Annotated in this window: 34 protein-coding genes and 3 pseudogenes (1 of these 37 running past the window's edge); 21 read left to right on the top strand and 16 right to left on the bottom strand. The window is 68.5% G+C overall.

Features of this window, described 5'->3' with window-relative positions; all coding sequences use genetic code 11:
* The 4 genes and pseudogenes from katG to ABT130_RS12070 form a co-directional block, all read left to right on the top strand.
* Window positions 1-1,847 (top strand): annotated as a pseudogene (gene katG, locus ABT130_RS12085) (catalase/peroxidase HPI); the annotation flags it as partial.
* Between the two features lie 216 nt (window positions 1,848-2,063).
* Entirely contained in the window at window positions 2,064-2,591 is a 528-nt protein-coding gene (locus ABT130_RS12080; RefSeq protein WP_350955082.1) for a GNAT family N-acetyltransferase, read from the top strand.
* A 290-nt stretch (window positions 2,592-2,881) separates the two neighbouring features.
* On the top strand, window positions 2,882-4,318 hold the full coding sequence (locus tag ABT130_RS12075; RefSeq protein WP_350955080.1) for an ATP-binding protein: 1,437 nt from the start codon (window positions 2,882-2,884) through the stop codon (window positions 4,316-4,318).
* Window positions 4,319-4,555: 237 nt separating this feature from the next.
* Complete coding sequence (locus ABT130_RS12070) at window positions 4,556-4,939, top strand: DUF427 domain-containing protein (protein ID WP_350955078.1); 384 nt, start codon at window positions 4,556-4,558, stop codon at window positions 4,937-4,939.
* A 57-nt stretch (window positions 4,940-4,996) separates the two neighbouring features.
* On the opposite strand, the gene ABT130_RS12065 is transcribed toward ABT130_RS12070, so the two are convergent.
* A complete protein-coding gene (locus tag ABT130_RS12065; RefSeq protein ID WP_350955075.1) occupies window positions 4,997-5,347 on the bottom strand; it encodes a hypothetical protein in 351 nt (116 codons plus the stop codon).
* A gap of 250 nt (window positions 5,348-5,597) precedes the next feature.
* Between ABT130_RS12065 and ABT130_RS12060 the strand changes: the two genes are divergently transcribed.
* From ABT130_RS12060 to ABT130_RS12025, 8 genes are all read left to right on the top strand, one after another.
* Window positions 5,598-6,557 (top strand): sugar-binding transcriptional regulator, encoded by a 960-nt coding sequence (locus ABT130_RS12060; protein WP_350955073.1) that lies wholly within the window; start codon window positions 5,598-5,600, stop codon window positions 6,555-6,557.
* Window positions 6,558-7,010: 453 nt separating this feature from the next.
* Window positions 7,011-8,069: an ABC transporter substrate-binding protein gene (locus tag ABT130_RS12055; RefSeq protein ID WP_350955071.1), complete on the top strand. Its 1,059-nt coding sequence runs from the start codon at window positions 7,011-7,013 to the stop codon at window positions 8,067-8,069.
* A 16-nt stretch (window positions 8,070-8,085) separates the two neighbouring features.
* Window positions 8,086-8,886 carry an ATP-binding cassette domain-containing protein gene (locus ABT130_RS12050; protein ID WP_350955069.1) on the top strand — a complete coding sequence of 267 codons (801 nt, stop codon included), beginning with the start codon at window positions 8,086-8,088 and terminating at the stop codon, window positions 8,884-8,886.
* A gap of 5 nt (window positions 8,887-8,891) precedes the next feature.
* Window positions 8,892-10,118 carry a sugar ABC transporter permease gene (locus ABT130_RS12045; protein WP_350955089.1) on the top strand — a complete coding sequence of 409 codons (1,227 nt, stop codon included), beginning with the start codon at window positions 8,892-8,894 and terminating at the stop codon, window positions 10,116-10,118.
* Window positions 10,118-11,605, top strand: coding sequence for an FGGY family carbohydrate kinase (locus ABT130_RS12040; protein WP_350955067.1), 1,488 nt, complete (start codon window positions 10,118-10,120; stop codon window positions 11,603-11,605). The genes ABT130_RS12045 and ABT130_RS12040 overlap by 1 nt, the downstream gene beginning before the upstream one ends.
* Window positions 11,602-13,050: an FGGY-family carbohydrate kinase gene (locus tag ABT130_RS12035; protein ID WP_350955065.1), complete on the top strand. Its 1,449-nt coding sequence runs from the start codon at window positions 11,602-11,604 to the stop codon at window positions 13,048-13,050. The genes ABT130_RS12040 and ABT130_RS12035 overlap by 4 nt, the downstream gene beginning before the upstream one ends.
* Window positions 13,047-13,661 carry a histidine phosphatase family protein gene (locus ABT130_RS12030; protein ID WP_350955063.1) on the top strand — a complete coding sequence of 205 codons (615 nt, stop codon included), beginning with the start codon at window positions 13,047-13,049 and terminating at the stop codon, window positions 13,659-13,661. The genes ABT130_RS12035 and ABT130_RS12030 overlap by 4 nt, the downstream gene beginning before the upstream one ends.
* Window positions 13,658-14,677, top strand: a complete 1,020-nt coding sequence (locus tag ABT130_RS12025) for a 2-hydroxyacid dehydrogenase (RefSeq protein ID WP_451935306.1) — start codon at window positions 13,658-13,660, stop codon at window positions 14,675-14,677. Before ABT130_RS12030 ends, ABT130_RS12025 begins: the two co-directional genes overlap by 4 nt.
* Window positions 14,678-15,098: 421 nt before the next feature.
* Here the strand turns inward: ABT130_RS12025 and ABT130_RS12020 are convergent, their stop codons facing one another.
* Genes ABT130_RS12020 through ABT130_RS12010 form a run of 3 tightly spaced genes read right to left on the bottom strand, consistent with a single transcriptional unit; the run spans window position 15,099 to window position 16,373 of the window.
* On the bottom strand, window positions 15,099-15,305 hold the full coding sequence (locus tag ABT130_RS12020) for a DUF397 domain-containing protein (protein WP_350955061.1): 207 nt from the start codon (window positions 15,303-15,305) through the stop codon (window positions 15,099-15,101).
* A 43-nt stretch (window positions 15,306-15,348) separates the two neighbouring features.
* Window positions 15,349-15,555, bottom strand: a complete 207-nt coding sequence (locus ABT130_RS12015; protein ID WP_350955059.1) for a DUF397 domain-containing protein — start codon at window positions 15,553-15,555, stop codon at window positions 15,349-15,351.
* Window positions 15,546-16,373, bottom strand: coding sequence for a helix-turn-helix domain-containing protein (locus ABT130_RS12010; RefSeq protein WP_350955057.1), 828 nt, complete (start codon window positions 16,371-16,373; stop codon window positions 15,546-15,548). The genes ABT130_RS12015 and ABT130_RS12010 overlap by 10 nt, the downstream gene beginning before the upstream one ends.
* Window positions 16,374-16,662: 289 nt before the next feature.
* On the opposite strand from ABT130_RS12010, the gene ABT130_RS12005 reads away from it, so the two are divergent.
* On the top strand, window positions 16,663-16,953 hold the full coding sequence (locus tag ABT130_RS12005) for a hypothetical protein (protein ID WP_350912663.1): 291 nt from the start codon (window positions 16,663-16,665) through the stop codon (window positions 16,951-16,953).
* 176 nt (window positions 16,954-17,129) lie between these two features.
* Window positions 17,130-17,555 carry an ATP-binding protein gene (locus tag ABT130_RS12000; protein ID WP_350955055.1) on the top strand — a complete coding sequence of 142 codons (426 nt, stop codon included), beginning with the start codon at window positions 17,130-17,132 and terminating at the stop codon, window positions 17,553-17,555.
* A 31-nt stretch (window positions 17,556-17,586) separates the two neighbouring features.
* Here ABT130_RS12000 and ABT130_RS11995 read toward each other — a convergent pair whose 3' ends face one another.
* The 3 genes from ABT130_RS11995 to ABT130_RS11985 form a co-directional block, all read right to left on the bottom strand.
* Window positions 17,587-18,009 (bottom strand): type II toxin-antitoxin system VapC family toxin, encoded by a 423-nt coding sequence (locus tag ABT130_RS11995; RefSeq protein WP_350955052.1) that lies wholly within the window; start codon window positions 18,007-18,009, stop codon window positions 17,587-17,589.
* Entirely contained in the window at window positions 18,009-18,260 is a 252-nt protein-coding gene (locus tag ABT130_RS11990; protein WP_350912657.1) for a type II toxin-antitoxin system Phd/YefM family antitoxin, read from the bottom strand. Before ABT130_RS11990 ends, ABT130_RS11995 begins: the two co-directional genes overlap by 1 nt.
* 225 nt (window positions 18,261-18,485) lie before the next feature.
* Window positions 18,486-25,820, bottom strand: coding sequence for a LamG-like jellyroll fold domain-containing protein (locus ABT130_RS11985; RefSeq protein ID WP_350955049.1), 7,335 nt, complete (start codon window positions 25,818-25,820; stop codon window positions 18,486-18,488).
* 368 nt (window positions 25,821-26,188) lie between these two features.
* On the opposite strand from ABT130_RS11985, the pseudogene ABT130_RS47770 reads away from it, so the two are divergent.
* A pseudogene (locus tag ABT130_RS47770) lies at window positions 26,189-26,277 on the top strand (IS5/IS1182 family transposase); the annotation flags it as partial.
* Between the two features lie 131 nt (window positions 26,278-26,408).
* On the opposite strand, the gene ABT130_RS11980 reads toward ABT130_RS47770, so the two are convergent.
* Window positions 26,409-27,320, bottom strand: a complete 912-nt coding sequence (locus ABT130_RS11980) for a helix-turn-helix domain-containing protein (protein WP_350955046.1) — start codon at window positions 27,318-27,320, stop codon at window positions 26,409-26,411.
* Window positions 27,321-27,525: 205 nt separating this feature from the next.
* Here ABT130_RS11980 and ABT130_RS11975 point away from each other — a divergent pair, with 205 nt between their 5' ends.
* Window positions 27,526-28,506 (top strand): aldo/keto reductase, encoded by a 981-nt coding sequence (locus ABT130_RS11975; RefSeq protein ID WP_350955043.1) that lies wholly within the window; start codon window positions 27,526-27,528, stop codon window positions 28,504-28,506.
* 95 nt (window positions 28,507-28,601) lie between these two features.
* A complete protein-coding gene (locus ABT130_RS11970; RefSeq protein ID WP_350955040.1) occupies window positions 28,602-29,006 on the top strand; it encodes a nuclear transport factor 2 family protein in 405 nt (134 codons plus the stop codon).
* A 550-nt stretch (window positions 29,007-29,556) separates the two neighbouring features.
* Here ABT130_RS11970 and ABT130_RS11965 read toward each other — a convergent pair.
* Window positions 29,557-29,757 (bottom strand): annotated as a pseudogene (locus ABT130_RS11965) (helix-turn-helix domain-containing protein); the annotation flags it as partial.
* A 37-nt stretch (window positions 29,758-29,794) separates the two neighbouring features.
* Window positions 29,795-30,370, bottom strand: coding sequence for a YceI family protein (locus ABT130_RS11960; RefSeq protein ID WP_350955037.1), 576 nt, complete (start codon window positions 30,368-30,370; stop codon window positions 29,795-29,797).
* A gap of 18 nt (window positions 30,371-30,388) precedes the next feature.
* Here ABT130_RS11960 and ABT130_RS11955 point away from each other — a divergent pair, with 18 nt between their 5' ends.
* Window positions 30,389-30,886 carry a winged helix-turn-helix transcriptional regulator gene (locus ABT130_RS11955; protein WP_350955035.1) on the top strand — a complete coding sequence of 166 codons (498 nt, stop codon included), beginning with the start codon at window positions 30,389-30,391 and terminating at the stop codon, window positions 30,884-30,886.
* Window positions 30,887-31,122: 236 nt separating this feature from the next.
* On the opposite strand, the gene ABT130_RS11950 is transcribed toward ABT130_RS11955, so the two are convergent.
* Window positions 31,123-31,704 carry a hypothetical protein gene (locus tag ABT130_RS11950; RefSeq protein WP_350912649.1) on the bottom strand — a complete coding sequence of 194 codons (582 nt, stop codon included), beginning with the start codon at window positions 31,702-31,704 and terminating at the stop codon, window positions 31,123-31,125.
* 253 nt (window positions 31,705-31,957) lie between these two features.
* On the opposite strand from ABT130_RS11950, the gene ABT130_RS11945 reads away from it, so the two are divergent.
* Entirely contained in the window at window positions 31,958-33,244 is a 1,287-nt protein-coding gene (locus ABT130_RS11945) for a hydroxyacid-oxoacid transhydrogenase (protein ID WP_350955032.1), read from the top strand.
* A gap of 33 nt (window positions 33,245-33,277) precedes the next feature.
* Here the strand turns inward: ABT130_RS11945 and ABT130_RS11940 are convergent, their stop codons facing one another.
* Together ABT130_RS11940 and ABT130_RS11935 are read right to left on the bottom strand one after the other, a co-directional pair.
* A complete protein-coding gene (locus ABT130_RS11940; RefSeq protein ID WP_350912645.1) occupies window positions 33,278-33,610 on the bottom strand; it encodes an STAS domain-containing protein in 333 nt (110 codons plus the stop codon).
* Entirely contained in the window at window positions 33,607-34,173 is a 567-nt protein-coding gene (locus tag ABT130_RS11935) for a DUF5994 family protein (protein WP_350912643.1), read from the bottom strand. The genes ABT130_RS11940 and ABT130_RS11935 overlap by 4 nt, the downstream gene beginning before the upstream one ends.
* A gap of 413 nt (window positions 34,174-34,586) precedes the next feature.
* Here ABT130_RS11935 and ABT130_RS11930 point away from each other — a divergent pair, with 413 nt between their 5' ends.
* Window positions 34,587-35,561: a M64 family metallopeptidase gene (locus ABT130_RS11930; protein ID WP_350955029.1), complete on the top strand. Its 975-nt coding sequence runs from the start codon at window positions 34,587-34,589 to the stop codon at window positions 35,559-35,561.
* Between the two features lie 127 nt (window positions 35,562-35,688).
* Here the strand turns inward: ABT130_RS11930 and ABT130_RS11925 are convergent, their stop codons facing one another.
* A complete protein-coding gene (locus ABT130_RS11925; protein WP_350955026.1) occupies window positions 35,689-36,999 on the bottom strand; it encodes a M64 family metallopeptidase in 1,311 nt (436 codons plus the stop codon).
* 279 nt (window positions 37,000-37,278) lie between these two features.
* Window positions 37,279-38,535 carry an alpha/beta fold hydrolase gene (locus tag ABT130_RS11920; RefSeq protein WP_350955024.1) on the bottom strand — a complete coding sequence of 419 codons (1,257 nt, stop codon included), beginning with the start codon at window positions 38,533-38,535 and terminating at the stop codon, window positions 37,279-37,281.
* 111 nt (window positions 38,536-38,646) lie between these two features.
* Here ABT130_RS11920 and ABT130_RS11915 point away from each other — a divergent pair, with 111 nt between their 5' ends.
* On the top strand, window positions 38,647-39,597 hold the full coding sequence (locus ABT130_RS11915) for a LysR family transcriptional regulator (protein ID WP_350955021.1): 951 nt from the start codon (window positions 38,647-38,649) through the stop codon (window positions 39,595-39,597).
* A 71-nt stretch (window positions 39,598-39,668) separates the two neighbouring features.
* Here ABT130_RS11915 and ABT130_RS11910 read toward each other — a convergent pair whose 3' ends face one another.
* Window positions 39,669-40,453, bottom strand: the 3' portion of a protein-coding gene (locus ABT130_RS11910) for a DUF1684 domain-containing protein (protein WP_350955018.1). 28 nt of this gene lie beyond the right edge of the window; only the last 785 of its 813 coding nucleotides appear in the window; its start codon lies off the right edge, out of view; it ends in the stop codon at window positions 39,669-39,671.

Below are 40,453 nucleotides of genomic sequence, written 5' to 3'. Positions count from 1 at the left end.
TGTGCTCTTCCATCTAACAGCTGGCCGGACAACGTGAACCTCGACAAGGCCAGCCGTCTGCTGTGGCCGGTCAAGAAGAAGTACGGCCAGAAGATCTCCGGGCCGACCTCATGATCCTGGCCGGCAACGTCGCCCTGGAGACGATGGGCTTCAAGACCTTCGGCTTCGCCGGCGGCCGTGCGGACGTCTGGGAGTCCGACGAGGACGTCTACTGGGGTCCCGAGTCCACCTGGCTCGACGACCAGCGCTACACCGGCGACCGGGAGCTGGAGAACCCCCTCGGCGCGGTCCAGATGGGCCTGATCTACGTCAACCCGGAGGGCCCGAACGGCAACCCGGACCCGCTGGCCTCGGCCCGCGACATCCGTGAGACGTTCCGCCGGATGGCGATGAACGACGAGGAGACGGTCGCCCTGATCGCGGGCGGTCACACCTTCGGCAAGACCCACGGCGCGGGCCCGGCGGACCACGTCGGCGCCGACCCCGAGGCCGCCCCCATCGAGCAGCAGGGTCTCGGCTGGAAGAGCACCTACGGCACCGGCAAGGGCGCGGACACGATCGGTAGCGGTCTGGAGGTCACCTGGACCTCGACACCGACGAAGTGGTCCAACAACTTCTTCTGGAACCTGTTCGGCTACGACTGGGAGCTGACCAAGAGCCCGGCCGGCGCGCACCAGTGGCGGCCGAAGCACGGCGCCGGTCGGGACTCGGTGCCCGACGCCCACGACCCGTCGAAGCGTCACGCGCCGTCCATGCTGACCAGCGACCTCGCGCTCCGGTTCGACCCGGTCTACGGCCCGATCTCGCGGCGTTTCTACGAGAACCCCGACGAGTTCGCGGACGTCTTCGCCCGCGCGTGGTTCAAGCTGACCCACCGCGACATGGGCCCGGTCGCGCGCTACCTCGGCCCGGAGGTCCCGACCGAGACGCTGCTGTGGCAGGACCCCCTCCCCGAGGTGACGTACGAGCTCGTCGACGCCGCGGACATCGCCTCCCTCAAGGAGCGGATCCTCGCCTCGGGCCTGTCGGTGTCCGAGCTGGTGTCCACCGCGTGGGCGTCGGCCTCGACCTTCCGCGGCGGTGACAAGCGCGGCGGCGCCAACGGCGCGCGTATCCGCTTTGAGCCGCAGAACGGGTGGGAGGTCAACGACCCCGACCGGCTCGCGACGGTGCTGAGCACCCTGGAGGGGATCGCCGAGGCGTTCAACGCCGCCCAGAGCGGCGGCAAGCAGGTCTCGCTCGCCGACCTGATCGTGCTCGCCGGTGGTGTGGGCGTCGAGCGGGCCGCCAAGGAGGCCGGTGTCGACGTCGAGGTCCCGTTCAGGCCGGGCCGGGTGGACGCGTCGCAGGAGCAGACCGACGTGGAGTCGTTCGCCGCGCTTGAGCCGACCGTTGACGGGTTCCGCAACTACCTCGGGAAGGGCAACCGGCTGCCGGCCGAGTTCCTGCTGGTCGACCGGGCGAACCTGCTGACCCTGAGCGCCCCCGAGATGACGGTCCTCGTCGGTGGCCTCCGCGTCCTGGACGCGAACCACCAGCAGTCGCCGCTCGGTGTCCTCACCGCGACCCCCGGGGTGCTGACCAACGACTTCTTCGTCAACCTGCTCGACATGGGCACGGCGTGGAAGGCGACGGCCGAGGACGCGAACACCTTCGAGGGTCGCGACGCCGCCACGGGCGAGGTCAAGTGGACCGGCAGCCGCGCCGACCTCGTCTTCGGGTCGAACTCCGAGCTGCGCGCGCTCGCGGAGGTCTACGCGAGTGACGACGCGAAGGAGAAGTTCGTGAACGACTTCGTCGCGGCGTGGGACAAGGTGATGAACCTGGACCGGTTCGACCTCGTCTGATCATGATGTGACGTCCAGGTCGGCCCGCGCCGGCCGGCCTGGACGTCCCCGGGCGGCTTCGGCGGCCTCTCCGGCCGGGGCGGCGGTGGCCGATGGCCATCGCGTTCCCGGCCAGGCCGGTCGCCGCGATGACGGTTTCCGGTGACCCGCCGGGCGGCGACGGTCCCCCGGCAGAATCGGTCGCCCCGCCGACCTTGATCACATTAGCTTGGCGGCATGTCCGAACTACGTACCGATCGCCTCCTGCTCCGCCACTGGCGGGACTCCGACCTGGACCCCTGGGCGGCGATGAACGCCGATCCCGAGGTCCGGGAACACTTCCCGGACCTGCTGACCCGTGAGCAGAGTGCCGCTTCGATCACGCGCTTCCAGGCCGGACTCGACCGCCGGGGTTATGGGTGGTGGGCGGTGGAGGTCCTGGCGACCGGTGAGTTCATCGGCTTCACCGGCCTGGATCCGGCGGACGAGGGCATGCCGTTCACCGGGGTGGAGATCGGCTGGCGGCTGACCCGCTCGGCGTGGGGCCACGGCTACGCCACCGAGGCCGCCCTGGCCTGCCTGGACTTCGGTTTCAAGACCCTGGAACTGCCGGAGGTCGTCGCCATCACGACCACCACCAACCTGCGTTCCCAGGCGGTGATGCGCCGGATCGGCATGACCCGTGACCCGGCCGCCGACTTCGACCACCCGAACGTGCCCGACGGGCCGCTACGTCGGCATGTGCTGTACCGGATCGGCCGGTGAACAGTTCGTACGGCACCTCGTAGACACCTTCAGAGTGCGAGACGCGGCGTCCACGCCAGGCCGGGCCGCCCTACCTCGCGGAGGCAAGGCGGCCTGAGCTGTCACGGTGCGAACGCCGAGTTCGCCGGCCGCTCATGCCGAGCGGCGGTCCGCACTGTCGGATCTTATGCGCCGCGGCCGATCCAGACCCTCACCTGGGAGCTTCCGTTCCGCTTCTCATTCCGCGCCCAGACGACGGCATCAATGTAGACTTCATCTAAGTAAGATTGATTATTACTAAGGTGGGATCGATGAAGTTCACCGGCAGGGCCTTCGATCTCGATCAACTCAACGCGCAGTTGCGGCTCGCGACAGAGGGCAAGGGAGGGACCCGAGGCCGGGCAGTGATCATCACTGGCCGCAGGCGAGTGGGTAAGTCCCGCCTGGTGCAGGAGTTCTGTGATCGTTCCGGTCTGCCGTACGTCGTCTTCCAGGCGACGAGAGGCCGTAGTCCGGTTGCGGAACGTCATGACTTCGCCGAGACCGTCGCCTGCTCCGGACTCGCAGGCGCCGAGTTCCTCCAGGGCGCCGCGCCGCAGGATTGGAACTACGCCCTCCGGTCGCTGGCGCTGGCCGCTGGTGATGAGACCCCGTGCATCGTGGTTCTTGACGAGGTTCCGTGGCTGATCGAGCAGGACGGGGAGTTCGAGGGCGCCCTGCAGACGGCCTGGGACAGGCATCTCTCCGCCCGTCCGATCCTGTTGATCCTGGTCGGAAGCGACCTGTCGGTGATGGAATCCCTGCAGGAGTACGGCCGCCCCTTCTTCGGCCGGGCCGCTCACATGACGCTAAGGCCCCTTGCTCTTCAGGACGTCGCCGACATGACAGGGTTGCCCGCCGCCGACGCCGTGGACGCGCTGCTCATCACCGGAGGCTTCCCCGAGGTGGTCCGTTCATGGGAGCACGGCACCTCCAGGATCGACTTCCTGCGCGACAGTCTCGCCAACCCGCTTTCACCTCTCCTCGCCGCCGGCGAGTTGTCCCTGCTCGGAGAATTTCCGTCGGCGACCTACGCCCGGACCGTGCTGGAGGCCATTGGAACCGGAGAACGCACCTTCAGCACGATCGCCGCCAATGTGGGAGGAGCGACACCGTTGCCGTCCGGCACCCTGGCACCGATCCTCGCGAATCTGATCGCCAAGCGCGTGGTGGCGACCGACCTCCCGCTCTCCGACCGGCCCGACACCAAGAACAAGCGGTACCGGGTGGCCGACCACTATCTCCGGTTCTGGCTGGCGTTCCTGCAGCGAGCCATCGCCGACAGCGAAAGAGGCCGACCGGATCTGGCGTTGCGACGGATCGAACGTTCCTGGACAACCTGGCGAGGTCGCGCGGTGGAGCCACTCGTACGTGACTGCCTGGCCAGAATGCTTCCGAACGACGCCTGGCCGGACACCGAGGCCGTGGGCGGGTGGTGGAATCGGCAGAACAATCCCGAGATCGATCTCGTGGGCGCGGACCGGGAGCCCGTCGCGAGCAGGGTCCACTTCGTCGGATCGATCAAATGGCTCGACGCCCGGCCGTTCGACCGCCACGACTATGACGCGCTGGTCCAGGGTTCCGCAGCTGTTCCCGGTGTGACCACGGAGACGCCGAAAGTGGCGGTGTCGAGGTCGGGATACGAACCGGGACTTCCACTGGCCGCGGTCTGGACACCGGAAGATCTGCTGGCGGCGTGGCAGCGCTAGGCCCGTTTTTCGCATGTGCCACATCGCTGTAGGTCAATCAGGGTCACATGCGGAACACAGGGCTAGGACAAATGGTCACCGGACTCCTGTCCACTGCTCGTACACAAGGGAAGCCGGATACCGGTCGGTCAACAACAGAGGGACCTGGCCTGGTTGTGCCGGGCCCGCTTGTCCACGGTGGCGATAGCGCGGGCCGAGGCTCCGGCGGACTACCTTGGGAAGAAAGGAGCTCTCATCATGACCGAAAAGCCCGTCCTGCAGCCCGGCCCCGATCATCCGATCACGATCGAGGCGAACCCGGCCCGGGTCATCGTCTCGGTGGGCGGCCGGGTGGTCGCCGACTCGCGGCGTGCGTTGACGCTGCGGGAGGCGTCGTACCCGCCGGTCCAGTACATCCCGATCGCCGATGTCGACCGCTCGCTGCTGGAGCGGACCGGCACCACCACCCACTGCCCCTACAAGGGCGACGCGAGCTACTACACCGTCACGGTGGACGGGAAGCGGTCGGTGGACGCGATCTGGTTCTACGAGTCGCCGAATCCGGCCGTCGCCGAGATCAAGGACCACGTCGCCTTCTACCCCGACCGGGTCGACTCCATCGTCGAGAAGACGGCCACCTGAGACCCGGGGACACCCGCCCCAACATGAGTTCACCGACGCCGCGTCGTGCCCAGGCCGCTACCCCGGTATCCGGGCACGCAAGGCCTCGTTGAACCAGTCGAGCACCTGCGCCAGGCTTTCCGGGGCCGGCCAGCCGTTGATCACTGCGAGCAGCCGGAGGTATCGCTCCCGGCGAGGGTCGTTCGCCGTCTCCAGCCGGGCCAACAACCGGCGCCGAAGATCGACGTCGTCCGCGCAGCCGAAGACGTGCGCGTACTGAGCCGTGACCGCCGCGACCACCGGATCGGCCAGCGGCGAGGCCGGGTCGATGCCGGCTGCCAGGGCTGGGCCGACCTGCTCACGGACCATCACGGCCCAGCCGAGACGATGCTGGAGGCTGAGGTCACCCGGCGAACGTCGCCGACGCATGCGGTGACGGCAGCACCGACGAGTACCAGGGCGGCGCAACCCCACAGCACCGGCCGTACCCCGAGATGTGGCACAGGCGTACGACGACCATGGTCAGCAGTGAGAACATGGCCGAGCACGCGGATTCTTGCCCTCGTTCGGGCAGAGCCCGGCGCGCGGCCGCCCAGTCAGGTGTCCCCCTGAGGATCCAAGCAGGTGTAGCTATACTCTGTTCAGCACATATGTTCACAGAGCAAGGGAGCTCGCCCCCATGAACGCCGCCGATCCCGCACCGGAGGCACCCGGCCGCTTCCCCGTGGAGCTGATGTATGCGGCGGCGTCGCAGTACTACCTCGAGGACGCGACCCAGGCCGACATCGCGACGCGGCTCGGGGTGAGCAGGGCTACCGTGAGCCGATTGCTGACCGAGGCGCGAAAGCTCGGCATCGTGGAGATCCGGGTGCACCGGCCGACGGCCTTCGAGGAGGGCGTGCTCGCCGCGGACGTCGCGGACGCCTTGGGGATCCAGCGTGTCCACCTGGTGCCCAAGGTCGGCGGTCCGGCACTGGGCCCGTGGCTGGCTCCCGGCTTGGCCAGGGCGCTCGCCACGGTCGGGCTGGAGCCCGGCGACATCGTGCTGGTGTCCTCCGGCAGCACGGTGTACGAGTGCGCGCGCGAGAACCTGGGGCACTTCCCCGGCGTCACGATCGCACCGGCCGTCGGAGGGAAGGAAGATCCGCAGCCCTGGTTCCAGACCAACGAGACCACCCGCCTGCTGGCTGAACGGGTCGGAGGCGTGCCCGCCTACCTCTACGCGCCCGCCTTGCCCGGCCCAGAGCTGTTCTACTCCTTGAAGCATGAGCCGTCGGTACGCAAGGTCATGGACCTGTGGGGGCAGGCCAAGTGTGCGATCGTGGGGGTCGGCTCGCCGCCGCTGATGCGGCAGGTCGTGCCCACCTTCGTGCCCCGCGACGCCGAAAGCCTGCGCGAGGCCGTCGGTGATGTGTGCTCGCGCTTCTACGACCGGGACGGGGAACCCGTCGGCTATCCGAGCAGCGAGAGGCTCGTGGCGACCGGTGTGGAGGAGTTGCGCCGCATTCCTTTCTCGATCGCGGTGGCGGTCGGCCCGGAGAAGGTCCTGTCCATCATCGCCGGGGCCAAGGGCGGCTACTTCAACCAGCTCGTCACCGACGCGCTGACGGCGGAGAGCCTGCTCACCGCGGTTCGCTGACCCTGCCCGCGTGCGGAGAAAGCCTGCTCACCGCGGTTCGCTGACCCTGCCCGCGTGCGGAGAAAGCCTGCTCCCCGCGGTTCGCTGACCCTGCCCGCGTGCGGAGAAAGCCTGCTCGCCGCGGTTCGCTGACCCTGCCCGCGTGCGCAGAAAGCCTGATCGCCGCGGTTCGCTGACCCTGCCCGCGTGCGCAGAAAGCCTGCTCGCCGCGGTTCGCTGACCCAGTCCTCATCATGAACTCGCGGTTCGCATCGCCTGCCCACCTACTGAACATTCGTTCTGGACATATATTCCGAGCCGCGCTAACGTGTGTCGCACTACAGCACACCACCGTCTGTGAACGGTCGTGTGCCGCATGCGGGGGAATGCGCTGCAACCAGCTCCGTGAGGACGTGGCAAGTGAGGAAAGAACTGGTGAACAGAGCGAAGAGGCGGACCTCCGCGATCGCAGCAATGGCAGTCATCTCAAGTGTGGCCCTGGCGGCCTGTGGCTCCGGCTCCACCGGCGCGGCGGGTGGAGCGAACACCGGGTCCGGCACCGGCGGCGTGGACAACGCCAAGGTGGCCTTCCTCATGCCGGACCTCGCGTCCACCAGGTACGAGCTCGCCGACAAACCGCTCTTCGAGGCCAAGATGAAGCAGCTCTGCCCGAGCTGCACGGTCATCTACCAGAACGCCGACTCCGACGCCGCCAAGCAGCAGCAGCAGGCCGACTCCGCGCTGGCCCAGGGCGTCAAGGCCATCGTGATCGACCCGGTCGACTCCGCCGCCGCGGCCACCATCGTGAAGACCGCCCAGTCGCAGCAGGTGCCGGTCATCGCCTACGACCGGCCCATCCCGGCGACGCCTGCGGACTACTACATCTCGTTCGACAACGAGAAGATCGGCTCCATGATCGCCCAGTCGCTGGTCGACCGCCTCAAGAAGGAGGACGTCAAGGGCGGACTGCTCCAGGTCAACGGTTCCCCCACCGACGCCGCGGCCGGCCTGATCAAGAAGGGCATCCACAGCGCGGTCGACCCGAGCGGCTTCAAGCTGCTCGCCGAGTACGACACCCCCGACTGGCAGCCGGAGAAGGCCCAGACCTGGGTCAGCGGCCAGATCACCCAGTTCCGCGGCCAGATCGCGGGCGTGGTGGCGGCCAACGACGGCACCAGTGGGGGCACCATTGCGGCGTTCAAGGCGGCGGGCGTGCAGGTGCCGCCGGTGACCGGCAACGACGCCGAAGTGGCCGCCGCTCAGCGCATCGTCGCGGGCGACCAGTACAACACAATCTCCAAGCCCATCAAGATCGTGGCCGAGGCCGCGGCCGCCACGGCGTACGACTTCATGCAGGGCAAGAAGCCCGCCGGCAAGGCCACGCTCTACAACACTCCCTCGGAGCTGTTCGTCCCCACGGTCGTCACCAAGGACAACATCAAAGAGGTGCTGTTCGACAGCGGGATCATGAAGGCTTCCGAGGTGTGCACGGGCGAGTACGCCAAGGGCTGCGCCGAACTCGGTATCAAGTAGACCTCGGGGAGATCTCTTGTCCTCCACCCGGCAACCAGACAGGGTCCTGTCCCTGCGCGGGATCACCAAGACCTTCGGCGCCGTCGCCGCGCTCACCGACGTCGACCTCGATGTGGCCGCAGCGCAGGTCGTCGCCGTCGTCGGAGACAACGGCGCCGGCAAGTCGACGCTGGTGAAGATCCTGTCAGGCGTACATCCTCCCGACTCCGGCACGATCACCTTCCAGGCTGAGGAGGTCCACATCCCGACTCCGGCGGCGGCGCACAAGCTCGGCATCGCCACGGTCTTCCAAGACCTCGCCCTCTGCGAGAACCTCAACGTGATCCAGAACCTCTTCCTGGGGCAGGAGGTCCGCCCTCTCCGGCTGAACGAGGTGGAGATGGAGACCCGCTCGTGGGAGCTGCTCCACCAGCTCTCTGCGAAGATCCCGACCGTACGGGTGCCGGTGGCGGCGCTCTCGGGCGGCCAGCGGCAGACGGTGGCGATCGCCAGGTCGCTGCTCGGCGACCCGAAGGTCATCATCCTCGACGAGCCGACGGCCGCCCTGGGTGTCGCCCAGACGGCGGAGGTGCTCAACCTGGTCGAACGGCTCCGCGACAACGGCCTCGGCGTCATCATGATCAGCCACAACATGGCGGACGTGAAGGCCGTGGCCGACACCGTGGCCGTGCTCCGGCTCGGCCGCAACAACGGGGTGTTCGACGTGGCCGACGTCTCCACCGAGGACATCGTCGCCGCCATCACCGGCGCCACCGACAACGTGGTGTCCCGAAGGCAGGCACGGCACAACGGGCGCACAGAAAGGCTTTCGACGTGAGCACCATGGTCACCACCGATCGCCAGGACGAGCGACTGCGGACACCCGACGGGCTGCGCGGCGCACTCGCCGACGTGGTCGAGCGGACCCGCGGCGGCGACCTTGGCGTGATCCCTGTCGTCGTCGGCCTCGTCGTGATCTGGACCGTGCTCCAGATCCTCAACCCGATCTTCCTGTCCAGCGCGAACCTGGTGAATCTGACACTGGAGTCCGCGGCGGTCGGCGTCATCGCACTCGGCATCGTGTGCGTGCTCCTGGTGGGGCAGATCGACCTGTCGGTCGGTTCCGTCAGCGGCCTCTCGGGGGCGCTGCTAGCGGTGCTGTTCGTCGGTCAAGGGCTCCCCATCTGGCCGGCCATCGCGGTCTCCGTGCTGATGGGCGCGGTCATCGGCTGGGTTTACGCGCAACTGTTCAACCGGTTCGGGGTGCCGAGCTTCGTCATCACGATGGGCGGGCTTCTGGCCTTTCTCGGCCTGCAACTGTACGTCCTCGGGTCCAAGGGGTCGATCAACCTGCCGTTCGACTCCGGTCTGGTGAACTTCGCGCAGCTCGACTTCCTGCCGGCCTGGCTGTCGTACACGCTCGCGGTGATCGCGGCGGGCGGGCTGTTCGCCGGCGGCTTTCTCCACACGCGGGAGCGGCGCAAGGCGGGGTTGTCGTCCAAGAGCGTGTCGATGCTCCTCGTCAGGAGCCTGGCGCTGCTGGTCGTGCTGCTGTTCTTCGTCTGGTATCTCGGCCAGACCCGCGGCGTCGGCGCGATGTTCGTCTTCTTCGTCGCGCTCGTGCTGGTCATGCATTACCTGCTGTCCCGCACCAAGTGGGGCAGGGCCGTCTACGCCGTCGGCGGCAACGTCGAGGCGGCGCGGCGCGCCGGCATCAACGTCAAGGCTGTCTACACCTCGGTGTTCGTACTCTGCTCCTCGTTGGCAGCGGTGGGCGGCATCATGGCCGCCGCGCGGCTGGCCGCGGCGAACCAGAGCAGCGGCGGGGGAGACGTCAACCTCAACGCCATCGCCGCGGCCGTGATCGGCGGGACGAGCCTGTTCGGCGGGCGGGGCACGGCCTTCGGCGCGCTGCTCGGCATCATCGTCATCCAGTCCATCTCCAGCGGCCTGACGCTCCTGAACCTCGACTCCTCGATCAGGTTCGTGGTGACCGGCATCGTCTTGCTGCTGGCCGTGGTCGTCGACTCGGTGGCACGCAAGTCACGTACCTCCCATGGACGTGCCTGATGGCCGTCATCTGCATCGATGCCGGCACCACGGTGATCAAGGCGGTCGGCTACGACGAGGCCGGCGCGGAGGTCGCGGTCGCCAGGCATGAGACCGGGGTGTCCCGGCCCGCCCCTGGCCATGCGGAGCAGGACATGGACGTCGTCTGGGACGCGGTGGCGCGCACGGTCCGCGACGTCGCGTCCCGGCTCCCCGGCCCGGTCGGCTTCGTCGCGGTCACCGCGCAGGGTGACGGCGTCTGGCTCGTGGACGGGTCGGGAGAGCCCACCGGACCGGCGATCCTCTGGAACGACGCCCGTGCCGCCGACCTCGTCGACGCCTGGACCCGCTCCGGCGTGGCCGAGCGCGCCTTCCGGCTCAACGGCTCGTCCAGCGCCTCCGGGCTGCCGCACGCGATCCTGGCCTGGCTGAAGGAGCACGCCCCTGAACGGCTGGACCGCTCGGCCGCCGTCCTGTCCTGCGGCGGGTGGATCTTCTCCCGGATGACCGGCGAGATCGCCGTCGACGAGTCCGACGCCTCGGCCCCGTTCATGGACCTGAGGGCACGCGCCTACTCCCGGGAACTTCTGGACCTGTTCGGCCTCGAATGGGCCGCACGGCTACTGCCTGAGGTGCGCGACGACGCGCATCGGGTGGCGGGGCTGTCGCGGGACGCCGGCGACGCGCTCGGCCTGCCCGCCGGGACACCGGTGGTCATGGCGCCGTACGACATCGTCTCGACGGCCATCGGCGCGGGGGCGGTGGACCACGGCCAGGCGTGCAGCATCCTGGGCACCACGCTGTGCACCGAGACGATCGTGGAAGAGCCCGACCTCGGCGGCGACGCCGTCGGCATCACGATCGCGGCGCCGGGCGGCTACCTGCGGGCCTTTCCGACCTTCGCCGGTGTGGAGATCGTCCAGTGGGCCTGCCGTCTGCTGGGCCTGCCCGGCCCGGCCGCGCTGGGCGAGCTGGCCGCGATGAGCCCGCCGGGTGCGGGGGGGCTGGCGTTCCTGCCCTACCTGTCGCCGGCGGGCGAGCGCGCGCCGTTCTCCGCCCCGCTGGCCAGGGGCTCGTTCCTGGGCCTGACCTTCGAGCACGGCCCCGAGCACGTCGCCCGCGCCGTGCTGGAGGGGCTCACGCTCGTGGTGCGGGACTGCCTGGCCGCCTCGGGCGCCGCCCCCATGGAACTGCGGGTGTGCGGCGGGGGCTCGGCCAGTGACCTGTGGCTACGGCTGATCGCCGACGTCACCGGCGTGCCCGTGTTCCGATCGGCCGATGCGGAGGTCGGCGCCCGGGGCGCCTTCCTCGTCGGCATGGTCGCGACGGGCGCCGCCCCGGACGTCGCGACCGCCACCAAGCGGTTCGTACGGCTCGGCGACGCCTTCCACCCGCAGCCCGGTCCGTACAGCAGGGCCTACGAGGACTTCCTCGCGCTGCGTGCGACCACCGCCGGAACCTGGCCGCTGCTCGCCGAGATGCGCGGCCGTACGGTGGGGTGCCCATGAGCGTCTGGATCGGCATCGACCTCGGCACGCAGAGCGTCCGCGTGATGGCCGTCACCGGGGACGGAAAGGTGCTCGGCACGGCCGCCAGGCCGCTGACCAGCCACCGTGATGGGCCGCGCCACGAGCAGGACCCCGAGCAGTGGTGGCGCCGGCTCGCCGCCGCTACCCGCGAGGCGCTGCGCGACGTTCCCCCCGACGAGGTCAGGGCCGTCGCTGTGGCGGCCACGTCGGGAACGGTCCTGCTCACCGGGCGCGACGGACGTCCCCTCACCCCCGGGCTGATGTACGACGACAGGCGGGCGGCCGGGGAGGTCGAGCGGGTCAACGCGGCCGGGGCGCACGTATGGGAGCGGCTCGGCTACCGCCGCATGCAGCCCACTTGGGCACTGCCCAAGCTCCTCTGGCTGCTACGCGAGGCCCCGGAGGGAGCGCGGCTCGCGCACCAGAACGACTTCGTGAACGGTCGCCTGGTCGGCCGGGAGGTCGCCACCGACCTGAGCAACGCCCTGAAGACCGGCGTGGACCTCATCGAGGAGCGATGGCCGGCCGACATCCTGGACGCGCTCGGGGTGCCTGCCTCAGTGCTGCCCGAAGTGGTACGCCCCGGCACATCCCTCGGGGAGGTCTGCGCCGAGGCGGCCGAGACCACCGGCATCCCGCGTGGAACACCGGTCATCGCCGGCACCACGGACGGCTGCGCGGCGCAGCTCGGCGCCGGCGTCCTCAGGCCCGGAAGCTGGAACTCCGTGATGGGCACCACGCTGGTGCTCAAGGGCTTCGCTCCGGAGCTCATCCACGATCCGCTGGGCGTCGTCTACTCCCACCGGGCACCGGACGGCTCCTGGCTGCCGGGTGGCGCGTCGAGCACGGGCGCGGGGGCGCTGGCGCGCGAGCTGGCCGGTCGCGACCTCGACGCACTGAGCAGGCAGGCCGCCGGCCGTTTCGGCCGTGGAGGCGGCAGGCCGGGCGCCACGACGTACCCGCTGGTCTCGCGCGGCGAGCGATTCCCGTTCAACGCTCCAGGGGCCGAGAGCTTCACGTTGGGCCGCGTCGACGATGACGTCGACCGCTACGCCGCCATCCTGCGCGGCGCAGCGTACATCGAACGGCTGTGCTTTAACTACCTCGACCTGCTCGGCGCCTCCATGGACGGCGAGGTGGTCCTTACCGGCGGGGCCACCCGGAGCACCTACTGGAACCGGCTCAGAGCCGACGTCCTCGGGCGGCCCGTGATCCTGCGGGAGAACGCCGAACCGGCGCTCGGCATGGCGGCGCTCGCCGCGGGCCCGTCCGTGGCGGAGGGGATGATACGCACGCGTGAGATCGTGGAACCGTCCGGGGGAACGGACCTGCACGAGCACTATCTGCGCTTCGTCGATGAACTGGAGGACCGCGGCTGGCTCCCCTCGCACGCGGCCGACCACGCCCGCGAGAGGAAGTCATGACCCAGCTCGTACTAGTACGCCACGGCGAGACCGTGTGGCACGCCGACAACCGTTACGCGGGGAGTAGCGACATCGAGCTCACTCCTCGGGGGCACGCCCAGGCCGCGCAGCTCGCGGAATGGTGCTCCACCGCCGGGCTGGCAGCGGTCTGGACATCCACGCTCAGCCGGGCGAGGATCACCGCCTCGGCCGGCGCCGTCAAGGCCGGCGTCGAGATGCGGGTGGACGAGCGCCTTCGCGAGCTGTACTACGGCCAGTGCGAAGGACTGACCTCCGCGGAGATACATGAACGCTTCCCCGAGGCCCGCACCGCGTTCGAGGTGGATCCCGCGGGGAACCCGTTGCCGGGAGGCGAGGACCCTCACCAAGTGGCCACACGTTTCGTCGCCGCTCTGGACGACATCTGTGCCGCCCATCCTGAGGGGAGGGTGCTGGTGGTAGCACACTCGACGGCCATCAGGCTGGCACTGTGCCGGCTCATCGGGGTGCCGCTCGGTTCCTACAGGCGGCTCTTCACTCGTCTGGGCAACTGCACCGTCACCGAGCTTCGCGTTCGGGACGGGCAGGTCACGATGATGCAGTTCAACTCCCCGATTGGAGCCGTTCGTTGACGATCCGCATCCTCGCTGCGGGCGACCACTTCGTCCAGAATCGTCTGTTCGTCGACGCGCTCAGAGACGAGGTTCCCGGCGACCTGGACATCCGCGAACTCACCCTGCCGTGGCCGATGGAGCCGTTCGGCCGGGTGGCCGAGGTGGACGAGGCGTCCGACGTGGAAGAGCAGCTGATCGACGCACTGAGGGGCGTCGAGATCTGCGTCACCCAGATGGCTCCCCTGACGCGTCGTGTCCTCGACGCCTGCCCCGACCTGAAGCTCTTCAGCGTCAGCCGTGGCGGCCCGGTGAACGCCAACCTGCAGGCCGCCACCGAAGCCGGGGTCGCCGTCACCTTCGCACCCGGCCGCAACGCGGTCGCCACCGCCGAACACACCCTCGCCATGCTCCTCGCGGCCACCCGCCGCATCCCCCAGACCCACGCCGACCTGGCCCGGGGTGAGTGGCGAGGCGACTACTACATGTACGACAACGTCGGTCCCGAGCTGAAAGGCGGCACCGTAGGCCTTGTGGGCTACGGTGCGATCGGCAGGCGGGTGGGACGCATTCTGGAGGGCTTCGGCGCGGAGGTCCTGGTATTCGATCCCTACGTCGCCCTTCCCGGAAAGGTCCCCCTCGACGAGCTGCTGACCCGCTCGCAGTTCGTCTCCCTGCACGCCCGGGCGGCCCCCGAGACAGTCCACATGATCGGCGCCGCTCAGATCGCCCTCATGCCCCGCGGATCCGTGCTGGTGAACTGCGCGAGGGGCTCGCTGCTGGACTACGACTCCCTGTGCGACGCCCTGGAATCCGGCCATCTGTTCGGCGCGGCCCTGGACGTCTTCCCCGAGGAGCCCATCCCCGCCGGATCCCGTCTGCTCACGGCACCCAACCTGGTGATGACCCCGCACCTGGCCGGGGCCAGTAAGGAGACGGCGGTGAAGGCGGCGAGGATCGTCGCGGCGGACGTGGCCCGCTATGTCCGCCACGAGCCGCTCGCCCACCTGGCCAACCCCGTCCCCGTCACACCTTGAGCCTTCAGGGAGCGACCCCCGCCCGGCACCTTCCAGCGAAGGCCACCTGCTCCAGGCGCCAACGGTGCTTCACAAGCAGGACATGGCTGAAGGCCGGGTCAGTGACCCACACCTCGGCCGCGAGCGGCTCCATCGGCCCATGAGACGAGCGGGCCACTCCAGCCGATCTCCTCGGCGTCGTTCGTAGGCCGACCCCTCCAGGTCGTCGCTGATGCGGTGACCGCCCACATCCACCGGCTTCCAGGAAGGGCTGTCGGGGCCGCGAACCACGAATTCTCAGACTTCTATCCCGACTCACTCCGACACCGTTACTGGACGTACAAAACCCCCGACCGGTTGACCGATCGGGGGTCCGAAATGACGAAAGGGACGAAATGCTATTCCCATTGGGGGATAGCCGAAAATGGGTGAATTCCGGCAATCAGCTCAGGTGGTCGAAGTCTCCCGCCTTGATGCCGCTGACGAAGGACCACCATCCGGCAGGGGTGAAGAGCAGCTTGGGGCCGTCGGGGTTCTTGCTGTCACGGACCGCGACAGCACAGGGCAGGTTGGCGGCGACCTCCACACACTGACCGCCATTCGATCCAGAACGGGATGACTTCCGCCACAGGGCGGCACTCAGATCCATCTCTGTCTCCTTCCTGTGGGCGATTCCCCGACTTCCGGAGCGATCAGACCAGGCGGTCGAACTCTCCGGACTTGATGCCACCGACGAAAGAACGCCACCCACCGGGAGTGAAGAGCAGCTTGGCGCCGTCAGGGTCCTTGCTGTCACGAACCGCGACAGCACCGGGCAGGTTGGCAGCGACCTCCACACACTGACCGCCATTGTCGCCAGAAAGCGACGACTTCCGCCACACGGCAGCACTCAGGTCCATTCCCGCCTCACTTCCTCGATCATTTTGAGGGACATGTGTTCAGGGTAAGCCCATCGGCGTATCGCTTCATAGCGGTTCCATATTGAGGTCACATAGATGGGATCGCCCGAAACCTGTCCTTCTACTGAAGAGTCCACATGAATAATGTCGGGCTGCCCACCCGGAAGCTCAGCGATCATGAAAGCGCCCATCATGCCCGATAGGCATTGCCGATCGACGAGCTGAATGGAAACCGTAGGCCGCTGGGCAACCTCCAGCAGATGGCCGAGTTGCTCCCGCATCACTTCTGCACCACCGACTGGGCGACGCAGCACGCCCTCGTCTACGAGGAACAGAAGTAGAGGAGAAACGTCTCTGTTGAGGATCTTCGCTCGCCGCATACGGGTCTCAACGCGTTCCTCCACCTCCTCGGAAGTGATCAGAGGCGCATGGCTGAAGACATGGCGAGCGTAGGACTCCGTCTGCAGAAGGCCCGGAACGAGTAGCGGATCCCAGGACCTCAGGACGAGGGCGACCGGTTCAATCTCCTTAGCCCAGCCGACGAACCAGGTAGGACCCCCGTGGCGGGCGACGATGTGTTGACGCATGTCGGTGAAGTACGTACTGCCGTCGGAGCCGAAGAGCGCGTCGAGGCGTTCGGCGTCGGACTTCGACGGGGTGCGGCTGGCGCTCTCCAGGCGGCTTACCTGGGTCTGGGTGCAGCCGAGGCGTCTGCCCACGGCGGTCTGGGAGAGCTGGGCGGCCTCGCGCAGGCGGCGCATCTCGGCGGCGAAGCGCGCACGGGGGGAGCCAGGGTCCAGGGGGACCTCGTCACTCATCGCATTCCTCCTATAAATAGAGAAAAACGGACTTTCGCCTTATCGGCATGCCGGACCGAGGTATTGCTAAACCACACCCGTCATTCCAGGTCATCCACCGGGGTGCCAATCTGGCCATGAATTCACCTGTCACATGGGCAATCTAAGCACACGCCCTCTCGATTCGACAGGACGAAAAAGAAAGCATCCAATCGCCTTTAAACCAGGGACGAGATGAGTGATGAATGATCAGAACGGCGACCTTTCACGCCTCGGTCGCGCCCGCCGGGGGCATCCGGAGGACAGGAGCGTGACGGCGGTCGAGCGGCGTGCGCGATTCGTTCATCTGACCCGGCTCAGCTGGGATCTGCACGGCCTCGGGGTGTGCACCTCGCTGGTCCTTCCGGTGGCCGGGCAGCCGATTCTGGAGATCCGGTCGGCGACGGGCACGGCACTGGTCAGGATCACGGTCGTCCGGCGCTACTGCGGCTGGGCGTTCGTCTGGCGGCCCTGGTGGGCGCGACTGTGGCAGCGCGGCGAATGGGTCTGGGCGGAGGCCGACAACGCGGCCGACATGATCATGTCGGCGGTGACCGCTTGAGATCCGAACGGGAGGCAACGGAGGAAGAGGACCATCGCCTCAGAGACCATGGCAACGGAGCCTCGAAAACGCCGGGGGAAGAGGACGACTGTCCCGAACACCATGGCAACGGAGCTCCGAAAACGCCGGAGGAAGATGACCGGCGCCCCGGACATCGCGGTAACGGAACTTCAACGATGCCGGGGGAAGAAGACAAACTTCCCGGACATCACGACACGATGCCGTGGGCGGGTGGGCCGTACAGCGCGTGGCGGCAGGTCTTTCCCGGCCGGGTGGCCTCCGTGCCGGAGGTGCGGGTCTGGGCACGGGACCTGCTGACCGGACGCGTCGCGGCCCCGGCGCTCGACGACGTACTGCTCCTGCTGAGCGAACTGGCCACCAACGCGGTGGCCCACTCCGACTCCGGGCGTACCACGGACGGGCGCCTGACCGTCTACCTGGCCCGTACCACCACGATGGTCCACGTGGAGGTCACCGTACGCGTACCGGAGACCGACGACGACGGCGGGCGGGGGCTGTGGCTGGTCGACCTGCTCGCCGCCGAGTGGGGATTCCACCACGACGGAGCGGGCAGGTCGGTCTGGTTCCAGGTGGCGGGGTAGTCTCCGCCATCGGCGCCCAGGTCGGCAGGACTCAGATCAGCACGTCGAACGGGTTGACGACGGACACTCCCGTGCCGGTGAAGTCCTTGATATTCCGGCTGACCAGGGTCCAGCCGTTCACCCGGGCCGTCGCGGCGATCAGGCCGTCCGTCGTGGGGAGCGGGCGGATGGCGTTCAGGCGTCCCCACTCCTCGGCGGCCTCCACGGTGACGGGGACGATGCGATCATCGAATTGCCGCTGAAGGCCGTGCAGCCAGCGTTCCAGCACCGTTGCCTGGTCGGGGTCCCGGCGTCTGCGGAGCTCGACTCCGCAGCGGATCTCCCCGACCGTCAGGCTGCTGATGTAAAGAGTGGGTCCGTGCGCCGCGGCGATCCAGTCCTTGACCTGAGGGCTGCCGTTCCGCTTGCGTGCTTCGAAGACCACGTTCGTGTCGAGCAGGTAGCCGATGCCCATCAGTCGAAATCGACTTCCCGGGGAAGGTCCTGGTTCCGCGGGAACTCCACGTCGTCGTCCCAGTCAGGGTCGGCGAGCAGGAACTGCCCGAAGTCCGGAGCGTCGCCTTTGAGTCGGCGGTATTCGGCGATGTCGATGACGACGGCCACCTCCTCTCCGTGCCGGGTGACCACCTGAGGACCCTCGCTCACCGCACGCCGAACGACCTCACTGAAGCGCTGTTTCGCCTCCTGGACCTGCCACCCACTCATGGACATCACCCTGTCTAGTCTGTCTAGACTTAGAGTAGCTCCAGTTCAGAGTGTGTACGGCAGTTGCCTTCCCGATTCCTTTCAGGTTGAGGGGGCGGCGGAGCGGGCTATGGACGTCGCGCCGTAGCGGCTGGACTTCGGCCGAATGCGTTCGCGGTCGCGGGTGCGGCCCGGCGTGATCATGTCATCGCCGGGCCGCACCCGCTGAGTGCTGGAAGGCGCGGGTCAGTCCTGGAGGCCGTAGTAAGCAATCAGGTAGTCGATGACCTCGGCGGCGTGCGGCAGCAGCTCGGGCAGGTGCTTGGCGAGCGCGACCCGGGTGGCGTTGGCGAGTTCCGAACTGCTTGCCGTGGCGGTGCGGGTGTAGGGGGCCAGGCGTTGGATCAGTTCGTAGTTGCTGGCGATGTTTTCGGAGCGCATGGCGCGTTCGATCGGGGGGGCGCCCGGGGCCGGGATGGGTGGGAGGAGACGGCTGATGAAGGTGACGCGGTGCATGACTCGCCAGCAAGGGGGTTTGGCGGTGCTCTGGCGGGTCTGGCGTAGGGCGGAGGCGTCGGGGGCCGCGCTGTTCGAGAGCCAGATCGGGTCGACGACCTTGTTGAAGAAGTCGTCGAAGTTGGCGCTGCTCTCGCCCAGGTAGAAGGTGAGGAAGCGGTAGGCGTCCACCTTTCCGGGGACGAGGATGGGCTTGCCCTGGGGGGTGAAGGCGGGTTTGCCGTTGTCGTAGCGTTGCAGGTCGCCGGAGGGGGCGCAGTCGACGGTGAGGCCGAAGGTGCGGCTGACGTCCTTGGCGCGGGAGCGGGTCACGGAGGTGCTGCCGCCCAAGGAGGCGTCCATCTCGGCGGTCATGCCGGCGCCCTCGACCTTGAGGCCGCCCTCCATGCCGAAGCCGAACTTGCCCTTGAAGCTGTAGGAGCCGTTGTGGGTCTGGGTGACGGCGTCGGTGGCCTGGGTGGTCTCGGCGAAGAAGCCGCCCTTGGCCGTCCAGACGTAGGTGTTGACCAGGTCGCGGTGGGAGTAGCCGCTGGGGGCGGAGTTGCGGCCGGCGTCGCGGTCGCCTCCTGAGGGAGGGTCGGCGGTCACGCCCATTTTCCGCAGGAGCTTCTGGGCCTGCGCGTGCGTCGGATCGGGGACGTGGGTCTCGGTGGAGATGGACTCGTAGTAGGCGCGCAGCCGCTGCTGGTCGCGGATGATGCGGCGTTTGAGCGAGTGCGCCTCGACGGGCTTGTAGAAGCTGTGGTAGCCGTAGGTGCCGGCGGCGGGGTAGTCGGGGTCGCGGACCTTGCCGTTGTCGTCGAAGCCGACCGTGCCGTCCAGGGTGCCCTGCTTGGTGTAGCGGGGGTTCACCGGGAAGGAGATGATGTTCCAGTCTTTGGGGATGTCGGGGTTGGCCACCATCCGGTAGGCGACCAGGGCGCCGGTGTGGGCCAGGCGCAGGGAGAAGATGTCGGCCGTCTCCGACTGCACCAGCGCGAAGCCCGTATTGGCGGGCACGTAGCGGCGGCCGACCGCGGCGTTGAGCAGCTGGGTGGGGTCTTCCAGGTAGCCGGTGAGCCGCAGTTTGGCGGCGCGGGTGGTGTTCTGGCCCTGGGAGAGCTTGGTCTCCTGCGACCAGGCGTTGGAGAACTCCAAGTTCAGCGAGTACGAGTTCTTGTAGGTCACCTCCATCATCGGCCTGGCGACCCCGGCGCCCATCGGTGCGGTGATCATCATCACTTTCGCGTTCAGTTCGCCGGTGAACTTCGCCTTGTAGGAGGCGTCGACACTGCTGTTGCGGTTGGAGGACATGCTGTAGGAGACCTGGTCGGCCTCGGTGAACTCCACCGTGGAGGCGCCGGCGAAGGAGTTGGCGCCGGTCAGGTTCTCCGACGGCACCGGCGGGGCGCTCTCGATGTAGCCGATGAGCTGCGGGTCGAACTGGGCCTGGCCCACCCACTCCGAGACGAGGTTGCCGACCTTGTAGCCGGTCACCAGGTGCCAGCGGCCCTGGCGCAGGTAGCCGTAGCAGCGCTTGAGCACGCCGAACGGCTCGCCCTTGACGGTGTGCTGCATGTCGGCGTACTCGCCGACGGCCGGGGTGGCGCTGATCATGTCGTGGAAGGGGGTGCGGATGGCGGCCAGCGCGGAGCGTACCTGGGCGGTGTCGGTGGCGATGGGGGCGTTGGAGAGCATCGGGCGCGGGCGCGCGGCGGGAAAGCCGAGGTGGTTGCCGCGCAGTCCTTCGTCATAGACCTGCGTGGCGGTGAGGGCGGTGGAGTCGCGGTCGAAGGGCCAGTAGCCGATGAGGTCCTTCTTGTCGCCCTTGAGGCGGGTGAAGAGGTTGTCGAGGATCTGTTCCCCGGTGCGTGCCGTGCGCCAGAGGCGGACCTCCTCCAGCATGCCGCTGAACGGCTCGGTCACCGCGCCGGCGGCCAGCCGGGCGGCCAGGCTGAGCTGCCGGTCGCCATAGTCGACCGGGGTCGTGACGGGTTCGGTGACGAGCGGCACGCCGTTGCGGAACAGGCGGAACGGGCTGGCGATCGGATCGGGGTCGCGCACCCACTGGGTGCCGCGCAGGCGCGCCGGGTAGGAGCCGTCGGCGGCGAGGGTGACGTTGCCGGTGTTCTCCTCGAAGGCCCAGCGGGCCACCAGCCCCTTTTCCCGCCTGGTGACCGGCTGGCCGATCTGGGCCGCCTCGCGGGCCGTGTTCCACAGGCGCACCTCGGCCAGCACGCCGGAGAACGCGGTGCCGGACACCGTCTTGCCCATGGTCAGGATGCTGTCGTTGCCCTGGGCTCCGGGGCCGGTGTAGCGCTCGGCGCCGGCCGGTTGCCCGTCGATGTAGAAGCGGATGTCCGCCCAGGTCTGGGTGTCCGGCGGGGTCGTGGCGGTGGTGGAGGTCTCCGTCTGGCGGCCCTTGCGCACGACGGCCACCCGGTGGAAGGCCTGCGCGGCGATGGCGCGGGTGGAGGTGTAGCGCACGACCTTGCCGTCGGGCTCCTCGAAGGCGAACTCCAGCTTGCCGTCGGGCCGCACGCTGAGTTGGTACGGCACACCGCCGGAGAGGTACAGATCTCCCTTGGAGACCAGGCCCATGGTGCCGCCGAGCCGATCGGCCTGCAGGAACACCTCCAGGGTCAGGTCCTCGGCCACGTTCAGCGCCTCGTCCTTGGCCACCTCCAGGTGGGCTTTGCCGTCCAGCCGCAGGGCCCAGGACTGCCGGAAGGCGGCGGCCAGGTGCGTCCACTCGCCGCAGGGGAAGGTCTCCTGGCTGCGGAAGACGCGGTTGCCGACCCCGGCCACCATCCGGTAGCCCTTGATCGGGGAGGCCGCGGCCGACGAGCCGGGGAAGGTCCAGTAGCCCAGCAGGCCGGGCTCGCGGCCCGACAGCCGCTGGTTGCGCTCGCTGCTGATCTCGTACGGGGTGCGTATGCGGTTGAAGACGCGTACCTCGTCGATCTGGCCTGCCAGGTAATGGCCGGCGAAGGGCTTGACGCCCAGGAGCAGGGGGCCGCGCCCGGTGTAGGGGGCGTTGGAGGCGCGGCGGCCGACCTCGTTGCCGTCGATGTAGAGGATCTGGGTGCGGGTGGCGTGCTCGTACACCGCCGCCCAGTGGTGCCATCCCAGGTCCGTGGAGCCCTGGGCGACGTAGAGGTCATCGCCGTAGAAGCTGAAGCCGTAGCTGGTGTTGTCACCGTTGATCTGCAGGTGCAGCGTCTGGTTCTGCCCTCCGCTCAGGTTGCCGTGGATCAGCAGCGGCTGCGTGTTGGTCTGCCCGGGGTCGCGCCGCGCCCACAGCTCGACCGTGAAGTCCCGCTCGGCCAGCTCGATGGTCTTGCTCAGTTCGAGGAATTCCGATCCGTTGAACACCTTCGCGGTGTTCAGCGGGGCGTCCGCGAGCGACAGCGTGTACTGCGACTGGCCGCTGTTGGCGTGCAGGATCCTGGCCCCCGCGCCCGTCATGGACGAGGCGTTCACCCAGGCCTCCATGGTCAGGTCGCCGGGGGTGGTGACCTGCTCCAGCTGGGCGGCGGGCAGTGTCAGGTGCTGCTGGCGGCCGTCGAAGGAGTAGGCGCGGCCGGGCATCTCGCCGCGCCAGCGGCAGGCGTGCCCGGTGACCAGGCGTTTGGCACTCCCGTTCGCGAGGGAGGTGACCGTGCCCGCGGTGAGGAGGACCAGGCGCGAACCCGCCGACAGCGGCACTCCGGGACGGGCGCAGGTGGCCCGCTGGTAGTCGTAGACGGCCAGGGTGACCAGCGCGCCGGGTGTGATCGTCTGCTTGACGGCGGTCAGGGTGAGGCTCTTGGCGCCGACCGCGTGGTCCGCGTCGGCGCTGTAGCCGTCCGAGCCGATCATGATGTGGGCGGCCTTCGGCACGACGGCCGTCAGGGGCTCGGTCAGCTCCACCTGCGTGCCGTTCACCTTGGCCACCGTGCCGAGCCTGACGGGCTCGCCCAGGGCTCCGGCCAGCACCGCGGTCAGCCGGTCGGTGTCGCGCGGCAGCGAGCGCCAGGTCTCGCCGTCGCGACCGCCGGAGATGGTCAGGTCGCACCGGCCCGGCGCGTCGCCGTCGGTCACCGTGATGGTGAGCGCGCCGAGGTCGAGGGCCGCGTCGCGGGCCGTGAAGACGACCGCCTCGCCGTTGACGAGGAGTTCCTGGGTGGAGGGGACGACGAAGGTGTCGAGGTAGGCGGCGAAGAACTGGTCGTTGACGCCGTGGAAGTAGAGCACGACATTGCCGGTGGCGCTGTCCAGCAGGGCGGGCGCGTCGTTGCAGCGGGCGAAGGCCAGCAGGGCGCCGGCGCAGCTCAGCCCGGTGCGGTCCAGGGTCAGCAGTGGCATGGCCACCGTCAGATCGGTCGCGCCCTGGGCGCCGCCGGTCTTCAGGGCGAGCTCGTTGCGCGCCGTGTCCAGGTCGACCAGTTTGGCGGCCAGTTCGCGGCGGAGCACCGGCAGTTTGATCTGCGCCGTGCGTGCCTCCTCCAGGGCGATGCGGGCCTTGTCGAGCGCGATCTGCTCGTTCTTCAGGTCGATGTCGACGCCGTTGAGCATGCTGACGGGCACCATCTTGATCAGCCCGGAATCCTGCGTCAGGGCCGCCTGCGTCTGGACCACGGTGCTGCCGGTGCCCTCCGAGGAGACGGCGAGCCTGCTGTTGAGGTTGATGAGCCTGATGTACTCGCCGTTCTTCTCCATGGCGAACTGCGAGGGGGCGCCGCGCGTGCCACGCTGCTGAACGATCCACGCCATGTCGGTGGTGGCCGCGCCGGCCACGCCCATGAGGCAGTCCGACAGGAGATTAAGGATGTGGTAGGTAGGGTTGCCGTTGTAGGTCACGCTGCCATTGCGTATGAACAGCCACAGGCTGCTGGGTGAGTTGAAATCGGGGTTTCGCACCAGCTCCGCGCCGTCGTCGGTGCGGTCGCTCCTGATCGCGATGGTCGGCCGGGTGGGCGACCCCTTCAACTCCAGCCGCCACCGCCAGGCCGCCAGGTTGCCCTTGGCGTCGTCGACGATCCGCTGGAGGCTGGCGACCTGGGCGGCCTTCGCGTCGTAGGCGCTCTGGAGCGCGGGCATGTTCCCGGCGGCCTTGGTCAATCGGTCGATCTCCCGGGGCAGGTCCAGCACCTCACCCTCGAGCGTCTTGATCTTCTGTTCCAGCGCGGCGATCGCGTCCAGGTCCTGGCTCTGCTTCGGGCGGTCGATCAGCGGCAGGTCCAGGATGTCGGGCACCTGGGCCAGCCGTCCGTCCCGGCCCACGCCGAAGTCCACGGTTGCCACCTGGCCGCCGGAGTCGGCGGCGGCCTTGGTGGTGAGGGCGAGCAGTAGTCGCGCCTGGCGCTTGGCCGGTTTGGCGGTGGTGCCGTACCCGACGGCGGCGGACTGCTGCTGGTGGTAGAGGGCCGCGGCCATCCCGGAGATCACGGTCCGGCCCGCGATGGAGAAGCTGTCGCGGCGCACGCCGGGGTGGTCGCCCACCTGGGCCTGCGAGCCCACCCACTGCACGCCGCCGCGGAGCGTTCCATTGAGAGCGCGGTCGCTCTGGTCGTAGGCGGTCGTGCCCGACCCCTCGTCGAAGCGGTAGTACGCCACCAGCCCCGACTCGTTGCCGATCAGGCGATGGCCCAGCTCCCGCCTCAGCTCCTCGGTCGTACGGGCGCGGTCCCAGAGGCGTACCTCGTCGATCTCGCCGTTAAAGAACTTGCCCGGCTGCCCCGCGGTGCTCTGCGCGCCGATCAGGACCGGTGCGGCCTGGTCCGCCTGGTACGGCAGGCTCACGCTCTGGCTCGCCCGGCCGTTGACGAAGACGGTCGCCTTGCTTCCGTCGTAGACCCCGGCCACGTGGGTGTACTCGTTCAGCGAGATCGGCTCGACCGAGGCCACCGACCAGGGCGCGCTGTTGTGGGCGAGGAACACCGTGCCGTTCGCGTGCACCCCGAGCCGGCAGGCCGCGCCCTTGGCCAGCACGGTCCCGTCGAAGGCCGACGGCTTGATCCACGCCTCGATCGTGTACGGCCCGGCGCCGAACTGGAGCGCTCCAGGAGTGCCCAGGTCCACGTGCCCGGCCGTGCCGTCCAGCAGCAGCGCGGTCTCCGCGTGCCCGGCGACGCCCGCCACCGGCACCAGATCCAGGCCGGTGAAGGGGCACTTGCCGGGGGCGCGCTCGAAGACGGCGTCGCGGTACTTGGGGTCGGGGCTGGTGTAGTAGCGGGTGCCCTGGGTGTTGAACCCGCCGTCGGCGTCGCGCTCGACGTTGAAGCAGTCGACGCGGCCGGTGGCGTCGTTGTGCGCGAAGAGCTGCCAGCGCCACATGTCGTTGATCGCGGTCGGCACCATCACCGCCGCGAACCGCCCGCCGCTCAGGTTGCGGATGAACGACAGCTCCTTCGTCGGCTCGTAGAACGGCCGGTTCTCCATGTCCTCGGTGCCCAGCGTGTCGTTGGAGGAGTCGGGCCGCGTGGCGTGGCGGCTGCGCCGGTAGCGCACTTCCAGCACCGGCTTGAGCTTGCCGTCCACCAGCAGGAACCGGTCGCACAGCAGCGTCTCGCGCACCAGCGGCACCTTGGCGCCGCCGCTGAGCACGTAGTCCGTCCTGGCCGCGTCGCCGGAGCAGCCGCCGCCGGTCAGCTTGTGCACCGCGTCGGCGTGGGCGGCCCCGATCGACTGCCGCAGCACCACCACGTAGGTGCCGTCCGAGATCACCTGGAACGGGACCGCCGCCGACAGGCGCGCGGTCGTGGATAAGAACGTGTCGATCTCGTCGGGTTCCAGTTGTTCGGCCGCCCCCGCCTCGATCCGGCCGCCCCGCTTGACCGTCGGCATCGCCGTCGCGCCCGCGATGCTGTAGCCGACCTCGGTGATCTCGCGCGAGAACGGCAGCTCGGCGGGGTTGTCGGCCCAGTACGCGGCGTCCGTCTCCCCCTTGGCCGCATCCTGCCTGGCCAGGTCCAGGACGTTGTAGACGATCCGGCGCGCCGAGTCCATCGCGAACGCCACCGTGATGCCCTGGTGCCGGACCATCGCCACATGCGCGTACGTACGATCGCTGTAGACCTTGAGCAGGGAATCCTGAGCCGCCATAGCCACCTCCGTGAGCTGAAGTCCACTCACACTGACCCCGATCGCATTTCGGATCAATGCGGTCACGGCGACCGCATTCGGCCATCTTCATCGCTTTATCTCCGCCCCCAGCGGGTATCGCGCCTCGCGGCGGTGAAATGGCAGCGATCCCGTTCGGGCGGCTTCTGAGAATGACCGGTTCTCGGAAGTACCCTCCGGTGGTGACTTCCGGGAATCCAACTCCGGCCGGGTCACAATCCCCGCCGGCAACTTCCGAGAACACGGAGACCGGAACGGGCGACGTTCCCGCCAAACGGTGCAGGTCATGGCAGGGGCCCACGGCCAGGTGTCGACATAGGACGAGGCTCCCGGTAAGACAGCAGTCGACCAAGATGCGCTGTTGCCCCGCCGAGCGACCGCGATCGTGCAGGCCATCCTCGTCCTACACCACGTCGAGAACCCGATCTACCGAGGATGAAGAACGCTCACCGATCATCAGACAGCCCTTGGTTCTTGATCTTCTTCCCTGGACAAGAGGAATGATCAATCAAGGGCTGTCCCCATGGTCAGCCGGGGTCGATACCGACCGGCCGCAGGTTAAAGATCAAGTTAGTCCTCGGGGTTCTGGCCGCGTGTTCCTGCTGTCGGGTTGTTGTTCCGTTGGTTGTCGGCGTTCCAGCTGGCCAGGAGGCGGATCGCGTCGGCTTCGGGGGTGCCGGGTTGGGGGGCGTAGACGGTGAGTATCTGGTTGGAGGCGGCGTCGATGCGGAGGGTCTCGTAGGGCAGTGTGACCTCGCCGATGAGGGGGTGCCGGAAGGTCTTCGTGCCGGTTCGGTGGATTCGTACGTCGTTGGTCGCCCAGCGCGTCCGGAATTCTGTGCTGCGGGTCGCGAGTTGTCCGATCAGTTCGGTCAGGTCGGGGTCGTCGGGATGGCGGCCGGCCTCGATGCGCAGCATCGCCACGGTGTCGGCTGTGATCCGGTCCCATTCGGGGAACAGGTCTCGGGCCCTGGGCTCGTCGAGGAACAGGAAGCGGGCGCTGTTCGGCTGTCCGGGCAGGTCGTACATCGGTGCGAGGAGTGCGCGCCCCAGTGTGTTGACCGCGAGGATGTCGAACCGGCCGTTGAAGACCATTGCGGGTAGGTGGTCCATCGAGTCGAGCAGCACCCGGATTCCGGGGGTGACCAGGTCCTTCGCCGCGCCGCGGTTCCGTTTGCGGGCTGCGGGGGTCAGGGCGGCGAGCAGCCGGTCGAGGTGAGCGCGTTCGTCATCGTCTAGACGCAGGACGCCGGCGACGGCGTCGACGACTCCGGCGGAGGGCCCGGTTGCCTGGCCGCGTTCGAGCCGCACGTAGTACTCCGGGCTGACCCCGGCGAGCAACGCGACCTCCTCCCTGCGCAGGCCTTTCACCCGACGGCGGGTGCCCTGCGGAGGAAGGCCGGCGTCCGTTGGGGTGACCCGGGCGCGGCGGGTGGTGAGGAACTCGCGGACCGCCGCCCGTGCGGCCTCCTTCTCGTCCATGAGATCAAGGGTAGGCCCGGCCCGCGTCCCGGAAGGGGTCCCTGTGAGTACCCCTTTTCGCAGTGCCTGTCGAGATGTGGTGAACCGATGTTGGCTGGATGTCGGCGAGATCGAGATCGGCGCCCGGATGCCGTGGACGCCGTCCCTCGCCGCTTCCCTCTGACGCACCTTCCTTCGACACTCTCGACGAGAAACGAGTTCTCTGATGCAGCACGCCATGCTGGGGAGCCTGCGGGTTTCCCGGATCGGCCTGGGTGCCATGTCCATGGCCGGCACCCTCCTCTCCGGCGGCGGCCTGGACGACGCTGAATCCATCCGCGCCATCCATCGCGCGCTCGACCTCGGCGTCACCCACATCGACACCGCTGAAAGCTACGGCCCGTACCACAGCGAAGAGATCGTCGGTCAGGCGCTGGAGGGTCGGCGCGACCAGGTCGTCCTCGCCACGAAGTTCGGCATCCTGTCCCATGCCGGGGATGGAACCGGCCTGTTCGACAGCAGTCCGGCCAACATCCGCACCGCCGTCGAGGGCTCCCTGAAGCGCCTGCGCACCGACCGGATCGACCTCTACTACCAGCACCGGGTCGACCGGAACACCCCCATCGAGGAGACCATCGGCACCGTGGCCGAGCTGGTCGCCGAAGGCAAGGTCCTGAGCATCGGCCTGTCCGAGGCCTCGCCGGACACGATTCGCCGCGCCCACGCCGTGCACCCGATTGCCGCGTTGCAGACCGAATACTCCCTGTGGACCCGCGACGTCGAGACCGAGCTGCTGCCCCTGCTACGCGAGCTGGGCATCGGCCTCGTCCCCTACGCGCCACTCGGGCACGGGTTCCTGACCGGCCAGATCCGCACGCCGGAGGAGATCCCCGACGGCGACTGGCGCAAGACCAATCCGCGCTTCATCGGCGAGGCCTTCTACCAGAACCTGCAGCTCGTGGAGGAAGTACGGAACATCGCGGCCGAGGTCAGTGCCACCCCGGCACAGATCGCGCTGGCCTGGCTGGTGGCCCAGGGCGGGGACATCGCCCCGATCCCCGGCAGCCGGCGAGTCGCTCGCGTCGAGGAGAACACCGCCGCCGACGGCGTCATCCTGACCGCCGACCAGTTGCAGCGGCTCGACACCCTCACGCCGGCCACCGGCGCCCGGCACGACGACTTCAACGAGTCCACGATCGACCGCTGAACCAGCAGCAACGCGTGTGCCGCATCCAGCCCGAACACCGCACCCCAACGGGGGTTCTCGACGCACGAGAGCCTGCGCCTCAAAGGAGAAACGCCATGTCCGCAGATACCTCATTGACCGAGAAGAACCGCGCGATCGTCGAAGCCATGTTCGCAGCGGCGAACAGCGGCGACGTCGAGGGAGTCTTCTCCTACCTGTCCGACGACGTCGCGGTCATCGAGCCGGCGTTCCTGCCCTTCGGGAAGGCCTACCACGGCAAGGACGAATTCCTCGCCCTCGCCCAGATCCTGCCTAACTACCTCGACGTCTCCAAGATCACGGTGCACTACACCATCGCCGACGGCGACCGCGTAGCGGCGTGCGTCGGCATCACGGACGTCGCGACGGGGGAGCTGACCCAGTTCATCGAGCAGTTCACCATCAAGGACGGCAAGATCGTCGAGAATCGGATCTTTTACCACAACGTCGGCACCCTGATCGACCAGCCCAGGGTCGTGTAGCGCACGCTCAAACCCGCTGATCGCCTCCAGCGTCCCCTCACCCAGTAGTCGAACGCTCGGCGTGCTCGAAATTTCCGGGCTGTCCGGGGAGGGCGAGCGCGCACGCGAGAAACTCTCGCTAACCCTCGCCAAGCTGGAGCGGACCGCCACGCGCTTCGTAGAGCGGCGCGATGCCCGGCGTTCTACGAAGCGCGTGGCGGTCCGTAGAGCGCCGGGCATCGCGCCATGCAATGACCGATGGACCCGACACATCGAGTCCGCCCGTTTCGTCGGTTAGAAAGAAGGCGTCGTGAACAACACTCTCATTCCGTTCATCCGTGAATTCGCCAAGGCGCCAACCGTTGTCGCATCGGTGATACCGAGCGGCAAAGCTCTCGCCCGGCAGATGACATCACCGATTCCGTCAATGGGGCAACCGGTCGTCGTGGAACTTGGCTCCGGCACAAGTGCGTTCAGCCGGACGATTCAAGAGCGACTCGACGGGCGGGGGTGGCATATCGCCCTCGACATCAATGAGCGTTTCACCGCCCTGTTGACCGAACGCTTCGCCGGCCTCCAGTTCGTCGGCGGCCGCGGCGAGCAGGGCAACGGCCTCGCGGACATACCGCCAAGTGGTACTGACACCGATCTCGAATCCGAAGGCCAGACGAGTGTAGGTGTCACCGTTGCGCAGATGGGCCAGAGCGAGCAGGGCTTGCCGGCCGGGGTCGAGATGCCGCCATCTTGATCGGCACTGTTCACGGTGGCGGCGGGGGGTCGAACTCTCCGGCCCATGCCCGGCCTGATCCTTATGCCCCCGTGCGAGCGGCTTCGATCTCCAGGACGATGTCCACCTTCTCCCCCAAGGCCATGCCGCCGCCGGGGATGGGCCCGTTGTAGCTGACGCCGAAGTCCATGCGGTTGATCTCGCCGGTCGCGGTGAACCCGGCGCGGCCGCCCCGGAAGGGCTCGGCGGCGAAGGGGTCCGGGCCGAAGCCGTTGACCTCCAGCTTCAGTGACACCGGCCGGGTCACGTCCTTGAGTGTGAGCTCGCCGTCCACGACGTGGCCGCGGCCGTCCAACCGGATGGCCGTGGAACGGTACGACATGGTGGGGAACTTCTCGACTTCGAGAAAGTCGGCGGAGCGCAGATGCGCGTCGCGCTGGGCGTTGCCGGTGCTCACCGAGGCAAGGTCGATGGCCGCGGTCACGCTGGACCCCAGGGGCTCCGCCGCAGTGGTGATCGTGCCTTCGACCCCGGTGAAGTGGCCACGCACCTTGGCGATCATCAGGTGACGTACGACGAATCCCACGTAGGAGTGGGCCGGATCGATGGCCCACGTCGCGGCCAGGTAGCCCGGGATCTCGACAACTTCGGCTTCCATGATGTCTCCTTAGTCTTGATGAGTAACTCAGTTCTTGAAAGTGACCTGATCTCTGTTCGGAACTGGCTCTATGCTCAGTCGCCGCGTCTCATCGCACAAGAAGGCACTTTTTCCTTGCTCGGTTCACCGGAGGTAACCATGGGCGCACCGTCCTCCCGCACACCGGCCGCCTGCCGCGCCCGCGAGATCCTCGACCGGGTGGGAGACAAGTGGTCGCTGTACGTGATCTCGAAGCTAAGTGTGGGGACCAAGCGGTTCACCGAGCTCAAGCGCGAGATCGACGGCATCAGCCAGCGCATGCTGACCGTCACCCTGCGCGAGCTGGAGCGGGACGGCATCGTCTCGCGCACCATGTACCCGGTGATGCCGCCCCGTGTCGATTACGCGCTCACCCCGTTGGGCCACACCCTGGTTGAGGCCGTCCACGGTCTCGTCAGCTGGGCGGAAGAACATCTCGACGAGATCGACGCCGCGCGCACCACCTACGACACACGCGCCGAGCAGGTATTCGGCTGATCACTCCCCGCCCGCGAGCTCACGGAAGTCGATGAGGGACGGCGGCGGCAGCGGCAGGTTCTCCGGGCCGGGTGACCGCCACCTGGCCCGTACCACCACGATGGTCCGCCGCGAGCACGCCCGCCGTACGCGTACCGGGGCCCGATGGCGACGGCGGGCGGGAGTTGTGGCCGGTCGGCCTGCCCGTGATCGAGGGGCGAGCAGGCCGGTCCGGTTCCAGGTGGCGGGTCTGACGGTCAGTTGTCCCAGACCGCGTTCTTCAGGATGGTGGCCAGGCCCGGGGTGGCCCACTGGTCGACGATGAGGATCTTCGACTGGGGCAGGTACCACTCACGCTGGTTGAACGTCGACTTCTGCTCACCGCCGGTGTACGTCACGCACCGGCCGGGCCACACCCGGTAGTGCGCCTTGTGGGCCACCCCGATGTTGCGGTAGCCGACCGCGATCGCCTTGCCGAGGACCTGGCCGTACTTGGGGTTGGTCGCGCAGGGCACCACGTCGGACGCCGGGTAGAACGGCCCCTGGTCGGGGTTGTAGCGCCCGAAGCCCTCGGCGCCGGTCTTGAGGGCCTTCGGCCCGATGACCCAGAAGCTGTCGCACCTGGGCTGGAAGTAACCGCCGTTGGGCCGCGCGCAGGCACCGGTCACCACCCGGACCTGGTCCGCGGTCCCGTACACCCGCCAGGAGTTCGGGATCTCCAGCGTCAAACCGCCGCGCAGCCGGAGCAGCGCGGTGGAGGAGCTCGCGGACGCGGGAAGCTGGGCCGCCAGCACGACGGCTCCGGCGACAGCGGTCACCGCGATCATTCTTTTCATCATGGCGGCGATGCTAGTGAGGACGACTTGCCGTTTGCATGCATTCCTCTTGCCATGAGGGCAGATATCACCACTTGGGGTGCCGTCTGGGAACGTGTCGGCAATCGTAGAAGTCGGTACCAAGACCGTTCTGACCTCGCCGGGAAGATCAGCGAGATCCGGGGTCGGCAGGCGGAGAAATGGGCATCAAGTGTCACGGAGTACCTCTTACGGCTCTCCCGTGACATTCCTAAGATCAGCGAGAGAGGAGCCGGGCGTGTTCAGTGCTCCGGGCAATCCTGAGTCCGTCTTCACCTACGGCGCCCCCGCCCTGAAGTTCGGCTCCGGTGCCTCGGCCGAGATCGGCTTCGACCTCGGGCAGTACGGCGTCCGGCGCGTCCTCGTCATCACCGACCCCGGGGTGGCCGCGACCGGCGCGCCACAGCGGATCGCCGAGCAGCTCTCCGGGTTCGGCATGGAGGCGAGCGTCTACGAGGGCGTGCGCGTCGAGCCGACGGACGAGAGCCTGCTGGCGGCCATCGAACACGCCCGCGCCTCCGGGCCGTGGGACGCCTTCGTCGCCGTCGGGGGCGGCTCCAGCATCGACACCGCCAAGGCGGTCAACCTGCTCACCACCAACCCGGGCGAGCTGATGGACTACGTCAACGCGCCCGTGGGCGGCGGCCTGGCCCCGTCCCGGCCGCTCAAGCCGCTGGTCGCGGTGCCCACGACCACCGGAACGGGGTCCGAGAGCACCACGATCTGTGTGCTCGACGTGCTCGACCTGAAGGTGAAGACCGGGATCAGCCACGCCCGGCTCCGCCCGGTGCTGGCCGTCGTCGACCCCGACCTGACGATGACCCAGCCCGCCGGGGTCACCGCGGCCGCCGGGATGGACATCCTCTGCCACGCCCTGGAGAGCTACACCGCCCGGCCGTACACCTCATACGAGCGCAAACGCCCCGAGGAGCGGGTGCCCTACTGCGGTTCGAACCCGGTGGCCGACATGTGGTCCGAGCGCGCCATCGCGCTGCTCGCGCAGTCCTTCCGCACCGCCATACGCGACGGGGACGACGTCGAAGCCAGGGGACGGATGGCGCTGGCGGCGACGTTCGCCGGACTGGGGTTCGGCAACGCGGGCGTGCACATCCCGCACGCCAACGCCTACCCGATCGCCGGGCGGGTCAGGGACTTCCACCCCGAGGGCTACCCGGCGGGCGAGCCGATGGTGCCGCACGGCATGGCCGTCGCGCTGACCGCTCCCGAGGCGTTCAGGTTCACCTTCGAGGCGCAGCCGGAGCGGCACCTGCGCGCGGCCGAACTGCTCGACCCGTCCGCCGCCAGGCCCGACGACCTTTCCGAGTACCTGCCCGGCGTGCTGACCAGGCTGATGCGCGACATCGGCCTCCCCGGCGGGATCGGCGGCGTCGGCTACACCGAGGCGGACGTCCCCGCGCTGACGGAGGGCGCGATGAAGCAGCAGCGCCTGCTCAGCACCGCCCCCCGGCCGGTCACCGAGGACGACCTCACCAAGATCCTGACCCGCTCCATCGTCCTCTGGTGAAGGGGATCCTCCCCCAGAGGACTCGACCGACGTTCAGCGGATGGTGAAGGTGCGGTCCAGGCCGGTGACCCGTAGCAGGTCCGCCGTCTGGTGACGAGGCGCGGACAGCTCGAAGGTGACTCCGAGCGATCTGGCGCGGCGCTGGATGCCGACCAGTACGGCCAGCCCCGAGGTGTCGAAGAACGACACCCCGGACAGGTCGAGGATGAGCGGATTCGCTCCGCGCCGCAACGCGCGGAGCAGCCGTTCGCGCAGCGCCGCGCTGGTGAAGACGTCGATCTCGCCGTGCAGATGGATGACCGTGGCGGCGGGGGCGACGGCCTGGGGCCCCACTCCGCAGGAGGCTCGGGTTTTCAGGATGGTCATGAGGTCTCCTCTCGGCGAGGATCCGGGCCCTGGTGACCGGCGGCCGGTGCGCAGCCGGCGATCTGTCCGCCCTCGTCCTCCCAGACGGCCCGGCTGTCATCCCGGGCGATCGAGCTGACGTCCGAGGAGGCCGCGGCGGTGAGGATGTCGGTCGGGCGGGTGGCGCCCGCGCACCTGGTGGCCAGGGTGAGCGCGTGCGCGGCCGTGCCGCTCTCGGTGCCGGGTGGAATGACCAGCAGGTTGACGGGTTCCATGGCCTCGCAGATCAGGGTGACCACGTGTGGGTCCATGTTGCGGAACCAGCCCACCTTGACCTGGCGGCCGGGGGCCGCGACACGGTGCGGGATGTCGTCCCAGGACCCCAGGGGCAGACCCACCCGCCTGACGGGCCGGTCCAGCCGCCGGTCGACGGCGGCGATGAGGTCTGGCAGTTCCACCGCCGCGTCCTGGGAGTGTGGCCACCAGGCCCCGTCCACGGCGCCCCTGCGGCCGAGGGTGGGATCCAGACTCAGACGTGCCTCGTCGGTGAGCGGTGTGCTGTGGGAAAGAAGCGCCTGCGTCATGATCGCCCGGCCCGTCTCGGCCCGTAGGAGGACCGGATTCGCCTATCGCCTTGGGCGACGTCGACCTGAATGCCAACGTACGAAATGTCCTCGGTACCTCCTACTCTACGCCTGCTTTCCGCTCCGCGACGTGATCAAGGCCGGGGCTTGGCCGGTGACTCGATCCGGCGGGGCGGCGGCTCCACCACCATCGGAGCCCGTCTCACCGGTAGCGGACCGCCCGTCTTCGAGTGCGTTTTACGGCGTCGGCCTCCCGAGCACCTCGGCCAGGCACGAGAAGCCATGGAGGGGGTGAGGGCACAGAATTCACCACTATAACGGGAGGGTTATCTCGAAAAGGGATTATCTGGGCGTATGGCGATAAATCACGATGTGGGCACTAGATCCACTGCGCTCACCCCCAAGGAGACGCCGTGCCCCGCCCCCTCCGCCTGGCGCTGCTCGTACCGGTCGTCATCGCCTTCCTCGCCACACCAACGTCCGCCACCGCCGAACCGTCCCCGCCGGGATCCACCGAGCGGGTGGAGGTCTTCTCCCCCGACGGCACGATCCAGCAGGTCGAGATCCCGAAGCGGCAGGTGCCTCCCGCCCCGCGCGCCGCGCCGACCGCCACGGTCACCGCCCTGCAGCAGACGGGCCCCTCCTCCCAGCGCTTCGACCTGGTCTTCGTGGGCGACGGTTACACCTCCGCCGAGATCGCCACCTTCCAGGCCCACGCCGCGAGCAAGTGGGCCGAGATGACCGCCGTCGAACCGTTCAGCACCTACAAGAACTCCTTCAACGTGTGGATGGTCAACGTCGTCTCCAGCCAGTCGGGCGTCGACAACGACCCCACCCAGGGCGTCAGCAGGAACACCGCGCTCGGGATGGGGTTCTGGTGCTCGGGAATCGAGCGCCTGCTCTGCGTGAACACCGCCACCGCCAAGTCCTACGCCGCGCTGGCACCCGGTGTCGACCAGGTGGTGGCGCTGGGCAACAGCACCAAGTACGGCGGTGCGGGGTACGGCGCGGGCGGCGGCGTCGCCACCGCCTCGGGCGGCAACGCGAGCTCCGGCCAGGTCGTGGTGCACGAGCTCGGACATTCAATGGGTAACCTCGCGGACGAGTACTCCACCCTCAACAGCACCTACACCGGCGGCGAGCCGTCGGCGGCGAACGTGTCGAAGTACACCGCCGCGCAGCTCACCTCGGGCAAGCGCAAGTGGTACCAGTACCTGGGTCAGGCCACTCCCGACGGTGGCGTGATCGGCGCCTACCAGGGGGGCGCCGACTACGCGTACGGCATCTACCGCCCGTCGGAGAACTCGATCATGCGCACCCTCGGGAAGAAGTTCAACCTGATCGGTCTCGACGCGATGACCAAGGCGATTCTCGCCAAGACGGGATGACGACCCGGCGCTGAACGCACGCGATCGCCGAAGGACGCCCGCTTCCGCGGAACATCCTTCGGCGATCGCCGTTCTTTCGCCATCCGGTCCCGCCGCGTCCCGAGCGGGGCGTGGCAGGATCCTCCGGTCAGTGCTTGTCGACCGTCCAGGTGATCGACTGGGTGAGGGTGTCCGCCTTGTAGGCGGAGTTCCTCACGAAGTCGGTGGAGTCACTGACCTGCACCGAGTAGGTGCAGTCGCCCTTCTTGGCCTTCAGGTCCTTACGCCCGCACCACGGCGCCTCGGGCTTTCCGTGGCCCTTGGGCTTCTTGGTCAGAGCCACCGCCGAGGTCCTGCCCGCCCACTCGGTGATCTCGTGGCCGTTGATGAACCAGCGGGTGGACACGGTCGGCAGGCCCACCGGGGTGACCGTCAGGGTGCTGTTCGGCTTGACCTTGCCGCTCGGGGTGGAGTCGTCGATCAGGCCGGTCGTGCCGACGAACGTACGGACCATCTCCTCGCGGCCGACCAGGTTGAACTCCCGGTACAGAGAGCGCATCAGCGAGTTGTCGCTGGGCCGGTAGATGCCGAGGTTGTAGTAGGCGCCGCCCTCGAAGGTGTCGATCACGCCGCCGTCGGGGGTCTCGGCGCCCAGCCAGTACCACCACTTGGCCTGCCGCGCGGTCTGCTGTCCGGCGTTGTGGATCGAGACGTTGGTCTCGACCGGCTCGTCGCCGGTGTAGGTGCTGCCGTCGTCCGGGTAGGCCCAGTAGGGGTACTCGTCGGCCAGGTCGCCGATGGAGTGGCCGAACTCGTGCGGCAGGATCTCCGGGCCGCTCCGGTGCCCGCCGGAGAAGGTGACCAGGTTCTCCTCGATGTAGCCGGCACCGCCGTAGGTGGGGCTGTTGACCACGACGGCGATCTGGTCGAAGGCGGGGGCCAGCCCGGCGTAGGACTGGGCGGTGGGGATGTCCACGCAGACCAGGCGCTCCAGGTCCTCGCACCAGTACTCACCGCCCAGCGCGGTGTCCTTCCGCACCCCCTTGACCGGGTCGTTGTCGACGCCGGACTCGTTGGAGACGACGTTCACCTGCCAGACGTTGAACAGCTTGCGGTAGCTCTTGAACGGCTCGCGCTGGACCAGGATGTTCCAGCTGTTGGCCACCTGGGCGGTGTAGGCGTCCTGCTCGTCCTCGGTGAAACCGTCACCGAGGTAGACCAGGTCGATGCGTTTGTCACTGGGGCCGTTGACCTCGATCGGCGTCACCGTGGCGGACGGCACGGCCAGGCCCCTCGCCTTGTCGCCGCTCTCCACCGGAACCTCGGTGTAGCCCTGGGGGGCGTGCTCGCCGAAGACCTCGACCTTTCGCGTCTGGCCCGGATCCTCGGCGTGAGCCGGACCGGTCGACAGACACGCCATGACCATGAGCGTGGCGACCACCACGGACGATCTGCGCACGGGTTCTCCTTGCTTGGGGAATGCCGCAGATTGTCACCGGTGTCGGATAACGGGGTGATCACGCGAGAGTGTCGAGCTTGTCGGCCCGTTCGTACCGGCCGGGGAGCCGCAGGTCAAGGCTGTTCATAACCGGTGGGTTATGGGCAGTTGAGATGGACACGATGAGCCCTTTTCCATAACCCGCGGGTTATGGAAAAGGGCTCATCTCCGCGAAAGGCGATCGACGCTCGTACGCCACCGGAAGGCACGGGAAGCCGAGCCCCCGTCATGTCCCCAGGCTCACCGGCGGACCATCGCGATGAGCCGGTCCAGCACGGTCTCGCCCGAGACCCTCAACCCGTCGTGGGCATACTCGTTGGTGATCCAGGAAGTCAGGTCACGCACCGTGCTCGCGGTGCGGAGGGAGCTGTCGCGGTCCACGTACAGGTCGTCGTGATAGATCACCGCCGCCACCGGAACGGTGTTGCCGCTCAGCCGGTCCAGGTCGTAGAGGCGCGGCCAGGACTCGCAGGCGGCCAGTGCCTCGGCGCAGGCCCGCAGCGGGACCAGCGCCGGGTCCTCGTCGAAGAACCACGGGAAGATCATCTCGCCGAAGAACCGGACGGGGCCGCCCTGCTCCACATCGAACTCGGGGAACTCGCCCAGCGCGCGGTGCGCGGCCCAGTTGGAGGCCCCGCCCTGGCAGTAGGACGCCTCGTGCAGCAGCGCGTACAGCGGGTGCTCGGCGTAGGAGACCAGCGCGTCCACCCGGCGCAGGAAGACGTCGGACAGCTCCTTCTCACCGGCGAACGCCTCCTCCAGCAGATGGTGCAGCGTGTCGAACCTGCTCTCCGTGCCGAACGTGATCCCGAGGGTCTGGAAGCGCCGCGGGGTCAGCCGCTCCCCGCCGGGCAGGAACACCTCCTGCCGTTGCAGGTGGTCGGCCACCTGACGGGCGATCGCCAGGTCACCGGGATAGCGGGCGAAGAACCGCTCGTTGTGCGCCAGGACGCGGGGGTAGGCCGCCCGGTACACGTCCTCGGGCCGGTCGGCCAGCGGCGGCAGCCCACCCGCGATCATGACCTCGCGCAGCCCCTCGGGGGCCAGCGACAGGTAGGTCAGCGCGCAGAACCCGCCGAAACTCTGCCCCAGCAGGCTCCACGGCCGGTCCCCGAGAAGCCGCGCGCGAAGCAGTTCGGCGTCCCTGACGATGGCATCGGCCCGGAAATGGCGCAGGTAGGCGGCGGGGTCGTCGAGGCCGGCCAGGGTCTGCCGGTTGGCGGGAGTGCTGCGCCCGGTGCCGCGCTGGTCCAGCAGCAGCACCCGGTACTCCCTGGTGGCCCGGTGCAGCCACCCGACCGGCGAGCGGGGGGCACTGTGGCCGGGGCCGCCCTCCAGGTACAGCAGCCACGGCAGGTCGTCCCCCTGCCGCCCCGCCGCGACCACCTCCCGCGCGAACACCTCGATCGTCGCCCCGTCCGGGCTGGAGTGGTCCAGCGGGACGGTGATCGTGTGATCGGTGAAGACGAGGCCGGAACGGCGGTAGGTCACTGGCATAGGGGGTTCCTTCGGAAGTAGGGATCACCGTCAACTGTGCGCCGAACGAGGGAACCGCGTCTTATCCCAGAGACATATAAATCCAGCGTTATGCCGCACTATATTTGGCCCATGCAGCTGGAGCTACGGCACCTTCGAGCGTTATGCACCATCGCCGGCGCGGGGAGTCTCAGCAAGGCGGCGGCCTCCCTGGGCGTCTCCCAGCCCGCCCTGACCGCCCAGCTGCACCGGATCGAGTCCACGCTCGGCGGCCAGGTCTTCCGGCGCAGCCGGTTGGGCGTGACACCGACCCCGTTCGGCCAGTTCGTGCTCACCCGGGCCAGGTCCGCGCTGCACACCGTGGACGAGCTGATGACAGGCGCCCTGCCGCCCAGCGGCCAGACGAGCGTCGCCCGCATCGGCGGCTACGCCAACCCCCTGTTCAGCGGCCTGCTGCGGCGGCTGTTCGAGGTCCCGGGGGCCTCGATCACCGTGCACACCGAGCACTCGCCCCGCCTGCTGCTGGATCTGCTGACCTCCCGGCGGCTGGACGCCGCGACCCTCATCGACTACCCCGGCCACGAGCTGGTCATCCCACCCTCGGTGGGCGTGCGTCCCATCGCCGTGGAACCCGTCTTCGTGGCGATGGCCGAGGCCCATCCCCTCGCGGTGCTGGAGGAGGTGCCGCTGGCGGAGCTGGCGGGCGACGACTGGGTGCTCTCGCCGCCGGACGGCGTCGGCTGGCCGGAGTGTTTCGTGACCGCCTGCCAGAACGAGGGCTTCGTCCCGAAGATGCCGTACATCATGATCGAGCCGATGATGATCCGTAATCTCATCGCCGGGAAGCATGCGATCTCGCCCTGCCAGGCCAGCTTCCCCGCAGGACCTGGGCTCGTGGTCCGCCCGCTCGCCGGATCACCGGTGTGGATCAGGCACCTGGCGGCCTGGCGCCGCGACGGCGCCCTCGCCCACCGGGCCGAGGAGCTGACGCGCCTCGCCACCGAGGCCCACCGCGAATCCCTCGAAAGTCAGCCGCACTACACCGCCTGGCGCGCCCGCCACCCGGCGGACCTTTGGCCGTGATCCCGTTGAACCGGCCGATGCTCTCCCCCAGGGGAACGGATGAGCGGGATCACGGGCGTGCTCATCCGACGTCAGCCGCGCTCGTAGGGGATCTTCTCGCCTGCCTCGATCGCGACCGGCAATCGGTTCTCCGCCGGCGGCAGCGGGCAGGTGGCGAAGTCGGTGTAGGCGCACGGCAGGTTCGTGGCCCGGTTGAAGTCCACGGTCACCCGGTTGCCGGCGTCGGGCACCCCCAGTTGCAGGACGCGGTTGGCGGCGTAGGTGGTCACGCCGGAGGTCGCGTCGGTGAACAGGGCGATCAGGCTGCCCGGCGCGTGGCCGTTGAACACCGTCAGGCTCAGCGTCTGCCCGTCGAGCTCGAACTCGACCCGCCCCGGCGCGTCGTAGACGTGCCGCAGCCCTTCCACCGCCGCCCCGACGTCCGTCGGCCGGGGCTCGTCGAACGGCACGTAGCGGCCGGCGACCAGCCAGCGCGGGTCCGGCGGGAAGGTCGGCGTGCCGGCGAACGCGACACGCAGCGGGTGGTCCGGGTGTCTCGGCCTGACGATGTCATGCCCGCCCCGCCTGGCCACCTCGATCACCGCGTCACCCCAGGTGGCATTGATCGCGCCGCGTTCGGGGATGAGGCCGAACACGTACCGGCCACGCACCGGTGTGCCGTCCACCACCAGTTCCTCCGCGTCTCCGAGGGTCACCACGACGCCCTCGCCGCCGGTCGACCATTCCCCCGGAGCATCCGGCAGGCGCTGCGGTTCAGAGGTCAGCCAGTGCAGGTTCGTGACGGCGAGGAACCCGTGGGGATCGGCCAGCACCACCTCGTGCCGATGGTGCCAGTCCTGCCATTCCTGGACGTACG

Source organism: Streptosporangium sp. NPDC001681 (assembly GCF_040298085.1).
Lineage (GTDB): Bacteria > Actinomycetota > Actinomycetes > Streptosporangiales > Streptosporangiaceae > Streptosporangium.
This window is presented reverse-complemented; position numbering and strand designations above follow the sequence as displayed.

Excerpts from the sequence above, each read along its gene's own strand:
- ABT130_RS11950 (WP_350912649.1), bottom strand. The coding sequence starts at position 31,704 with ATGATGAAAAGAATGATCGCGGTGACCGCTGTCGCCGGAGCCGTCGTG.
- ABT130_RS12055 (WP_350955071.1), top strand. The coding sequence starts at position 7,011 with ATGGCAGTCATCTCAAGTGTGGCCCTGGCGGCCTGTGGCTCCGGCTCC.
- ABT130_RS11990 (WP_350912657.1), bottom strand. The coding sequence starts at position 18,260 with ATGAGTGGGTGGCAGGTCCAGGAGGCGAAACAGCGCTTCAGTGAGGTC.
- ABT130_RS12020 (WP_350955061.1), bottom strand. The coding sequence starts at position 15,305 with ATGGATCTGAGTGCCGCCCTGTGGCGGAAGTCATCCCGTTCTGGATCG.
- ABT130_RS12035 (WP_350955065.1), top strand. The coding sequence starts at position 11,602 with ATGAGCGTCTGGATCGGCATCGACCTCGGCACGCAGAGCGTCCGCGTG.
- ABT130_RS11935 (WP_350912643.1), bottom strand. The coding sequence starts at position 34,173 with ATGACGCAGGCGCTTCTTTCCCACAGCACACCGCTCACCGACGAGGCA.
- ABT130_RS12070 (WP_350955078.1), top strand. The coding sequence starts at position 4,556 with ATGACCGAAAAGCCCGTCCTGCAGCCCGGCCCCGATCATCCGATCACG.
- ABT130_RS12075 (WP_350955080.1), top strand. The coding sequence starts at position 2,882 with ATGAAGTTCACCGGCAGGGCCTTCGATCTCGATCAACTCAACGCGCAG.
- ABT130_RS11940 (WP_350912645.1), bottom strand. The coding sequence starts at position 33,610 with ATGACCATCCTGAAAACCCGAGCCTCCTGCGGAGTGGGGCCCCAGGCC.
- ABT130_RS11980 (WP_350955046.1), bottom strand. The coding sequence starts at position 27,320 with ATGGACGAGAAGGAGGCCGCACGGGCGGCGGTCCGCGAGTTCCTCACC.
- ABT130_RS11995 (WP_350955052.1), bottom strand. The coding sequence starts at position 18,009 with ATGGGCATCGGCTACCTGCTCGACACGAACGTGGTCTTCGAAGCACGC.
- ABT130_RS12015 (WP_350955059.1), bottom strand. The coding sequence starts at position 15,555 with ATGGACCTGAGTGCTGCCGTGTGGCGGAAGTCGTCGCTTTCTGGCGAC.
- ABT130_RS11970 (WP_350955040.1), top strand. The coding sequence starts at position 28,602 with ATGTCCGCAGATACCTCATTGACCGAGAAGAACCGCGCGATCGTCGAA.
- ABT130_RS11955 (WP_350955035.1), top strand. The coding sequence starts at position 30,389 with ATGAGTAACTCAGTTCTTGAAAGTGACCTGATCTCTGTTCGGAACTGG.
- ABT130_RS12080 (WP_350955082.1), top strand. The coding sequence starts at position 2,064 with ATGTCCGAACTACGTACCGATCGCCTCCTGCTCCGCCACTGGCGGGAC.
- ABT130_RS11920 (WP_350955024.1), bottom strand. The coding sequence starts at position 38,535 with ATGCCAGTGACCTACCGCCGTTCCGGCCTCGTCTTCACCGATCACACG.
- ABT130_RS12040 (WP_350955067.1), top strand. The coding sequence starts at position 10,118 with ATGGCCGTCATCTGCATCGATGCCGGCACCACGGTGATCAAGGCGGTC.
- ABT130_RS11915 (WP_350955021.1), top strand. The coding sequence starts at position 38,647 with ATGCAGCTGGAGCTACGGCACCTTCGAGCGTTATGCACCATCGCCGGC.
- ABT130_RS12010 (WP_350955057.1), bottom strand. The coding sequence starts at position 16,373 with ATGAGTGACGAGGTCCCCCTGGACCCTGGCTCCCCCCGTGCGCGCTTC.
- ABT130_RS11960 (WP_350955037.1), bottom strand. The coding sequence starts at position 30,370 with ATGGAAGCCGAAGTTGTCGAGATCCCGGGCTACCTGGCCGCGACGTGG.
- ABT130_RS12030 (WP_350955063.1), top strand. The coding sequence starts at position 13,047 with ATGACCCAGCTCGTACTAGTACGCCACGGCGAGACCGTGTGGCACGCC.
- ABT130_RS12060 (WP_350955073.1), top strand. The coding sequence starts at position 5,598 with ATGAACGCCGCCGATCCCGCACCGGAGGCACCCGGCCGCTTCCCCGTG.
- ABT130_RS11975 (WP_350955043.1), top strand. The coding sequence starts at position 27,526 with ATGCAGCACGCCATGCTGGGGAGCCTGCGGGTTTCCCGGATCGGCCTG.
- ABT130_RS12000 (WP_350955055.1), top strand. The coding sequence starts at position 17,130 with ATGCCGGGGGAAGAAGACAAACTTCCCGGACATCACGACACGATGCCG.
- ABT130_RS12045 (WP_350955089.1), top strand. The coding sequence starts at position 8,892 with ATGGTCACCACCGATCGCCAGGACGAGCGACTGCGGACACCCGACGGG.
- ABT130_RS11985 (WP_350955049.1), bottom strand. The coding sequence starts at position 25,820 with ATGGCGGCTCAGGATTCCCTGCTCAAGGTCTACAGCGATCGTACGTAC.
- ABT130_RS12065 (WP_350955075.1), bottom strand. The coding sequence starts at position 5,347 with ATGCGTCGGCGACGTTCGCCGGGTGACCTCAGCCTCCAGCATCGTCTC.